Raw genomic sequence first — 52,698 nt, forward strand, 5'->3', positions numbered from 1 at the left:
GGAGATGGGTCGGCGAGGCGGTGCCGACGATCAGCGATTGCGCAACGTCGGGCGCGAGGCTGAATTGCAGCGCTGCGGCGACCAGGTCGACGCCGTAATCGCCCGCCACGCGGCGCAGCGTCGCCAACCGCTCGCGCTTGTCGGGGGCGATCAGCGTGTTGCTCGCGCCGTAATTGTAGCGCGGCGCACCCCCTAAGAAGCCGGCGTTGAGCGCGGAGCCCATCACGAACCCGACGCCCTTGTCGCGTGCGGCCGGCAGCACCTGTTCGACCGCATTGGCGTGGTCGACCAGTGAATATTGGCTGGCGAGCAGGTGAATGTCGCTGTCGGCGACCTCCAGGCAGCGCAGAATCGGCTGCGGGCAATTGACCCCCATGCCCCAGGCGTCGATCACACCTTCGTCGCGCAGCCGCGTCAGCGCGGGGAACGCGCCCTTCTCCGCTACCGGCCAAAGCGTTTTCCAATCGTCGGGCAGGTAATCGTTATCGGGCGACAGATCGTGCACGAACACGATGTCGAGCCGGTCGAGGCCCATGCGCTGCAAACTGTCCTCGATCGAGCGCAGCACGCCGTCGGCCGAATAATCAAAATACGGCGTGTTGGGCGACGTGCCGAAGGGAAAATACTTCTTCGACTGGTTGTCGCGGCTGGCGCGCAGCAGCTTGCCGACCTTGGACGAGATAACGAACTCAGCCCGCGGCTTGCGCGCCAGGAATCGCCCGAAGCGCCGCTCGGCGAGCCCCAGCCCGTACCACGGCGACACGTCGAAGTAGCGGACACCCGCGTCCCACGCCGCCGACAGCGTCGCCTCCGCCTGTTCGTCGGTCGCGAACTGGAATTCGTTGCCGATCGCCACGCCGCCGAGGCCGAAGTGGTGAGGGAGGCGATAACGGGGTGCGGCCATGTGGATGCCTTTCTGACAACAGACCTTTCATAACCCGGTGCGCGGTCAGTGTTTCCTACTCTCGCCCCGATGCGGCCCTTTTCACCGTCATCGTCGTTGTGCCGTGATAGGTGCGGTGCGAAGGTGGATGGATGACGGTGATCGGAACGCGGGTCGATGAAACGGGTACGCTGATCCGCGACGGCGGGGCGTTCTTCCTGCGCCGCGATGCCGGTGGGCGGTATCAACTCGAACTGCAGCGCACCCCGGTCGACCTGGTCGAGAAGCGTGTTCGGTTGATCGGCGTGCTGGTGGCGCCCGATCTGGTCAGCGCGGACGGGGTCGCGGCGGCATAGACCCGGCGGCACGGCTGTTCCTGCGGCTCCCGGCGCGATCGGTCGCGCGATCGGCGGGGTGGGTCGACTGTGATCAGGGTGGAGGACGCGCCGCCGCGCCTTATATCGCCGCCGAACCACCAAGGAGCCTCACGCATGACCGCCTATGATCCGAAACTCGGCCTCTACATCGCGGGCGAATGGGTGACGGGCGGCGCGCGCGACGCGCACGACGTGCTCAATCCCGCGACGGGCGAGGCGCAGGGCGCGCTGCCGCTCGCCAACGCCGATGACCTCGACCGTGCGCTGGAGGCGGCGGATCGCGGGTTCAAGGCGTGGCGCAAGACCGATCCGGCCGAGCGCGCGCAGGTGCTGATCCGCACCGCCGCGCTGCTGCGCGAGCGCGCCGAACATCTGGCGCGGATCGCGACGATGGAGCAGGGCAAGCCGCTGGTCGAGGCAAAGGGCGAGGCGATGTTCGCCGCCGCGCTGCTAGAGTTTCACGCCGGCGAAGCGCAGCGCATCTACGGCCGCGTGCTGCCGCGCCCGGCAGGCACGCGCAGCCTGGTGCTGCAACAGCCGATCGGTCCGGTGGCGGCGTTCTGCGCCTGGAACTTCCCGATCATGAACGTGGTCAGGAAGCTCGGCCCGGCGATCGCGGCGGGCTGCTCGATCATCATCAAGCCGAGCGAGGAGACGGCGGGTTCGGCGGTCGAGGTGCTGCGCTGTTTCCAGGATGCGGGGCTGCCCGGCGACGTCGCGCAATGTGTGTTCGGCGTGCCCGATCAGGTGTCGCGCCACCTGCTCGCTTCACCCATCACGCGCAAGCTGAGCTTCACCGGGTCGGTGCCGGTCGGCAAGCATCTGGCGAAGCTCGCCGCCGAGACGATGATGAAGACGACGATGGAGCTTGGCGGTCACGGCCCGGTGCTGGTGTTCGACGATTGCGACCTCGACAAGACGCTCGACACATTGGTCGCGCACAAGTTCAGGAATGCGGGCCAGGTGTGCATCGCGCCGACGCGCTTCCACGTGCAGGCGGGCATCTACGACCGGTTCGCCGAAGGCTTCGCCGAGCGAACCAAGCGGCTGAAGGTCGGCAGCGGGCTTGAGAAGGACACGCAGATGGGGCCGATGGCGAACGCGCGCCGACCCTCCGCGATCGAGGAGATGGTGGAGGATGCGCGCAGCGTCGGCGCGCGCGTGCTGGCGGGGGGCACGCGTGGGGAGGGCGACGGCTTCTTCTTCACGCCGACCGTGCTCGCCGACGTGCCGCTGGAAGCGCGCGCGATGAACGACGAGCCGTTCGGTCCGCTCGCGCTGCTGACCCCGTTCGAGACGGTGGAGGACGCGATCCATCAGGCCAACCGGCTGCCCTACGGGCTGGCGGCCTACTGCTTTACCGAGAACGGACGCCGGCAGAACCTGCTGGGCGACGAGATCGAGGCCGGGATGGTCGCGATCAACAACGTGCGCTTGAGCTGGCCCGACAGCCCGTTCGGCGGGGTCAAGGATAGCGGCTTCGGATCGGAGGACGGACCCGAAGGCGTCGCCGCGCACATGGTGACCAAAACCGTTCACATGATGTGACAACGGGCATGCCGGCTAAACGTCACGTGAATACCGCATTCCGCGTTCGTTCAGCGTGACTTAGCTAGGTCGTGCAACACGCTCGCATCAACTGCGTTCAACCAATCGTGCGAACCGAGCGTAACTCTGTAAGGAGGTTCGAGATGAGTGGTTTTCTGACCAAGGCGGGAATGGGCATCGCGCTCGCCGCCACCGCCATCACTGCCGCGGCACCCGCCGACGCGCAGCGCTGGGGTGGGTATCGCGGCTATCGTGGGCACCGCGGTGGTGACACGGCGGCGGCGGCGATCCTGGGCGGCGTGGTCGGTCTGGGTGTCGGCGCGGCGATCGCGTCGAGCAACCGCAATCGCTATTACGACCGCGGCTATTATTACGATCGTGGCTATGCGCCGCGCTATCGTTACCAGCCACGCGGCTATTACCGCGACTATTATGCGCCGCCGCCCCCGCCGCGCGTGATCTATCGCGGCGGTTACTACGGCGACCCGTATTACGGTGGCGGCGGCTATTACGGTCCGCGCGGCTACGGCTGGTAAGCGGTCAGTTTGGTTGAACAAGGCGGTGCGGCGGGGACACCTGCCGCGCCGCTTTTTTGTGGCACGCGGGCGCCGGGCGGGTTAGGCGCGCGCGATGACCGATACGCCCCCCGACCATCTCTCGATCGATCCCCGCAGCCCGCATTTCGACCGCGACGCGCTGGAGCGCGGCGTGGGCATCCGCTTCAAGGGCGTGGAGCGGACCGATGTCGAGGAATATAGCCTGTCGGAGGGCTGGATCCGCGTGGCGCTGGGCAAGAAGGTCGACCGCCACGGTCGTCCGCTGACGATCAAGCTGATCGGGCCGGTCGAGGCGTGGTTCCAGGGCGGCAACGCCGACGAGGGTGAAGGCGAGCCGGAACAGTCGAGCGCCGACGACTGACCATCGGCGTCACGGTCGCGCTCGACCTAATCGGGCGTGATCAGCCGATCGAGCAGCGCAACGAGTGGTGGAGCATTGCCGCCGTTACCCAGTGCTGCGCGCAATTAGGTGTGAGGGCAGCGATCCGACGCGGTATCTGACCGTGAAGCGGTGGTGCACGCTCGTCGCGCTCGGCCACCCGGCTGTGCCAGAACGCAGGATCGTCGAGCAGCCGATCGATCTGTTCGCCGTCCTCTACCGACAGGACGCGCGTGACGTGTGGCATGTCGCTCGGTGTCGCGCCGTCGACCCAGATCTTCGACCGCCCTACCGCATCGACCGCCCAGCGTCCGTCGGGTCGATGCGTGGCGATGATGCTGATCCGGCTCGTCGCCAAATGTCCGCCTTCGGCGTAGATGGTGATGTGCTCCGGGTCGGTCGGCGTCGCGACGCCGAGTTCCGCGCGCAGCGCCCGGTGTGCGTTGTCATCCGCCAGGAACGTGCCCGCAGGCGCCTCCGCGATGTTCGCGCATACCGCCGCGCCCGGCCCCGCCAGGGCGAGCAGGACTGCGCCTGCGATCAATGGACGAACCGCGCCACCACGTCGCGGTAGGAACGCGACACTTTCACGCTGGAGCCTGAGTCGAGCACCAGGAAACACTCGCCATTGGTGTGCGGCTTGACCTGTTTGACGAGGTCGAGGTTGACGATCGTCGAGCGATGGATGCGTTGGAACCGGCGCGGGTCGAGGCGCTTTTCGAGGTCCTTCATCGTTTCGCGCAGGATCAGCGTGTTGGCCGCGGTCTTGATCACCATGTAATCGCCCGCCGCCTCGATCAGCTCGATCGTGTCGACGTCGACGCGGAAAATCTGCCCCTGATCCTTGACGTTGATCATCTTCTCGTAGCGGTTGGCCGCGACCTGATCACCGCCACCATCGCTCTCCGCCGCGATCTCGGCCGCGGCCTCGGGCGCGTGCTCGGCGAGTGCTTCCTTGAGCTTGGTCGCTTCCTCGCGGCTGCCGCGTTCTGACAAACGCTGGCGCACGCGGTCGAGCGTTTCGGCCAGGCGCGCTTCCTCGACCGGCTTCATCAGGTAATCGGTCGCCTGCGCCTCGAACGCGCGGATCGCGTGGTCGGAATACGCGGTCACGAACACGAACAGCGGCGGCTCAACGTCCATCAAACCCTGCACGACCGAGAAGCCGTCGAACCCCGGCATCTGGATGTCGAGAAAGACGAGGTCGGGCTTGTGCGTCTTGATTGCGCTGATCGCCTCGCGGCCGTTCTGGCACTTGGCGATGATCTCCACGTCGTCGTGGACGGCGAGCCGCAGTTCGAGCCCCTGGATCGCGAGCGGCTCGTCATCGACGAGAATGGTCCTGATCGTCATCTACTCTACACACTCCATTGCGCGTCTGGGCGGCGCGCTACAGCCCGCTACGCGCGGGCTCGTCGAGCTGGAACGGGATCTCGACCTCTACGCCGAACCCTCCCGCCGGCATCGCGCGTACCGCGAAGCGATGGTCGCCCGGATACGCCTGCGCCAATCGCTCCCTGATATTGGCGATGCCGACACCGGTTGAAAGGCTCGGCCGGTTTTTGTTCGGCATCAATCCCGGCCCGGTGTCGGATACGCCGAGCAGCACGCGTTCCCCGACGAGCCGCGCGCTGACCGCGATCTCGGCGCCGTCCTCCTGCGGGGTGACGGCGTATTTGATCGCATTCTCGACCAACGGTTGCAGCAGCAGCGAGGGCAGGCGCGCCTTCTCCACCGCCGGGTCGATCTCGAACTTGGGGCGCAGCCGGTCCTCAAAGCGCATCTTCTCGATCTCGAGGTAGAGTTTCAGCGTCTCGACCTCTTGCGCGACCGTCACGTGCGCGGTGGGTTCGTTGGCAAGCGTGTAGCGCAGGAACGATGACAGTCGCGACAGCATCGCATTGGCGCGCTCGGTCTGCTTGAGCAGCACCAAAGTCGAGATCGAGTTGAGCGTGTTGAATAGGAAATGCGGGTTGAGCTGATAGCGCAGCATCGCGAGCTGCGCCGACGATGCCTGGATCTCCAGATGCTCCATCTGGTCGATCTGCTCTTCGACCAGCAGGTAGAAGTTGATGCCGAAATAGAGCGCGGACCAGCCCGCGAGCACGGTGAAGTTCAAGAACAATGTGCCGAGCAGCAGCGACAGGTCAACGCCGGGCGCCGACAGCTTGATAAAGCTGAACGAGAAGGCGTCGAGCGTCGCGTAGAGGAACGTGCCCGCGCCCAATGTGAAGATCGACAACAGGATGCCAGTCACGCGCGGCAGGCGGCGGTAATAGCCGTAGAGCACCGACAGCAGCAGCGTGATGCAATAACCGACGATCGATTCGACGATCACCGGCACGATCTGCTGCAGCGTGAAGCTGGTCGACAGCGACGAGACCGAACGCAGCACGAGGTAGCCGGTCCAGCCCGCCGCCTGCAATTTCCAGAACGCGGCCGACTTGTCCTCGAAGAACGGCCGGATCGACAGCGGTCGGTTGACGGAGGACGCAGGCGAGGGTGCGGTCGCCGCATTGGCACCGGGCAGCGCGTGGTCGAGCGAAGCGGAGTGGGTCGCCATCGCAGCCCGCTTACACCGCGGACGAGCGGTGCGCAAAAAAGAAGGGCCGCCGTCCGGATGAGGACGGCGGCCCGTTGAGGTGAGGTCGAGGCGCTTAGAAGGAGAAGCGCGCGCCGACGCGGATCGTATAGAGCGACTGCGACGGGTAGATCGTGTCGCTCGGCGTCGCGTTCGGCAGGCTGTAACGGTACTGCGCGCAACCCTGTGCGGTTGACGTCGGCGTCGTACCGGCAGTTCCGGTGGGCGTTGCGGCGGTCAGGCACTGCACCCGCGCTGCGACCGCGGTGTACGGGAAGGCGTATTCGCGGATCTGACCCCATGAGCTCTTCAGCAAGTTGGTGAAGTTCTCGACGTCGGCGAACAGCTCGATGCGCGAGTTGCCCACGAAGGTCGGGATCTGCTGCGCCACGTGCAGGTCGATGCGGGTGAACCACTTCGAATTGAACGCGTTGCGCGGCGCGATCTTGCCACGGTACTTGGCAAGGCCCGACGTTTCGAAGAAGTTGTTCAGCTGCTCCGCAACTTGCGTATTGTCGTACGACACGAGCGGATCGTCGATGCCGGTCGGCACGTACATCAGGTAGCGCGACAGCGAGCCGGTGGTGCCGAAGATGCGGCTGCGGCCCGAGGACGTATCCTGGAACGTGTAGCTGTACGGACGGCCGATCCGCGTTTCGCCGAACAGCGCCAGCGTCGTCTTATAGTCACCGAAGAACGCGTGGTTGAACGTCACGTCATACTTGATGTTGTGCTTCACCTCGTCGTTCGACGTGCCGTAGGCGGCGTTGTTGCCGTCCAGGAACGCACCGTTCGCGTAGTTCGAACCGGCGGTCGAGGAGGTCGCGGGCGACTGGTCCTTGATGTCCTGGAAGGTGTAGCTGGCGTTGGCGGTCAGGCCGAAGTCGAACGTCTTGCCGACGCGCGCCACCGCCACGTAGCTGCGGCCACGCGAGGTGTTGGTCAGCAGGATGTCGTTGAACGTGTCGTTGAACGACGTCAGCGACGCGTAGCGGACACGACCATCGGGCGTGCGGAGTGCGGTCGGCACCGAGCGGATGTCGGTGAAGAACACTTGGTTGCGCACGTCGGACCAGAACAGGTCGGCACCGAAGTTCCAGCCACCACCCAGGAAGTCGGGGAAGTAATCCGCCGACAGCGTACCGCGCCACTGCGACGGCAGCTTGAAGTTGGGATCAACCGCGTTGGTTGCCGCCGCGCTGACACCGCCCTGCAGGTAGGTGTTGGTCGCGCCGGGGATCGTGGCGCCGTTGACGTTGCTCAGCGCAGTAGCACCCAGTGCCTGTGCCTGCGCATTCTGCGCCGCGACCGTGTTCGACAGGCCCGACACTTCGTAGGTGCCGTTGTTGATCTGGCGAATGTCGACCAGGTTCGAAAGGATGCCGGTGTTGGAGAAGCTGTTGGACGTATAGACGTCGGGCGCACCGCCACCGAAGATGCCGAAACCGCCGCGGATGCTCACCTGGCTGACCGGCTTCCAGTCGAGGCCGAAGCGCGGCTGGAACAGGCCACGGCCCGACAGGAACTCAGCGTTGGTGAAGCCGTAGCGGCTGGTGAAGGTGGGGTTGAGCGTCGGACGGCTGTTGCTGCCGTACAGATCGTAACGCGCACCGTATGCGAAGTTCAGCGTGGGCGTGATGCTCCACGTGTCCTGTACGCCGAACGCGTACTGCATGTACTTGAAGCGCGCGGCCGCGAGGTTCGGGTTCAGCGACGGCACCGCGTTGGTGTAGCCGAAGCGTTGCGCATTGCCCGCCTGGAAGTCGGCGATTGAGTCGAAGTAATAAGCACCGGTGATGCCCGCGCGCGGGTTGGACGAGCTCAGGAAGGCGTTGAACACGTCGACGTGCTGCACGTCGGCGAAGATGCGCAGGTCATGACCGTCACGCGTCAGGCGTGCCTGCGCGCTGCCGCCCCAGGTCTCGGTGGTGAGCGCGTTGAACTGACGCGAAATGTCCGGGCCGAACGCGACCACGGCCGAACCCGGCGCGCAGGTGACCGACGCGCCCGCACCGGCGTTGCCGGGGTTGCCACGATCGGAATTGAGCGCGGTGCAGACGCGGAACTCGGCAAAGCCGCGGCCCTGGAGCGGATCCTGGATGCGCTTGTAGTTCTTGTAGAAACCACGGACTTCGGTCGAGAAATCGTCCGACCAGTCGGAGTTCAGCTGCACCACGCCGGTGTGCAGGCGGTTGCCCGACACATAGGCGTTCGATGCCAAGCCGAGGCTCGGCGAAGCTTGGTTGGCGCTGACGTTGTTGGTGAGGACGATCGAGTCCTTGGCGTAGCTGTAGGTCGCGGCGAGGCGCTGCGTGTCCGACAGGTTCGCGTCGAGGCGGGCGACCAGGCGGTCGTCCTTGTCCTGATTGCTGCTGACCACGCCGCCGGTGTCGTAGCCGTAGCGCGATTGCGCGATCTGCGTGACCTGCGCGATCTGTGCGGTGGTCAGCGTCGGGATTTCGGTGCCGGCATTGGCGCCGATCGGACCTTCGGCGATCGGACGCGGCGCGCGCAGGCGCTCACCCGCGACCATGAAGAACAGCTTGTCCTTGATCAGCGGACCGGCAAGCTGCGCGCCGTAATTCTCATATTTGAAGTTGGGCAGCGTCACGCGGCCGGTCGGCACGCCGGGGCCCGCCTTGGTGCGGTCGCCCGACAGCTCGTCCGACGAGTAGGAATAGAAGCCGGTGCCGTGGAAATCGTTGGTGCCCGACTTCAGGATGACGTTGACGACGCCGCCCTGGAAGTTGCCTTCGCGCACGTCGTACGGTGCGACCTTGGTCTGGAACTGACCGATTGCGTCGAGCGGGATCGGCGATCGGCGGCTGGGCAGACCGTCGGGGTTGAGGCCGAAGTTATCGGTGATCGGCACGCCGTCGACGGTGAAGCGGTTGAAGCGCGCGTTCTGGCCCGCGAAGCTGACCGCGCGGCCACCCGAGGGGGTGTCGTCGAGGCGCGCGAACGGATCGCGGCGCATCAGGTCGCGGATGTCGCGATTGACCGAGGCGATCGTGCCGATCTTCTCGGCATTCAGCACGGTCGCCGGACCCTGGCTGACGCTGCGCGCATTCGGGATGCTCGACGCGGTAACGACGATGTCGGCGCCGGCAGCGTCGCCACCTTCTGCGGTCAGCTCGACCGGCAAGTCATAGGATTGACCGACGATCGTGCTGATGTCGGTGACCGTGGTGGTGGCGTAATCCGGCGCGCTGACGGTGACGGTGTAGGGACCACCCGGGCGCAGGCCGTTGGCGTTGAACGTGCCCGATGCGTCGGTGGTCGCGTTCGAGATGGTGCCCGAGGGCACGTTGACCACGGTCACCGTTGCGCCCGCAACCGGCGCGCCCGCCGCGGTCACAGTGCCGCGGATCGTGGAGGTGGTTTCCTGCGCCGTGGCGCTCATCGGTGCGATGAGCGCGACTGCTGCCACGCCCCACAACAGGTTGTTCCGCATCGTCAATCTTTCCCCTTGAGAGCCCTGGCTCTGCAACCTTCGGCGAGCCACGCCGTTGGTGCGCCCCTGCACCGGGATTATTGCGCTTCGGTTACAGCGGCGAGTCTATTCGCGCGGCGGTGCCACGTGGGTGTTTGTGCGTTGCAAAAAGGTAACATCCGCTGCCGGTCCAGCGGGTCAGTCGGCCGCCGCGACGATCGCTTGCCAGCCTGGTTCGTCGATCACGCGAATGCCGAGGTCGGCGGCCTTCTTCGCCTTGGATCCGGCACCGGGGCCAGCGACGACGAGGTCGGTCTTCGCCGATACCGATCCGGCGACGCGGGCCCCGAGCTTTTCGGCCTGTGCCTTGGCCTCGTCACGCGACATCGTCTCCAGCGTGCCGGTGAACACGATTGTCTTGCCGCTCACCTCCGACGCGCGCGTTTCCACCGCGAAGGGCGGGGGCGAGACTTCGCCGAGCAGGTCGTCCCACACCTGGCGGTTGTGCGTTTCGTGGAAGAAGTCGGCGAGTGCGTGGCCGACCGCGGCGCCGACGTTCTCGACCCCGATCAGCGCGGCGATCGCCTTGTCGACGCGGGTAGCATGGCGCGCCTCGGTCTCCCCGACCGCGGGCGGAGTGGCGTCCCGAAGCGCGATCACCGCGTCGGCCAGCGTGGCGATCGCGGGCAGGGTGACGTAATGTTTCAACAGGTCGCGCGCGGTGACGATGCCGGTGTGGCGGATGCCGAGCCCGAACAGCAGTCGCGCCGCGTCGGGGGAGCGCTTGGCCTCGATCGCGGCGAGCAGTGCGTCGACCGACTTGGCCTGCCAGCCGTCGCGGCCGACCAGTTCATCGCGGTGCTCGTGTAGCCGGAAGATGTCGGCGGGTTCAGCGATCCAGCCGAGGTCGATCAACTCGACCAACGTCTTCTCGCCCAGCCCGTCGATGTCGAGCGCGCCACGGCTGACGAAATGCTTCAATCGCTCGAGCCGCTGCGCCGGGCAGATCAGGCCACCGGTGCAGCGCACGTCGACCTCGCCTTCTTCCGCCACCGCCTCGCTGCCGCAGATCGGGCAATGGGTAGGAAAGGCCCAGGCGCCGCGCGTGTCGTCGCGCGACAGATTTTCGACGATCTGCGGAATCACGTCGCCGGCGCGTTGCAGCACCACGCGGTCGCCGGGGTGGACGTTCAGCCGCGCGATCTCGTCGGCATTGTGGAGCGTCGCGTTGGTGACGACGACGCCGCCGACCGTGACCGGCTCCAATCGCGCGACCGGGGTCAGCTTGCCCGTGCGCCCGACCTGAATGTCGATGGCGTTGAGCGTGGTCTGCGCGCGCTCGGCCGGGAATTTGTGCGCGATCGCCCAGCGCGGCGCACGCCCGACGCTGCCCAGGCGCTCCTGCCAGTCGAGCCGGTCGAGCTTGTAGACCACCCCGTCGATGTCGAACGGCAAATCGGCGCGTTCGGCCTCGATCGCGCGATAAACGGCGAGCGCGGCGTCGGTCGTGTCGGTGCGCGCGAAGGCGTCGGCGATGGGAAAGCGCCAGCGGCGCAGTGCGGTGACCAATTCGGTCTGCGTCGCGCCGGGTACCGCGCTAGCCTCACCCCAGCCGTGCGCGAGGAAGCGCAAGGGACGGGTGGCGGTGACGGCGGCGTCCTTCTGCCGCAGCGAGCCGGCGGCGGCGTTGCGTGGGTTGGCGAACTGGCGCGCGGGCTTGTTCGCGGTCTCCGCCTCGGCGGCGAGGCGGGCGTTGAGCGCGGCGAAGGCGGCCTTCTCCATGTACACTTCGCCGCGGACCTCGAACACGTCGGGTGCGTCGGCGGGGAGTGCCTGCGGAATGTCGGCGATCGTGGCGACATTGGCGGTCACGTCCTCGCCCACCGCGCCGTCGCCGCGAGTCAGCGCCTGGACGAGCCGGCGCCCCTCATAGCGCAGCGAGCAGGACAGGCCGTCGATCTTGGGCTCGGCGGTCAGCGCCACGACCTCGTCGTCGGCGAGGCGGAGGAAGCGGCGAACGCGCGCCACGAACTCGGCCACGTCCTCGTCGCTGAAGGCATTGTCGAGGCTCATCATCGGGCGCGCGTGCGCGACCTTGGCGAGGTGGCCGGCGGGCGCGGCGCCGACCTGTCGGCTGGGCGAGTCGGTGCGGACCAGCGCGGGGAAGGCCTGCTCCAGCGCGCGGTTGCGGCGCACCAGCGCGTCATAGTCGGCGTCGCTGATCTCGGGCGCGTCGTGGGTATGATAGAGCGCGTTGTGGTGCGCGATCTCGGCGGACAGCCGCTCCAGCTCGGCGGCGGCGTCTTGCTCGGTCGTGGGAAGCGCGGGCTCGGTCATGCCGCCCGGGTTAAGCGGCGCGGCGGCGAGCGTCCAGCCGGCGCGTCAGGCGGCGGCGAGCTTGTCCGCGGTCGCGTCGGCCAGGCTGGTGCCGTCGAGGATGCGCGCGGTCTCGTCGCGGACGCGCATCATCGCGTGGCGGATCTCGCAATCGATCTCGCTCTTGCAATCGTTGCACGGGCGATAAGCGGTGCGGCTGACGCAGGGGACGAGCGCCAGCGGCCCTTCGATCACGCGGATGATCTCGCCCAGCGAGATCAGGTGCGCGGGCCGCGCGAGCACGTAGCCGCCCATCTTGCCACGATAGCTGTGGAGCAGTTGCGCGTCGCGCAGGTCGGCGAGGATCAGCTCCAGGAACTTGCGCGGGACGGTGGCTTCGGCGGCGATGCGCGTCATCGGGATCGGCGGCGAACCGGCGGGCGCGCGCGCGAGGAACAGCATCGAACGGAGGGCGTAGCGCGAACGCTGGGTCAGCATACCCTAGTATATCCACGGACAATGTGGCTGCTACGTGACCAAACGCACCTGAACCAGCGCTGATCGAACGGCGGCGGGGCGCGGAAGGTCACGCGAAGGTCATGCCAAGAACAGGTGCGTCGCCGCGCGGGCGGGGGCGCTGCCGCGGTTTTAGGATCGGCGGCCGGACGGTCGCGGATGTTGGTGAACATGTGAAAGAGCGGGCGGGGCGACAGCGTATTTTCCAATCGGCTTGACGCGCATTCTGGCGTCACTTCGGACCTGATCCGGCATCCCGCCTCCCGGGCAGGGGCGCAGAAGGCAGCGGACTTACGGATCGATCCCGGGACTGCGGTGAGGCGGATTGATTGAGCCCCGATCTAGCATCGCGGGAGTGTGTAGGACAGGGATTGCCAACCTGCACCAGGCGATCGCTGGTGTGACAGATGAGCCTTTTACATCGGCGACGAGGTGCCTATATCAGCTCTCGTCGGGTTCCACCCGACTATGGCGATAAATCGTGGCGTAGAATAGACGCAGCGGACCCGGGGGCGGTACCCGGCGGCTCCACCATCGCAGCTGAGGTGCTTAGGCCACGCTTTCCACGCGCGGTGACGGGCCACAGCTTCGCTGACGGGGCCGAAACAGAATCGACGTGTGTTGAAAGGCGCTGCTTTCGCTCGGAATGGGACCACCGCAACGGCCCATTACACAAGTGCCAACGATAACGAAGCACTCGCGATTGCGGCGTAACTGAGGGCTTAACGGCCTAAAGTTACACCAAAATAGCGCGGTTCGGACCCCACCGGGCAACAGAAGGGGAAACCAGCGGTTCGGAGGGCACCGGGCAACAGAAGCCCCTCCACCTTTACAGCGGCGATGACGGCGTGATCGCGAGAGGGGAGGCGTGGTCTCTTGCCTTACGTCTGCTGGATGCAAGGCCGCTTCTCGCGATCGGCCGATGTCGAAGTAGAAGCCCCGAATAAACTTCGGGTCAACGGCGAGCAATGAAAACGGCTGGGCACTGGCTGCTTGCACCCGATTAGCTGGGCCGTGCGACTCTGCCGTCATGCAAGCCGACCTCCGCGCGTTCGACGTGAAGTGCCCACAGGCCACCACAATGCGACACTGGCGATGTAATCGGCGAACGACCGCTTTCGTCCAATTGCGGACATTCCAATACGCTGAATTAGCTTTCATAGGGAGCGACCGCGTGGGGAGCGCAATCGAGGAGTCCGCTGGTGCACGAGATAGAGGACGCGGTTCTGCGGTCGGTCGTTGCCTTTTCCTTGATGGCATCAGCGATCCCGGCGGCTTCAAGCCCGCTTCCGCCACCACCGGAATACGTCTGGTCAGCTAGTAAGATTTTGGCAGATGCCTCGATCAAAGATCAAGCGCGTGTCGCACCGCTTTTTGCTGAAGACGTTCAGGTCACGAAAGACGGCAAGCCCCTTGCAGCCAATAAGACAGAGTGGATGAGCTTCTGGCTTAAGGACCGGAAGCACTTTTTCGGCAAGACCCTTCTATACAGCATGGGTCGTCGTGACGCGGGCGTCCTGCTTGTGTTAGATCAATTCGATACTCGAGACAATTTCACGAACCCGCCGCCGCCCGGCGATGCGCAGTGGTCCACGCGGTCTACATTGTACGCTTTCGGGTCCGACGGTTTGGTTCACTCGGTGCAGATCTCCGAGGTGGACTCATTCCTAATCAAAGCCGATCCAAAAGATGAGCAGTCCTCAGATAAGGATTAAGGATCTGCACTATGTGAGGGGAGAATGTCCGCTTTCGCCCAATTGCGGACGCCCGTTCAGGTGCAGCTAGATCAAGGAATGGCGGGGAACTCGATCTGCGGCGCCTTCTCGCTGCGATTTGGCACCCTACATTTGGCCAAATCAAAAAACGCGCGGGGAAGGCTATCCCGCTCCGCAGCTGTGGTGGAATACCATGCCAGGTGACCGACGTCTGGAAGCAGCAGGTGAGCCGGAGCCACGTCACGAGCTTTAAGAATGTCCGGACGTAGATCGTAAGATGCATCGGTGGCGAACATCTCTATGTCCCGCCTGATTGCCTGGCCAACGAAAGGCGAATTGGCCTCTCGTACCCAAGCCAAATTCGTCTTTTGGTCGGTCCCGCCTTGCCACGGAAGGAACCAGTAGGACCTGCCCGATCTTGCGACATGCACGTCGAGCGCCAGTCCAGTCGGCCAGTCAGAACTCGTTTGAACGTTATAGAACCGAGCCGTGACGCCGGGAGCGCCACGGAGGACATACTGTGCGTTCTCGATTGAGCAGGAGGCGATAGAAGCAGCGATTGCTAAAGCGAGGATCATACCCAAGTCTAGCTGATCTTCGGCCGCTTTCCACCACAACCAGATATCCCGCTTACGGGATCAGGTTACGCGTGGACTGTCAAAAGTTATACCTACTCACGCCGGCAAGGGAGCCGTGCTGGGCGGGATGGATGCCGGAACGGGTTCGGCATGAACCGCAATGGCAGGTGCCGGGATGTGCTTGAGAGCCGTTCGGATCACCCGATGACTGCAATCCGCTACTGAGTTGGTTCGTTGGTTGTAGCGGAAAGGCGGTCGGCGCTCATCCGACGGTGCTGAGCCCGCTCAATCCTCTATCCCCGCCAGGTCGCGCGCGGCGCTCTGCAGGAGTTCCTCGATCGTCGGGTGATACCACGGCTGGTCCGCGAAGGTCGCGGCGTCGGTGCCGCGGTCGATGGCGAGTGCGACGAGGTGGCCGAGGTGCTCGCCCTCCGGTGCGACGATGGTGGCGCCGATCAGCGTGCCGTCGCGGTCGGCGTAGAGGCGCACCACGCCCTCGTCGTGGCCGTCGGCGGTGGCGCGGCCATTGTCGCACACCTTGGCCGAGCCGATCCGCGCGTCGTCGGGCAGGTCGCCGAAGTCGGTACCGACCTGCACGAGGTTGGGCTCGGTAAAGGCGATCGCGAGTGCGGGGAGTTTGCGGGCTGCCGCGCCGCCCGCCGCGACATCGCCCGCGATGCGTCCGCCGCGCGCGGCCTCGTGCAGCACCGGGCGCCACGCATTCGCGTCGCCCGCGATGAAGATGTTGCTGTTGCCGCAGCGCCGCGTGGTTTCCTCGAACAGCGGCGTGCCGTGATCGTCGCGCTCCAGGCCGGTGGAATCGAGGTCGAGGTCGCCCAGCAGCGGCTTGCGCCCGGTTGCGGCGAGGATCAGGTCGACCTCGACCGCGCCGCCGTTCCACGACAATCGCGCGCCGCCCTCGACCGGTGTCGCCTCCGCCTCGACGCCGAGGTGAAGGTCGACCTCTTGTCCAAGTGCGCGGATCGCCGCGTCATTGGCTTGGGGGTCGGACAGGCCGCCGATCGTCTCGCCGGGATCGAACACGCTGACCTTGACGCCCAGCCGCGCGAACGCCTGCGCGAGTTCGAGCCCGAGCGGTCCCGCGCCCAGCACTGCCATGCGGCGTGGCAGATGGTCGAGTTCGAAGATCGTCTCGTTGGTGTGGACGCGGTCGCGGACCGCGTCGAGGCTGTCGGGGATGATCGGCGTGCTGCCGGTCGCGATCACGATGCCACCGCGCGCGACGATCCGAATGCCGTTGACCGTGACCGCATCGGCGCCGTCGAAGCGCGCGACACCGTGGAGGCGATGCGCGTCGGGGATGGCGTGATAATCCTCCAGCACCGAGGCGACGAAGCGGTCGCGCTCGCGCCGTACGCGCGCCCACATCGCCGGCACGTCGATCTCGACCGTGCCGGTGCGCACGCCGAACGTGTCGGCGTGACGCGCCTGATGCGCGGTGCGCGCGGCGGCGATCAGCAGCTTCGACGGCATGCAGCCGACGCGGGTGCAAGTCGATCCGCCGGGGCCGCGCTCGACGATCACCGTGTCGGCACCGCGCGCGGTCGCGGCCTTGTACGCTTTCAACCCGGCGGTCCCCGCGCCGATGATGACCACGTCGCATGTTCTGTCGGTCACTTGATTGCCCTTTCGCGGACACCGTGTCCGAACTTATCCTGTATCAAGAACTGAGGCGCACGGGTGTTCCAGTGCAACCGCGCGATCGCTGACATGGTTGAGCACGCCGACACAGGAGGCGTGAGCGGTGGCGGTGAGTGACGATTACGCGCGCGGACGGCGCGACGGGCTGCGGCTGGCACTCGCCACGCTGGCGGCGGAGGAGGCGAAATGGGCGGCGCTGCTGAGGGAAAGCCGGTCGTGGCGGACCAACCAGATCCGCGAAGTTCGGCACAAGGCGCTGCAGGTCGCGCAGACGCGCGTGCAGACGATCCTCAATCGGCTGACGCCGAAGGGTGATCCGGCAATCGACGAGGAAGTGGCGGCGGCGCTCGACCGGCTGGGATTGTGAGCGGGGCGCTTGATCTGCTGGGTCCACTCGTCACCCCAGGCTTGATCCGAGGTCCCGCTTCTTGGACGGGGCGGGAGAAGGCAGCGGGATCCCGGATCGAGTCCGGGATGACGGGGTCATAGGTCGGATATTGTATCAGACGTCGAGGGGTGCCTCCGCGCGCGATGGCGAGGTGGCACCCTCGACCTCGATCAGGCGATGCCCGCGCCGCCGGTGACGCCGTACACCTCGCCGTTGATATAGCTCGCCTCCTGGCTGGCGAGCAGCACGTAGACGGGGGCGATCTCGACCGGCTGGCCGGGGCGGCCGTAGGCGCTCTTCTCGCCGAAAGTCATCACCGCCTCGGGCGGCTGCCCGCCGGAGGATTGCAGCGGCGTCCAGAACGGACCCGGCGCGACGACGTTGGCGCGGATGCCTTTTTCCAGCAATTGCGCGGCCAGCGCCTTGGTATAAGCGACGATGCCCGCCTTGGTGGTCGCGTAATCGAGCAGCGTTGCCGACGGATCATACGCCTGGACCGAGGCGGTGGTGATGATCGCCGCGCCCGCGGGCAAATGCGGCACCGCGGCCTGGGTGATCCAGTGCATCGCGTAAAGGTTGGTCTTCATCGTCTCGTCGAAATCCTTCGACGATACCTCGAACAGGTTCTCGCGGCTCTGCTGGTGGCCGGCGTTGATGACGAGCAGGTCGAGCCCGCCGAGCTTCTCCACGGCCTGTTCGACCATCGTGCGGCACCAATCCTCGTCGGTGATGTCACCGGGCAGGTCGACCGCGGTGCGCCCTTCCGCCTCGATCAGCTTGATGACATCGGCCGCGTCGGCCTTCTCGGCCGGCAGGTAGGAGATCGCGACATCGGCACCTTCGCGCGCGAAGGCGATCGCGGCGGCGCGGCCGATCCCGCTGTCGCCGCCGGTGACCAGCGCACGGCGTCCGGCGAGCCGGCCCGAGCCTTTGTAGCTCGTCTCGCCATGGTCGGGCACCGGGTCCATCTTGCGCGCTTCACCGGGCACCGGCTGCGGTTGGCGCGGGAAGGGGGGCTTGGGATATTGCGCGCGCGGGTCCTGCATCGTCAGGCGATCGGTCATCGGTTCTTCTCCTGGGGGAATGGGGTGCGAACGCGCGAGCACGCGATCAGTCGCAGTCGCCGGCCTGGTCGACCACCGCGAGCGCCATAACGTGCGCCAGGTGGCTCAACCCTTGCGGGAGGTTGCCGAGGAAGGCGCCAGTCGCGGGGTCGATCATCTCGGCCAGAATGCCGTTGCCGTGCGACAATGCCGCGGTCAGCCGTTCGAGTCGCGTGCGCGCCTCATCGCGGTGGCCGAGTTCGGCCAGCGCCTCTACCATCCAGAACGAGCAGGCGATGAAGCAGCCTTCCTCCTGCTCCATACCCGAATAGCGGTAGTGGAACGGTCCCGCGCCCAGTTCGCGGTCGATCGCGTCGAGCGTCAGCTTCAATCGCTCGCGCCCGTCGAAGCCGAAGCGCACCGCGAGCGCCATGGACGCGTCGATCTTGTCACTACCGGGATACATGACGAACGCCTGCTGTGTCTCCGACCAGCATTCGTCCTCAATCCACTGCGCCACGCGGTCGCGCTCGCGTGACCAGCGTTCGCGGCAGGTGGTGGGAAGTTGGCCCTGATCGGCGAGCTCGACCGCGCGGGCGAGCGCTTGCCAGCAACTGACCTTGGACATGGTATAATGCTGCTCGTCCTCCAGCTCCCACATGCCCGCGTCGGGCGTGCGCCAGCGGTCGGCGCATTCGTCGGCCAGGTGCGAGAGCAGCTCCGCACTCGCGCTGTCTAGGATGTTGCCGCACGCGACGAAGCAGGCGGCGGTTTCGAAAATGTCGCCGTAAACGCCGTGCTGCTGCTGATCGGTCGCGAGATTGCCGGTGACGACGGGCTGCGACCCGCGATAGCCGGGCATCGCCCATTCGCGCACCGGCGGCACTGTCCCGCCATCCAGCGTGTAGCAGACGCGCGTGCCCGTTTCGCGCAACTGGTTGAGCAGCCAGGTGAAGGCCGCCTTCGCCTCTGCCTCCGCGCCCGCGGCCAGGAACGCCTTGATCGTGTATCCCGCGTCGCGGATCCAGGCGTAGCGATAGTCCCAGTTCTTGGCGCCGCCGATCCCCTCGGGCACCGAGGTCGTCGCCGCCGCCGCGATCGCGCCGGAGGGCGAGTGGAGCAGCAGCTTCAAGGCAAGTGCGCTGCGCAGGAACGCGTCGCGGTCCGCGCCATCGTAGGAGACGCGCGCGCACCAGTCGCGCCATTCCTGGTCCGATATGTCGATGCGCTCGTCGATCTGGCGGATGGCGGGCGCGACCAGCGGCTCGTCGCGGCCGGCGACGATCGCCACGGTGCAGCGCTCGCCGGGGCCGACGGTCAGCTCACCGGTGATCCCCTCGTCGGCCCAGTCGCAGCTGAGCAGATCGTCGTGGACGAACAACCCCAGCACGCGCTCGACGTGGAACACGGTGTGCTCGCCGATGGTGGAATGATACGGGTTGACCGTGTCGCCGCGCCGGCCGGGGCGCATCACGAGGTCGAAACGGACATGTCCGTCGATCCCCTCGACCCGCCGCGCGAGTTCAGCCCAAGGCAGGCGGCCGGCGGTGCCGCTGTTCATCGATTCGGTGAGCTTGGCGCGTCCCGAGGCGGTGGTGAACACCGTCTCCAGCACGTTGCTTCCGGTGCGATAGGCACGTTCGACCGTGAACGGCTCGCTTGGTTGCAGCACGAAGCGCCCGCCGTTCTCCGCGTCGAGCAAACGGTCGAACAAGGGAGCCGAGTCCATGTTGGGCACGCACCACCAGTCGATCGAGCCGTCGCTGCCCGACAGCGCGACCGAGCGGCCGTCGCCCAGCGCGCCATATTGTTCGAGCGGCAGGTAACCGTCGATCCGCACGCCGAGCACGTCTTGCTCGTGGCCGCGCTTCGAGAAGTCGGTCAGGTCGTTCACCGGCGGATCGGCGCGGTGGCGCGTGCGTGCGTGGTTTGCATCACTGCACAATGTTCTTGACCTGAGTTAGTTCGGCGCGGCGTACAGAAAGCCTGCACCGGCGTGCGGTCCACGCGCCAGCCGTGGTCGCCGGAGCGGATCGGCCGCTCGCCCGTTTCTGTGGGCACGAGCGCGGCAACGGCGTCGAAACAAGGAGTGTGGAGCATGATAGCGGACGAAACCGAGACGCTGGTAACGCGCACGGGTTTTCGCTTCTTTCTGCGCGCCGTGAGTCCGCACGACCGCACGACGCTCGCCACATTGGTCAGCACGGTGTCGGACGAGGATCTGCGCTTCCGCTTTCTGTCGGACGAGCGTGCAGTGAATGAGGAACGTTTCGCGCGGTTCATGTCCGACCCCGACGCGCGCGTCGCCAGCTTCCTCGCCTTCGACGAGAAGCGTGAGCCGATCGCCTCCGCCACGCTCAAGGGCGATCAGGCGGGCGGGCAGTGCGAGGTGGCGATCATGATCCGTGCCGCATCGAAGCGCCGTGGGATCGGCTGGACGCTGCTCGATTATCTCGTCGGCTATGCCGGCAATGTTGGCTATTCGACCGTGGCCTCGATCGAGGACCGCGACAATCACGCGTCGATCGCGCTTCAGCGGCAGATGGGCTTCACCAGCGAGCCGGTCGCGGACGAGCCGATGCTGGTGCGCGTGCACCGCCGCCTGCGTTAAAGGAAAGCGCAGCGCGCCGGTGATGACGGGGCACGCCGCTGTCAGCGGCAGGAGCGCGGTGATCGGGGTTCGGTCGGCGATGCGCTCCGTCGCGGACGGGCGATGACCGTCGAGGTTGCGTAGCGAGAAACAGGAGGCGGGCGTCGCCGCCAGCAACGCGGGGGGTCGATCGGCGGCGACCTCCGCTCTCCGCCCGATCGCCGACGACGCGTACAGCGGGCCGGTTCAGGTCAGACGGAAAACACGCGCGCGGCGTTGCCGCCGCCGCGTTTAGCCAATACGCCTGACGTCTTGGCCTAGAAATGGAGCCGTGGGCCAGGTGACCGGCCGTGCTTCCAATGCTTGACGCCGGGTCCGACGCGTCTCAACGTTTCCCGCGCGGGTCGCGCAGCACGGCGAGGCGATCGCGCATCCATTCGCGCTTGAACCGCGCGTAATCGTGGTCGCGCACGTGGATGTCCGCATCCTCGATCCACAATTCCAATTCGGTTAACGCATCGCGCTCGTCGTGATCGAGTGTGGCCGGACGAGGAACGCCGGCGCTCAATTCTTCCGCGACGATGTCGCCACCATTCGCCACACGGTGCAGCGCGGTCATGAGAAAGGAACGTTGATCGGCCACCGTGATATCTTGAACAACCCGGCTGAGCGGGCAATCGCGTTTGCTTACACTTCGATCGCACGGAGGCCGCCGCGCACGAAACGATGCTGTTCCGCGCTGTCCCTTGTTCGCCGGACCGATCGCCGCCAGCTTGGGCGACATGAAGAACATCGGTTTCCTGTCATTCGGCCATTGGTCGGCTTCTCAACAGTCCGCGACGCGATCGGCGCGGGACGTGCTGCTGCAATCGATCGACCTCGCGGTGGCGGCGGAGGAGCTGGGCGCCGACGGCGCTTATTTCCGCGTCCACCATTTCGCGCAGCAGCTCGCCTCGCCCTTTCCGCTGCTCGCCGCGGTCGGCGCGCGCACCAGCCGGATCGAGATCGGCACCGGCGTGATCGACATGCGCTACGAAAATCCGTTCTACATGGCGGAGGATGCGGGCTCGGCCGACCTGATCGGCGGTGGGCGACTGCAATTGGGGCTGAGCCGCGGCTCGCCCGAGCAGGTGATCGATGGCTGGCGCTATTTTGGTTACGCGCCGCCCGAGGGGCAGAGCGACGCCGACATGGGCCGTCGCCATGCCGAGGTGTTCCTGGAATTGCTGAAGGGCGAGGGGTTCGCGCAGCCCAACTCGCGTCCGATGTTCCCCAACCCGCCGGGGCTGCTGCGGTTGGAGCCGCATTCGCCCGGTTTGCGCGACCGCATCTGGTGGGGATCGGGGGCGAATGCGACCGCGGTCTGGGCGGCGCAGATGGGGATGAACCTGCAGAGCTCGACCCTCAAGGCCGACGAGAGCGGCGAGCCGTTCCACGTCCAGCAGGCCAGGCAGATCCGCCTCTACCGCGATGCATGGGCGGAGGCCGGGCACCAGCGCCAGCCGCGCGTGTCGGTGTCACGCTCGATCTTCGCGATCACCAACGACCGCGATCGGATGTATTTCGGTCGCGACGGCGAGGGTGGCGACCAGATCGGCGTGATCGACAACATGCGCGCCGTGTTCGGTCGCTCCTACGCCGCCGAGCCCGAACGATTGATCGAGCAGCTACGTGCCGACGAAGCGATCGCCGAGGCGGACACGTTGCTGCTCACCGTCCCCAACCAGCTCGGCGTCGATTACAACGCGCATGTGATCGAGAGCATCCTGGCCCATGTCGCGCCCGCGCTCGGCTGGCGCTGACGCGCGGTCGAGATCGGGGTCGGTCCGGGCGGCTCAGCCGATAACGCCGGCTCAGCCGATGACGCCGCCCGCGATCAACAGCATCGTCAGCGTCGCGATGAGGAGGAAACCGAGATAGTAGAGCCCGCCGGTGATCGGCACCTCCGATTTCTCGTGAAAGGCTTCGTTTTCCATCTGCTCGCTCATCGTGGCCGTCCCGTGCTGCGCGTCGTTGCATGGTGAACCGGCGGACCGCGCGATCGATCCACGGCCGGTGACGGCGGGGCGCGAACGTGCAGCGCATGAACGGGTGGCGGCGGGCTCGGAGCCGCACGGCGCGTCGCTCGTTGAGGTCGCATGGCAACAGCAGCACCGGTACGCGAGCGGGCAATCCGCACATGGCGCCCGCGCCGCGTTCTTCTGACCCGTGCGGCGAGCGGCTTCGCGCACGGCCGCGCGATCGCCGAGCGGGTGGCGGCCGCGGGGATCGAGCTGGTCGAACTGCCGGGTGACCGTCTCAACCTCGGTCTGTCGGACGATCCGCGCCGCGCCTACTCGGAGGCGAAGAACACGCTCGCGATCGTCGTCGCGCCGCCGTCGAAGCGCCGGCTGCAACCGATCGCGCCGAGTGCCGACTGGCGCGTCGACTTGGCGGAAGGGTGCCCGGCGCATTGCAGCTACTGTTATCTCGCCGGGTCGCTGAAAGGCCCGCCGATCACCCGCGTCTACGCCAACCTCGACGAGATATTGGGCGTGCTGCCCGACTATCTTGGGCAGGGCACGATCACCTCGCGTTCGAACGCGCGCGCGCATGAAGGGACGACGTTCGAGGCGTCATGCTACACCGATCCGCTCGCATTGGAGCCGCTGACGGGATCACTGTCGGCGGCGATCGCGTGGTTCGGGCGCTGGCCGGCGGAGGCGCAACTGCGCTTCACCTCCAAGTTCGCCGACGTGTCGCCGCTGCTTTCGCTCGACCACGGCGGCCGCACGCGGATGCGCGCGTCGCTCAACCCGCCCGCCTTCGCGCGGTTCGAGGGCGGCACGTCGCCGGTGCACGATCGGCTGGCGGCGCTGCGGCGGATGGCGCAGGCAGGTTACCCGGTCGGGCTGACGATCGCGCCGATCATCGCTGCGGACGGCTGGGAGGAGGCGTATGGCGCGCTGATCGCCGACGCGGCGGCACAGCTCGGCGATCTGCCCGCGCTCGACCTGACAGTGGAGCTCATCACGCACCGCTTCAACACCGGATCGAAGGCGGTGCTCGACAGCTGGTATCCCGGCTCCGCGCTCGACATGACTGCGACCAACCGCGTCACCAAGCGGACCAAGTTCGGTGCGGAGAAACAGGTGTACGACGCGGCGACGATGCGCAGCCTGCGCGGCTTCTTCGAACGCGCGATCGGCGACGCGCTGCCAGCGGCGCGCATCCTCTACTGGACGTGATCGAGCGAATTCCGTCGAACAGGTAGCAGTTACCTACCTATGAGCGGGTACATCTGCTCATCTTGTTCGCGCGCAGTCGCGCGGTCACACTCGCGATCGTGACAAAGGCAGGCAGGGACAGGCGCTTGGGTGAGGCGTGCCCGTATCAGTACGCGACGGCCCGAGCACGCAACGAAACGGCCGACCCCCGCGTCGCGGCGGGGGCCGGCCGTTCAGAATACGGGAAGGTTTACTTCTTCGGCGCGGTCAGGTGCGCGCTCAGGAACTTGTTCATCTCGAACATGCTCGCCGACTTCTTGCCGAAGATCTTCTCCAGCTTGTCGTCCGCGTTGATCTGGCGGCGGTCCTTGGCGTCCTGCAGGTCGTTCTTCTTGATGTACTCCCACACCTTGCTGACGACCTCGCTGCGCGGCAGGTCCTTCTTGCCGACGATCTCGGCCAAGTCCTCCGACGGGGTCACCGGTGCGGTGATGCCGCCGCGTGCGCCGCTGGCGGGCTTGCCGGTGGCCTTGACCTTCTTTTCCGCGGCTGCGGTTTCGTCCTTGCCGCGCTTCTCTGCCGAACGTGCCATCATCTACTCCCTGTGTGTCGACCGCCGCCCAACCGGGTAGCCGCCCGAAAACCGTGCAACCGTCGTGGCAACGCCCCAGAAACGCTGCCGTAATGACATGTCGTCGTACCGATTGCCGAGCAGGTCAACATCCCGCGTGGTGACGTGTTCCGCTTTTCGTGCAGCGCGTGCACGACGAAGGTGGTTAACGCGCGTGCGCGGCGGCGAGTGCGATGCCCGCAAGGTTTTGCGATCGCTTGACATAACGCACGCGCAGCGGCCCGGCTGCGCGGCGCAGCGCGAGGAAGTCGGCGAGATGCGCGGCGTGCGCCGCAGGGCATCGCACCCGCCCATTCGCCTGCGCGACGACCGCCGCGGCGTCGCCCAGCAGCACCGCATCCCCGAGTCCCAGCGCGGACGCGCGGCGCGCGGCGTCGATCAGCGCGAGCCATTCCGCGGTCATGCTGGTGCCCGCGCCCAGGTCGCGCGCGACGAACGCCCGGCCAGCGATCACCACCGCGGTCTCCATGCCCGCGGGCAGCGGACGGAGACCACCGTCGAAGAATATCTTCACAAGCGAGCCCAGGTGCCGGGCGCCAGGTCGCCGACCGTCCACTCGCCGATGCTCCAGCGGACCAGGCGAAGCGTCGGCAGGCCCACTGCCGCGGTCATGCGGCGCACCTGCCGGTTGCGGCCCTCGCGGATCGTCAGGCGCAGCCAGCAATCGGGCACGCTCGCGCGGTAGCGGATCGGCGGGTTGCGCGGCCACAGGTCGGGTGGGGCGATCGCCTCGACCTCGGCGGGACGGGTCGGGCCGTCGTTGAGCATCACGCCCGCGCGCAGCGACGCGAGCGCCGCGTCGTTCGCCACGCCCTCGACCTGCACCAGATAGGTCTTGGGCAGCTTGAACTTCGGATCGGCGATCCGCGCCTGCATCCGACCGTCGTCGGTCAGCAGCAGCAGTCCCTCGCTGTCGCGGTCGAGCCGGCCGGCGGGGTAGACGCCGGGCACCTCGATGAAGTCCGACAGCGTCGCGCGCTTCGTCGGCGATTTCGCGTCGGTAAATTGCGTCAGGACGCCGAACGGCTTGTTGAACGCGATCAGCGTCACGCCGCGCGTCGTCCGGCTCCGCTCGCGCCCATCGCGAGCGCGACCGCTTCCGCGACCTTGATCCCGTCGACGCCGGCCGACAGGATGCCGCCCGCATAGCCCGCGCCCTCGCCCGCGGGGAACAGCCCGGCGGTGTTGAGGCTCTGCATATCCTCGCCGCGCGTGAAGCGGACGGGGGAGGAGGTGCGCGTCTCGACGCCGGTCATCACCACGTCGGGGTGGTCGTAGCCCTTGATCTGGCGGCCGAACACCGGGATCGCCTCGCGCATCGCCGCTACCGCGAAATCGGGCAGACAACTCGCGAGGTCGGTCGGGGTCACGCCGGGCTTGTACGACGGCACGACCGAGCCGAGCGAGGTCGAGGCGCGCCCGGCGAGGAAGTCGCCGACGCGCTGCGCGGGCGCGTGATAATTGCTGCCGCCCGCCACGAACGCCTGCTCCTCCAACCGCCGCTGGAGCGCGATGCCGGCGAGCGGATCGCCCGGATAGTCGCGCAGCGGATCGATCGCGACGACGAAGCCCGAGTTCGCGTTGCGCTCGTTGCGCGAATATTGGCTCATGCCGTTGGTCGCGACGCGGCCTTCCTCGGAGGTCGCGGCGACCACGGTGCCGCCCGGGCACATGCAGAAGCTGTAGACCGTTCGCCCGTTCGAGCAATGGTGCGAGATATGATATTCCGCCGCGCCCAGGATCGGGTTGCCCGCGTCGTGGCCGAAGCGTGCGCGGTCGATCCACGATTGCGGATGCTCGATGCGGACCCCGACCGAGAAGGGCTTGGCCTCGGCGTGGACGCCGGCGGCGTGGAGCATCTCGAACGTGTCGCGCGCGCTGTGGCCGATCGCCATCACGACGTGGCTCGCCTCCAGGTAGCTGCCGTCGGCCAGGTGGAGCCCCTGGATACGCCGCGCGCCCGCGCCGTCGGTCGCGATGTCGAGCCCGTCGACGCGGGTCGAGAAGCGATACTCGCCGCCCAGCTCCTCGATCGTGGCGCGCATGCTTTCCACCATCGTGACGAGGCGGAAGGTGCCGATATGCGGGTGCGCCTCGGTCAGGATCTCAGGGGGAGCGCCCGCGGCGACGAACTCGGTCAGCACCTTGCGCGCGAGGTGACGGGGGTCCTTGATCCGGCTGTAGAGTTTCCCGTCGGAGAAGGTGCCGGCGCCGCCCTCGCCATATTGAACGTTCGATTCGGGGTTGAGCACGCTGCGCCGCCACAGCCCCCAGGTGTCCTTGGTCCGTTCGCGCACCACCTTGCCGCGTTCGAGCACGATCGGGCGGTAACCCATCTGCGCCAGGATCAGCGCGGCGACCAGGCCGCACGGCCCCGCGCCGATCACCACCGGGCGCATCGCGCCTTCGGGTGCGGTCGCCACCGGCTTGTAGCGCGTGTCGGGGGTCAGGCCGACGTCGCGGTCGCGGCGCAGCTTCGCGAGCACCGTGCCCTCGTTCTTCACCGCCACATCGAGCGCGTAGACGAGCGCAATGTTGCTGCGGTCGCGCGCGTCGTGGCCGCGGCGCGCGACCGAGAAGCGGATCAGGTCGCGCGGCGTGATCTTCAACCGCTTGACTATCGCGGCGGGCAGCGCCTCGTCGGCGTGGTGCAGCGGCAGCTTCAGTTCGTTCACGCGGATCATCACAACACCTTACACGGTCCCGCTGCGGCCGGAAACCGGCCTAACTCCGTCGCCGGGAGGTCGGCCGCTCGCCCATCTGATCGAGCGCGTCGGCATTGTCGCGGCCCCAGCCGTAGAGCAGCTCGACCGGCTCAACGAAGCGCTGTCCCAGCGGGGTCAGGCGATACTCGACCGCGGGCGGGATCGTGCCCTGAACGTGGCGCGAGACGAAGCCGCTCGCTTCCATGTCGCGCAATGTCTGCGTCAGCATCTTCTTGGAAATGCCCGGCAGGCTGCGCTGGAGCACGCCGGTCCGCGCCGCGCCGCTATGACGCGCGTCGAGCGTGTGGAGGATCATGCTGGTCCACTTGGTCGCGAATAGTTCGAGCACGCGGCGCGGCGCGCAATCCTCGCGCCACTCGTCCTGGGTCGTGCTCGTCACTGGTTACCTCATGGTGCCTATGTCCCCGAACGGTGCCGTCTAGAAGCCGGCGTGCGCGCTGCCTAGCTCGGGCGTCGAGAATCGGGAGTTCAAACATGGCGAAGACGGCATTGGTGGTGGGCGCGAGCGGGATCGTCGGCAGCGCGACCGCGGCGCTGCTGGTGGACGGGGGCTGGACCGTCCACGGGCTCGCGCGGCGCAGCGTCGAGCAGGAGGGCGTGCAGCCGGTCACCGCCGATTTGCAGGACGCGGAGGCGACGCGTGCGGCGCTGAGCGACGTGCACCCCGACGCGGTGTTCATCACCACGTGGCTGCGGCAGGACAGCGAGGCGGAGAACATCCGCGTCAACTCGGCGATGGTGCGCAACCTGCTGAACGGCCTGCCCAAGCCCGGCGGCCCGCGCCACGTCGCGCTGGTCACCGGGCTCAAACATTACCTCGGCCCGTTCGAGGCGTACGGCAAGGGCAGTCTGCCGCAGACGCCATTCCGTGAGGAACAGGGGCGGCTCGACGTCGAGAACTTCTATTACGCGCAGGAGGACGAGCTGTTCGCGGCGGCCCAGCGCGACGGCTTCACCTGGAGCGTGCATCGCCCGCACACCGTGATCGGCAAGGCGGTCGGCAACGCGATGAACATGGGCACGACGCTCGCGGTCTATGCCACAATCTGCCGCGAGATCGGGCGACCGTTCACCTTCCCGGGCTCGGCGGCGCAGTGGAACGGTTTGACCGACATGACCGACGCGCGCCAACTCGCGCGGCAGTTGTTGTGGGCGACCGAAACCGAGGCGGCGCACGACGAAGCGTTCAACATCGTCAACGGCGACGTGTTTCGCTGGAGCTGGATGTGGGGTCGCATCGCCGACTGGTTCGGGGTCGAGGCGGCACCATTCGACGGCATTGTGCGCCCGCTGGAGCAGCAGATGGCGGATGACGCTGGCGTGTGGCGCGAGATCGCGGCGCGCGAGGGACTGGCCGAGCCGAACCTCGATCGGCTCGCCTCGCCGTGGCACACCGACGCCGATCTCGGCCGCCCGATCGAGGTGGTGACCGACATGGGCAAGAGCCGGCGGCTGGGCTTCACTGCCTATCAGGCGACCGACGACGCCTTCTTCGACCTGTTCGCGCAGCTGCGCGCCGACCGGCTGATCCCGTAATGCGCCGATCCATCGCCGTGCCGGCCGCTTTGACTTGGGTGCCTCGCCCTCGTTACAGCGGCGGCACAGCGAAGGGGATACGATGCCGGGCGAGTGGCAGTTCTGGATCGACCGCGGCGGTACCTTCACCGACGTGGTCGCGGTCGATCCGGCGGGGAAGCTGACCACCGCCAAATTGCTGTCCGAGGACCCCGGCCGCTACGACGACGCGGCGGTGCACGCGATCCGGCAATTGACCGGCGTAGGTTCGGGCGACCTGCCGCGCGCCGACATCCGGCTCGGCACCACGGTGGCGACCAATGCGCTGCTCGAACGCAAGGGTGCACCGACCCTGCTCGCGATCACGCGCGGTTTCCGCGACGCGCTGGTGATCGGCTATCAGGATCGCGCCGACATCTTCGCGCGTCACATCCGCCGCGCCGCGCCGCTCTACACGCAAGTGGTCGAGGTGGACGAGCGCGTCGACGCCGATGGCGGGGTCGTGCGTCCGCTCGACGGCGACGCGGCGGCGCAGGCGTTCCAGGCCGCGTACGACGACGGCGTCCGGGCGATCGCGATCGTGCTGGTCCACGGCTATCGCTATCCCGCGCACGAGCAGGCGCTGGCGGAGATCGCGCGCGCGATCGGCTTCACGCAGGTGTCGGTCAGCCACCAGGTCTCGCCGCTGATCAAGCTGGTCGCGCGCGGCGACACGGCGGTGGTCGATGCCTATCTGTCGCCGGTGCTCGGCGCTTACGTCGACGGCTTCGGCCGCGCGCTCGGCAGCGGACAGTCGCCCTTGTTCATGCAATCGAGTGGCGGGCTGATCGACGGCGCGGCGTTCAGCGGCAAGGACGCGCTCCTGTCCGGCCCCGCGGGTGGCATCGTCGGCATGGCGCGCACGGCCAAGGCCGCGGGGTTCAGCCACGTCATCGGGTTCGACATGGGTGGCACCTCGACCGACGTGTCGCTCTACGCCGGGCGCTACGAGCGGCGCAACGACGCGGTGATCGCGGGCGTGCGGGTGGCGGCGCCGACGATGCGGATCGACACGGTTGCGGCGGGCGGCGGGTCGATCTGCGCGCTGGTCGGCGGGCGGCTGGTGGTCGGCCCTGAGTCGGCGGGCGCGGTGCCGGGGCCGGCCTGTTACCGCCGCGGCGGGCCGCTGACCGTCACCGACTGCAATTTGCTCCTCGGCAAAATCCAACCCGCACACTTCCCCAGCCTGTTTGGCCCCGCAGGCGACGAGCCGCTCGACCCTGCCGCGTCGATGGCGAGATTGGACGCCTTGCTCGACGAGGTCGAGGCCGCGACCGGCACGCGCCCGACGCGCGAGGCCGCGGCGGAAGGGCTAGTCGGCATCGCGGTCGCCAACATGGCCAAGGCGATCAAGGCGATCTCGGTCGCGCGCGGGCACGATCCGGCGGATTACGTGCTCGCCTGCTTCGGTGGCGCGGGCGGGCAGCACGCCTGCCTCGTCGCCGACGCGCTCGGGATGGAGCGGGTGATGATCCACCCGCTCGCGGGGGTACTGTCGGCCTACGGCATGGGATTGGCCGATCGCCGCGTGTTGCGCGAGGCGACGCTGTCCGCACCGCTCGCCGACCGCGCCGCGCTCGACGCGACGGTCACGCGGTTGGAGGACGAGGCGCGCGGCGCGCTGGTCGCACAGGGGCTCGATCCCGCGGCGCTGCGCACCGAGGCACGCGTCGAGCTGCGCCACGCACGGGCGGACTACGGGATCGAGGTCGCGCTGAGCACGTCAGAGGCGATGGCGGCCGATTTCCAGGCGCAGCACCGCCGGCAGTTCGGCTACGCGCGCGAGGGTGCGCTAGTCGCCGAACTCGTCCGCGTCGAAGGGATTGCCGACAGCGGCACCCGCGCCGATCGGGTCGTTTCGCTACCCTCCGACAGCGCACCCGCGCTCGTGCAGGTGCCCGTCCACCTCGCCGGCGAGACGCGCGACGCCGCACTGTACGACCGCGCGACGCTCGCCGCCGGAGCCGAGATCACCGGCCCCGCGCTGATCGTCGACGCGGTGTCGACCAATGTGCTCGAGCCCGGCTGGACCGCGCAGGTCGACGCGCTCGGCAATCTGATCCTGACCCGCCACGCCGCGCGCGCGGTTGCCGCGCAGGACGAAGCGCTCGATCCACTCCGGCTGGAGATCTTCGCCGGGCTGTTCATGGGACTGGCGGAGGAGATGGGCGCCGCACTCCAGCGCAGCGCGTCGTCGGTCAATATCCGCGAACGGCTCGATTTCTCCTGCGCGATCTTCGATTGCTACGGCAACCTCGTCGCCAACGCGCCGCATATCCCGGTGCACCTGGGATCGATGGGGGAGAGCATCCGCACCGTGATCGCGCGCCGATCGGCCGCGGCGGACGGGCGCGGGATGCGGCCGGGCGACGTCTACGCGCTCAACGCGCCGTACCAGGGCGGCACGCATTTGCCCGACATCACCGTCATCATGCCGGTGTTCGCGGGTGAGGGGACGGAGCCCGCCTTCTTCGTCGCCGCGCGCGGGCACCATGCCGATGTCGGCGGTACCAGCCCCGGATCGATGCCGCCCGACAGTGTCAGCATCGAGCAGGAGGGCGTTATCCTCGACAACATCCTGCTGGTCGAGGACGGCGCGATGCGCAGCGACGACCTGCGCGCGCTGCTCGCGTCGGGGCCGTGGCCGTCGCGCAACGTCGAGCAGAATCTGGCCGATCTCGCCGCGCAGGTGGCGGCGTGCGCGCGCGGTGCCGATGGCCTCGCGCGGATGGTGGAGAGCCATGGTCTCGCGACGGTGTCGGCGTACATGGAGCATCTGCAAGCCCATGCCAACGACGCCGTCCGCGCGATGCTGCCCGACCTGCCCGACGGCGACTTCGCGTACGAGATGGACAATGGCGCCACCGTGCGCGTGTCGTTCCGCGTCGATCGCGAAGGCCGCACCGCCTGCGTCGACTTCGCCGGTACCTCCGCGCAATTGCCGAGCAACTTCAACGCCCCCGTCTCGGTCGTGCGCGCCGCGGTGCTCTACGTCATGCGCACGCTGATCGACGCGGCGATCCCGCTGAATGACGGCTTCCTCCGCTCGGTACGCGTCCTCGTGCCCGAAGGCTCGATGCTCAATCCCCGGCACCCCGCCGCGGTCGTCGCGGGCAATGTCGAGACGAGCCAGGTCGTCACCGACGCGTTGCTCGGCGCGCTCCGGGCGCAAGCGGCGTCGCAGGGGACGATGAACAACTTCACCTTCGGCGACGCGCGCCACCAATATTATGAGACGATCGCGGGCGGCACCGGTGCGGGTGCGGACTTCCCCGGTACTGCTGTGGTGCAGAGCCACATGACCAACAGCCGGCTGACCGATCCCGAGGTGCTGGAGGTGCGCTTCCCGGTGCTGCTGGAGGAGTTTTCGCGTCGGCTGGGCTCGGGCGGGGCGGGCGCGCAGCCCGGCGGCGACGGTGCGACGCGTCGCATCCGGTTTCGTACAGGCATGCGCGCCGCGATCCTCTCCAACCGGCGCCGCGTCGCGCCGTTCGGGCTCGCGGGCGGCGCGGATGGTGCGCCGGGCGCGAACAGCGTCGAGCGCGCCGACGGTTCGGTCGAGCAACTCGGATCGACCGCCGCGGTCGAGATGCGCGCGGGCGACGTGTTCGTGATCCTGACGCCGGGCGGCGGCGGCTACGGTGCGCCCGGAAACGAGGACGCGCGCTGATGCTGGTGCTCGCCGGCATCGCGGTGATCGCATTGGGGTTCCTGCTGCGCTTCAACCCGATGCTGGTGGTGGTCGTCTCCGCGCTGGTGACGGGGCTCGCCGCCGGGCTCGATCCGCTCCGCATCCTGGGCACGTTCGGCAAGGCGTTCAACGACAGCCGCTACGTGTCCGCGATCTACATCGTGCTGCCCGTGATCGGCGTGCTGGAGCGCTACGGATTGCAGGCGCGCGCCCGTGCGCTGATCGGGCGGATGCGCGGCGTGACCGCGGGGCGGCTGCTCGTCGGCTATTTGCTGTTCCGGCAAGTCTTCGCAGCCCTCGGCCTGACCTCGGTCGCGGGGCATCCGCAGACCGTCCGCCCGCTCGTCGCGCCGATGGCGGAGGCGGCGGCGGAGGTGCAGGCGGGCGGCGCGGGCGAGAGCGAGCGCGTAAAGGCGATGGCCGCTGCCACCGACAATATCGGGCTATTCTTCGGCGAGGACATCTTCCTCGCGATCGGGTCGATCCTGCTGATGAAGGGCGTGCTGCAAGGGTACGGCATCGAGCTGGAGCCGTTCCAGCTCTCCGTCTGGGCGATCCCGACCGCGATCGCGGCGTTCGCGATCCACGGCGCGCGGCTGCTGCTGCTCGACAGACGGCTGGCGCGGCGCGCATGATTGGGCTCGGTTTCGTCTACACGGTCGCCGGCGCCGCCTTCGCCGGTTTCGCGCTGCTGGCCGCGGTCGAGCGCCCGCGCCGGCTCGCCAACGCCGCCTTCTACGCGCTGACCGCGACGAGCTTCTGGCTGGGCGACCGGCTAGGCGATGTCGGCAACGGGTTGCTCGTGCTGGCACTCGTCGCGGTCGCGGCGTCGGGGCGGATGACGCGCGGCCAGGTGTCGGCCGATCCGCCGGCGCCGCGCGGGGCGGGGTTGTTCGTGCCTGCGCTGATGATCCCCGCCGCCGCGCTCGCCGGCACGATCGCGTTCAAGGCATTGCCGACGCTGGTGGATCCCAAACAGGCGACGCTGGTCGCGCTGACGATCGGCGTGCTCGCCGCGGTCGCCACCTGCCTCGTCTGGCTGCGTCCCGGCATCGCCGCCCCCTTGCGCGAAGGACGCCGGCTGATGGACGACGTCGGCTGGGCGGCGGTCCTGCCGCAGATGCTGGCGAGCCTTGGCGCGGTGTTCGCGGTGTCGGGCGTGGGGGAGGTCGTCGGACGGCTCGCCGCCTTCGCGATCCCGAGCGACAGCCTGTTCGGCGCGGTTGCCGCCTACGGGATCGGCATGGCGCTGTTCACGATGGTGATGGGTAATGCCTTCGCCGCCTTTCCGGTGATGGCAGCGGCGATCGGCGTGCCAATCCTGATGCATGGTACGGGCGCCGGCACAGGAGGGGGCGGAGTCGGCAACGCCGCGCCGATCGCCGCGATCGGGATGCTCGCTGGTTTCTGCGGCACGTTGATGACGCCGATGGCCGCCAACTTTAATCTCGTTCCCGCCGCGCTGCTCGAGCTCAAGGACCGCAGCGGGGTGATCCGCGCGCAGGTGCCGACCGCGCTGCCGCTGCTCGCGTTCAACATCCTGCTGCTCTACGCGGTGCTGCGATGACCGATCTGACTGCCGCGCATGCCGCAACCTTTGCCCGCCTGACGCTCGGCCATGTCGGCCAGGAATATCCGCATAAGCTCGACCAGGTGCTGACCGGTGACGCGGACCTGGCACCCCCGCGCGTGCTCCACCCGATCTTCTTCGGCAGTTTCGACTGGCACAGTTGCGTCCACGGCTGGTGGCAACTCCTCACGCTGCTGCGCCTCCACCCGGACATCGCGCCCGCGGTGGAGATCCGGGAGCGTGCCGACGCCATGTTCACCCCCGCCAACGTCGCGGGCGAGCTCGCCTTCCTCGACCGCCCGTACAGCGCGGGGTTCGAGCGGCCGTACGGCTGGGCGTGGCTGCTCGCGCTCCACGGCGAGGCGGTGCGGCACGATGCCGCATGGGGTGAAGCGCTGGCGCCGCTCGCGCGCGCCTTCGCCGACCGCTTCATAGGCTTCCTGCCCAAGCTGACCTATCCGCTGCGCGTCGGCACGCATTTCAACACCGCCTTCGCCCTCACGCTCGCGCATGACTGGGCACGCGAGCACGATCCAGCGCTCGCGCAGTTGATCGAGCAGCGCGCGCGCGACTGGTTCGCGAACGACCGCGGATGTCAGGCGTGGGAGCCGGGCGGGGACGAGTTCCTGTCGCCCGCGCTGTGTGAGGCGCTGTTGATGAGCCGCGTGCTGGGCGCGCCCGCGTTCCGCGACTGGTTCGACGCCTTCCTGCCCGACCTCGCGTGCGGCGAGCCTGAGACGCTGTTCACGCCCGCGATCGTCTCCGACCGCAGCGACGGCAAGATCGCGCATTTGGACGGGCTGAACCTCAGCCGCGCGTGGTGCTGGCGCGCGCTGGCGGACGCGCTCGGCGACGATCACCCGGTCGCGGCGCGGGCTCGTGACGCGGCCGAGCGGCATCTCGACGCCAGCCTGCCGCACCTCGCCGACGATTACATGGGCACGCACTGGCTCGCGAGCTTCGCGCTGCTCGCGCTCATCGCCTGACCTGGACCCGCTGTCTAATCAGGCGACACCTTTCCGCGCTTCGTCCGTTCATGTTGCCCTGTTGGTGAGGCAGCGGAAGCGGACGGAGGTGACATGCTGAAGGTGGTGATAGGCGCGCTGGGTCTGGCCTTGACCGGTGCCACCGCCGCGCCGATCGCCATTGCCTCACCACCCGCGCCCGTCGCCGCGCAGGCGACGCCGGCACCAGCCGCCGTGGCGCCAAGGCCCGCGCCGCGCACCATCCTGTTCATCGGCAACAGCTTTACCTTTGGTGCCAACTCGCCCGTGCGCAACTGGCGGGCGGACAGCGTCACCGACCTGAACGGCGCCGGCTACGGCGGGGTGCCGGCCTTGTTCAAGGCGTTCACGCTTCAGGCCGGGCTCGATTACCAGGTCAGTCTGGAGGTGCAGGGCGGCCGCACGCTCGGCTTTCATTACGACCAGCGCCGCCGCCTGTTCGACCGCGCGTGGGACGTCGTCGTGTTGCAGGAATATAGTACGCTCGACCCCGATCGCCCGGGCGATCCGCGTAACTACATCAACGATGTCGCGCGGCTGTCGCGGTTGTTCGTGCGGCGCAACCCGCTGGTCCAGGTGCACCTGACCGCGACCTGGTCGCGCGCCGATCAGGTTTATCGCGCGACCCGCGGGCCTTGGGCGGGCAAGCCGATCTACGCGATGGCGCTCGACCTGCGCGCCGCCGCCGATCGCGCGCGCGCGGTCATCCCGTTGGTCACCGGTATCGCGCCGGTCGGGCAGGCGTGGAACCGCGCGATCTCGACCGGGATCGCCGATCCCAACCCGTATGACGGCATCGGCTACGGCCAGCTCGACCTGTGGAGTTTCGACCGGTACCACGCCAGCACCGCGGGCTATTATCTCGAAGCATTGGTGGTGTTCGGCCGCGTCACCGGCATCGACCCGACGACACTCGGGCCCGGCGAGCAGGCCGCCGACGCGCTCGGCCTGTCACGCGAGGAGGCGAGCGCGTTGCAGCGCGTCGCGCGCGACGAACTCGCGGCGGGGTAGGGGGGTCTCGCACCTTCTTGCGTCACCCCGAACCTGATTCGGCGAGGCAGGTCAGGAGAAGGCAGGGGCTTCCCGGGTCAAGTCCGGGATGACGGCGGGTTCGATCAGGACGAAGACCGCTCAGCCGATCCTAAAGGATTAGCGGGGAGGCTCGCCACCTCCCCGCTATTCATCACGCCACTGCGGGCAGCTTTTCCAGATGCTTGTCGAGCGTGATCGGATAATCGCGCACGCGCACGCCGGTGGCGTTGTAGATCGCATTGGCAACCGCTGCACCGACACCGCACAGGCCCAGTTCGCCCACACCCTTGGCCTTCATCGGATTGGCCTTGTCGTCGGCTTCGTCGAGGAACACGACCTCCTGGTGTGGGATGTCGGCGTGGACCGGCACCTCGTAGCTGGCGAGATCGTGGTTGATGAACAAGCCGAAGCGCTTGTCGACTGCCAGATCCTCCATCAGCGCCGACCCGACCCCCATCGTCATCGCGCCGATCACCTGGCTGCGCGCCGACTTGGGATTGATGATCCGGCCCGCCGCGCAGACCGCCAGCATCCGCCGCAGCCGCGTCGCGCCGGTATAAGCGTCGACGCCGACCTCGACGAAATGCGCGCCGAAGGTGGAAAGCTGATAGGTCTTGTCGAGCTTGCCGAACTCGATCTTGTCCTCCGCGGACAGCTCGCCCGCACTGACGGCCTGCGCCAGATCGGCCGAGCGATTGCCGCTCGTCACCTTGCCGCCCTGGAACACGGCGTCGGTGGTGTTGAAGCCGAGCCGCTGCGCCACCTGCTCGCGCAATTTGACGCACGCGGCATAGACGCCCGCGGTCGCGTTCGCCGCGCCGAACTGCCCGCCCGAACCCGCCGAGACGGGATAGGCCGAGCTGCCGAGCTTCACGACTACCGCCTCGGCCGGTACGCCCATCATCTCGGCCGCGGTCTGCGCGATGATCGTGTAGCTGCCGGTGCCGATGTCGGTCATGTCGGTCTCGACCGTCACCACGCCGCCTTGCCCCAGCCGCACGCGCGCGGCCGAGCGCATGTTCATGTGGTTGCGGAACGCGGATGCCACGCCCATCCCGACCAGCCACTTTCCATCGCGCACCTGCGCCGGTTTGGCATTGCGGCGCGACCAGCCGAACCGCTGCGCGCCTTCGTTCAGGCAACGCACCAACTGGCGTTGCGAGAAGCGGCGCTTGGGGTCTTCCGGGTCGACCTGCGTGTCGTTCTTGATGCGGAACGCGACCGGGTCCATCCCCAGCTTCTCCGCCATCTCGTCCATCGCCACTTCGAGCGCCATCATCCCCGGTGCCTCGCCCGGCGCACGCATCGCATTGCCCTCGGGCAGGTTGAGCACCGCCAGCCGCATCGAGATCATGCGGTTCGCGCCCGCGTACAGCAGCTTGGTCTGATTGACCGCGGTCTCCGGGCTGCCGCCGGGCTGGTCGCCCGATCCGCTCTCGTGCGCGATCGCGGTGATCGTGCCGTCCTTCTCGGCGCCGATGCGGATGCGCTGGCGCGTTGCCGGCCGATGCGTGGTGTTGTTGGCGATCACGGGCCGCGACAGCGCGAGCTTGACCGGGCGACCCGCCGCTTTCGCACCCAGCGCCGCCATCACCGCGTCGGTGCGCAGGAACAGCTTTCCGCCGAACCCGCCGCCGACGTAAGGCGACATGAAGCGGATCTTCTCCTTGGAGATCCCCAGCGTCTTGGCCAGGTCGCCGTGGCCCCAGGCGATCATCTGGTTCGAAGTCCACAACGTCAGCTCATCGCCGGTCCACGATGCGATCGAGGCGAACGGTTCCATCATCGCGTGGCTGTGGTCGGGCGTCGAATAGGTCGCGTCGAGCGTGACGGGCGCGGCGGCGAACGCTTGCTCGAACTTGCCGACGCGGTCGACCGGCGGCGCGGCGCTGCCCTCGTCGCTCGATCCACCTTTGAGCGGCGCGGTTTTCAGCGCTTCGTCGAGGTCGAACTGCGCGGCGCCACGCGAGTAATCGACGCGGACGAGCCCGGCGGCGGCGCGCGCCTGCTCGAACGTTTCGGCGACGACGATGGCAACCGCCTGATGGTAATGGTCGACCTCGGGGCCGGCGAGCAGCTTCACCGTGTTGAAGTCGCCCTTGCCCAGCTTGCCCGCGTTTTCGGCGGTGACGATCGCGAGCACGCCCGGCGCCGCCTTTGCCGCGCGCGTGTCGATGCTGGCGATCCGCCCCTTGGCGATCGCGGCGGGTACGAGATAACCATAGGCCGGGTTGGCGACCTCGGCGTGATGCTCATACGCGTAGGGCGCGGTGCCGGTGGTCTTGACCGGACCGTCGATGCGGTCGTGCGCGCGCCCGACGACCTGCATCCGGTCGATCGGGTTGGCGCCGGCGGGTGTATCGAACTTCATGAGGCTCAGGCCTTGGCTTGAGAGATAACGGACGCGAGCGCACGCGTGGCGAGCGGCAGCTTGAAGGCATTGTCCTCGGTCGGTGTCGCGCCCTGGAACGCGCGCGCGGTGACCGCGGCGGCGCCCTGTGGCAGCAGCGCCTCCGCCGCTTCGACACGCCACGGGCGCGGTGCGACGCCGCCGAATGCGACCCGGCCGGTGCCGTCGGGCTGGATCACCGCGGCAACCGAGACGAGCGCGTAGGCGTAGGACGCACGGTCGCGCACCTTCTCGTAGAAATGCTTGCCGCCGATCGGTTTGGGCAAGGTCACCGCGGTGATCAGCTCGCCCGCTTTCAGCACCGTATCCTGTTCGGGATGGTCGCCCCACAAACGGTGGAAGTCGGCGATCGGGATCGCACGCTGCTGCCCTTGCGCGTCGACGGTCTCGACCGTCGCGTCGAGCACGCGCATCGCCACCGCCATGTCGCCGGGGAAGGTCGCGATACACTTGTCCGACACGCCGATCACGCCGAGCTGACGTGAATAGCCGCCGATCGCGGCGCAACCGGAACCGGGCTTGCGCTTGTTGCACGCCATGTTGGTGTCGTAGAAATACGGACAACGCGTCCGCTGCAGCAGATTGCCCGCAGTCGACGCCTTGTTGCGCAACTGGCCGGATGCGCCCGCGACGATCGCGCGCGTCAGCACCGCGTAATCGCGTCGCACGCGCTGGTCGGCGGCGAGATCGGTGTTGGTGACCAGCGCGCCGATCCGCAGCCCGCCCTCGCGCGTACGCTCGATCTTGTCGAAGCCCAGATCCTGCACGTCGACCAGGTGCGTCGGTGTCTCGACCTCGATCTTCATCAGGTCGAGCAGGTTGGTGCCGCCGGCCAGAAACTTCGCGCCCGGCTGCGCGGCGGCGCGCGCCGCGGCTTTCGCGTCCTTGGCCCGCTCGTAGGTGAACGCCTTCATGCCCGCGCCTCCTCGACGCCCGCCACGTCGGCCATGGCCTCGGCGATGTTGGAATAAGCGCCGCAGCGGCAGATGTTGCCGCTCATCCGCTCGCGCATCTCCATGTTGGTGACCTGCGGCCTAGCCGATACGTCCGCCTGGACGTGGCTGGGAATGCCGCGCTTGATCTCATCGAGCACCGCCACCGCCGAGCAAATCTGCCCCGGCGTACAGTAACCGCACTGATAGCCGTCGTGTTTCACGAACGCTGCCTGCATCGGGTGCAGCTTGTCGGGCGTACCCAGCCCCTCGATCGTGGTGATCTTGTCGCCCTGGTGCTGCACCGCGAGGCTGAGGCACGAATTGATCCGCACGCCGTTGACCATCACGGTGCACGCGCCGCACTGGCCGTGGTCGCAGCCTTTCTTGCTGCCGGTCAGGTGCAGATGCTCGCGCAGCGCGTCGAGCAAGGTCGTGCGCGTGTCGAGGGTAAGTTCCTGCCGGCGGCCATTGACCTCGAACGAGACGGGCATCGTCGGCACGGGCTTGGCCGCAAGCTGCTGCTCCTGCGCCAGCGCCGCCGGCGCGGCCGTCATGGCGGCGGTGGCGGCACCGCCTGCCAGCACGCCGCGACGCGACATCTCCAGCGCGCTCACTTCATTCTTGGACATGGTTTCTTTCATCTAAATGGATCGGTGCGCAGCGCCGTAACGGCTAAGTCATGCTGGAACCGTGATAAACCATAGCAGTAACCAACGATCCAGCGAAACGTTTCCTGATCCAGGTTATTAGTTGGTGTGATCGATATTTCGGCATCACCCCGGGGCCAGGCGACCAGGGCGGTACGCCGCCGACCAGCGGGTCGGCATTGTGCAGGGAAAGCGTCCGCCATGTTGCCCGTTACCTCCCCCGCACCAATGGCGGACCCGACGACAATGCGGTTACCGCACAAGCCATGGTATGCGGAGCTTGATCTACAGGTGCTCGCCGCGGTCCTGCTCGGCGTGCTGCTGGCGCACTTTTACCCGCAGACCGGCGAGGCGATGAAGCCGATCGGCTACGCCTTTATCAAGCTGGTTAAGATGATCATCGCGCCGGTCATCTTTCTCACCATCGTGACCGAGATCGCCGGGATGCGCGACCTCGGCCCGGTCGGGCGTGTTGGGACCAAGGCATTCGCCTATTCCCTGTTCTTCTCCACGCTGGCGCTGTTCGTTGCAATCTTGTTCGGCCGCGCGAACATGCGATGGTAGCGCTCATACTGGGTACAGGCAGGGGGATGGATGAAGACGATCAAGCTGGTCCGCAAGGCGCCGCGCCTGCGCGACACCGCGCTCGTAACTGGATGCCTCATCGTCGTCGCGTCACCCGCTGCCGGCCGCTGCGCTGCGTCGGACACGCGCCGATGAAGCGTGTGTGGCTCGCGCTGCTGGGTGCGGCGACGGTCGCGGCTGGGCCGACCGTGCGCGTCGAGCGTGTCGACGTCGTGCCGACGGGGGCCGTTGCGCTGCCGATGCGGGTCGTCGGCCGTGCCGAGCCGGCGGGCGATCGCATGGTCCGTCGGCAGTGGCCGGGCAGCTACGTCGAGACGCGCTTTCGCGGGCCGCAGGCCTTGTTCCGCGTCGGGGCAGGCGAGGTGTCGCTGCGCGTGACGGTGGACGCAGGTGTGCCGGTCGCGCTGGTTCGCCCCGCGCCCGGTCTCTACCGCGTCGGACCGCTGGCACCCGGCGCGCACCATTTGCGCGTACAGGTGGCGAGCGAGAGCCAGGCCGGCGCGACCGCGTTCGGCGGTTTCCTCGCGCCTCCGGGCACCCGCGCGCTGCCGGTGCCGGTGCCGAGCACCGCGCGCCAGATCGAGTTCATCGGCGACTCGCACACGGTCGGCTACGCCAACCGGTCGGACAAGGCCGAATGCACCAGCGCCGAGGTGTGGGACACGACCGACACGACGCAGGGGCTGCCCGACGTGCTCGCCCGCCGCTACCGCGCCGATTACCGCGTCAACGCGATCTCGGGTCGCGGCGTGGTGCGCAATTACGACGGCAACACGTGGGATACGTTGCCGACCGCTTACCCGTTCACCTTGTTCGACAAGGCGCGGCGCGCGTCCGATGCCGGCTGGCATCCGCGCGTGATCGTGGTCGCGCTGGGCACCAACGATTTCTCCACCGCGCTGCATCCCGGCGAACCATGGGCGACGCGGGCTGCGCTGCACGACGATTTCGAGCGCCGCTACGCCGCCTTCCTCTCGGGCCTGCGCGCGACGCATCCGCGTGCCTTGATCATCGTATGGGCGACCGGCATCGCGCGCGGCGAGGTCGCAACCGAGGCGCGCGCGACGGTGACGCGGCTGCAACGCGCGGGCGAGCGCCGCACCGTGTTCGTCGCGGTGAACGGCCTGGGTTTCCGCGCCTGCCACGGCCATCCCGATCTGAATGACGACGCGAAGATTGCCGCTGCGGTCGCCGCGCAGATCGACGCGCGCGGCGACGTCTGGGTTGACGGCAAGTGACCGCACGGTGGACGTGCTTGTCGAGACTTGCGGCGGCGATGGCGGCGCTGGTGCTGTCGCCCGGGATCGCGCAAGCGCGCGGCACTGTGGTGCTGACCTACGACGACGCGCTGCCGTCGCAGCTCGAGCACGCGCTGCCCGTGCTCGATGCGGCGGGGTTGAAGGCGACCTTCTTCCTGTCCGGCGTGCGCGAGGCGGACGTGCCGCGCTGGCGCGCGGCCGCGCGGCGCGGACACGAGCTGGGCAACCACACGATCTTTCACCCGTGCGCCGCGGCCAAGTTCCCGGCCGATCCGCGCTTCACCAGCGAGGTCTATACGCCCGCGAGCATGTTGCGCGAGATCGAGCAGCAGAACGTCCTGCTTCGCGCGCTGGACGGCCGTGCGCGCCACGGTTTTGCAACGCCGTGCGGCGAGCATCTGGTGGGCGGGCAGGATTACCTGGAACCGCTGCGCGCGGCGAAGCTGGTCGATTACGCGCGCGGCGTCAGCATGAGCGATGCCGAGGTGCGCGCCGGTGCCGTGAAGGGAGATGCGATGCACGTCCCCGCGCGCGGCTTCGGCGAGAATACGACGCTCGCCCAGCTGATCGCCTTCGCGCAGGAGGCAGAGGTGAGCGGCGGCTGGGCGGTGTTCCTGTTTCACGGCATCGGCGGCGATTACCTGAGCGTCGACGCGGCCGTGCACCGCGCCTTCGTTCGTTGGCTGCGGCAGCATCGCCGCACGATACGCGTCGCGACCTTGCACGACGCGCTCGCCGCCGCGCGCTGACCCAGTGCTGATTGGGCGCGCGCGGCGTCGCGAAGTTAGCGATACAGCGCGCGCGCGTCGTTCTTGAACGCGGCGCCGCTATCGTTGCGGCTGTAGAACATGTGCCCGCCGGGATAGACCTTGAGCGCGACGCGCTCCGCCTGGCCGAACGCGGGCATCTGATCGACGATCAGCCGCGACGCGAAGAAGGGGCAGGACAGGTCGTCCCAGCCGTGCACAATCATCACGCGCATCTTGGGATCGTTGGCGATCGCCTTGCGCAGGTCGGTGACGGGCGTGTCGTTCGGCTTGCCGCGGTCCCACGCCGCGTTCACCGAATAGGACAGCGCATTGTAGCGCGCGTCGGTCTTCCAGCCGACTTCGCGCGTGACGAAATCGACCATCGCGCTTGTCGTCGGTGCGATCAGCGCGTCGAGGATCGGGTCGTTGGATTGCTGCTGCGGCGACCAGGGGAAGGGGTCGAAGGCGGTGACGTTCGAATCGTACACGCTGCCGATCGTGCCCTCGCTCCGGTGCACCTCGCGCAGGAAGGTGCGGCTGTCGACGCGCCCGCCCAGCCGCTGGACAAGCGCAGGGTCGAGCCCGGTCAGCTGCGTGACGCGCTGGACGATGCGGCCCGTCGCCTGCGGGTCGGAGCGCCCGCGCAACAGGTCGCGCGCGAACTCGCCGCGGGTGTAATTCTCCACCTCCGCCATCGCCGCCGGGGTGAGGCGACCCTGGCGCTCCAGGTTCGCCGCCGCCATTGAGGGCAGGTCGATCATCCACGGCAATGGCGACAAGGCGGTCGCGTCGTCGCCGACCGCGGGGTCGAGATAGGGCGACACCATGATGAGCCCGTTGACCCCGACGCCGATCTGCGACTGGAGTTCATAGGCGATGCGCGGCGCGCGATACCCGCCGTAGCTTTCCCCCATGACATATTTGGGCGAGCGCAGCCGGCCTTCCTTGACCAGCCAGTCGTAGACGACCTTGGACAGATATTTGATGTCGGGATCGTTGGCGTAGAACGCCTTTTTGGTCGCGTCCGCGTCGACCAGGCTGCGGCTGAACCCAGTGCCGACGGGGTCGATGAAGACGAGGTCGGTGAAATCGAGCCAGGTGTTGGGATTGTCGCTGGCAATCGGCGCGTCGGACGGTGCGTCGCCCTGCGCGCCGAACTGCACCCGCTTGGGGCCGACCGCGCCCATGTTGAGGTAGACCGACGCCGCACCCGGTCCGCCGTTGAACGCGAAGGTGACCGGGCGCGACGGATCGCGGCCGGGCACCGTATAGGCGGTATAGACGACCTGCCCGATCTCCTTGCCGCTCTCGTCGCGCACCGGCAGCGTGCCGACCGTCGCGCGGTAGCTGAGCACGCGCCCGCCGACGCGCACGCTCTGCGCGATCGTGCGGTCGGCGGGGAGCGGCGGCAGCTTCACGCCGTCGTCGGTCTTTTTCTCGACGGTGGTGGTGGTCTTGTCGCTCTGCGCGAGTGCGGGCGCGGCGACGGACGCGAACATGGCGCCGGCGGCGAGCAGGCGGATAAATGGTGACACAATGCTTCCCCTTTTCGCGCGGCAGCTTAGCCGTTGCGCGCTTGGGGACAAGCCGGCTCAGCCGACGCGCAGATGTTCCTCCACGCCATCGGCCTTCTGCGCAAGGCCGGGCACTTCGTTCAGGTGGCGCAGTTCACCGAAGCCGCCGCGTTCCTCGCGGTAGCGTACGATCTCCGCGCCATGCCCCGCCAGTTGCGGCACGGTGTCGAGCTGGTCGGCGGTGGCGGTGTTGAGGTCGATCATGCCGCTCCAAACCATCTCGCTCGGCGCGCGTTCCGCTTCGCGATGGCGCGGATCGGGCCGTCGCGCGTTAAGGCGCTCATGCTGGTGTTCCTCGACTTCGAAGCCTCGTCCTTGTCCAAGCAAAGCTACCCGATCGAGGTCGCCTGGGTGTTCGAGGACGGGCGACGCGAGAGCCACCTGATCCGCCCCGCGCCTAGCTGGGACGATTGGGACGCAGCGGCGGAGGCGGTACACGGCATCACGCGCGCCGAATTGCTCGAGCGCGGCGAAGACCATGCCACCGTGGCGCGACGGATGGTCGACCAGCTCAGCGGCCACGACCTGCTGGCGAGCGCGCCGTCGTGGGACGGTAAGTGGTTGAGCGTGCTGCTGCGCGCCGCCAAGCTGCCGCGCCACAGCCTGCGGTTGCGCGACAGCGACGATGCACACCGTGAGCGCGCGCACGCGATCCTCTCGCGCACGCTGTCGGACAACGCGCTGGCATCCGCCGTCGCCGAGGTCCTCGAGCAGAGCGAGCCGCGCCGCGCAGGCGAACCGCCCGCGCACCGCGCGCTCGCCGACGCGGCGGAGGAACATGCGCGGTGGATCGCGATCGGGCAGTTGGCCGAGACGCGGGCGGGCGGCATTCCCGCCTGAGCTGCTCCCTGTTCCCGGCAAAGGCTTTGAGGCTGACGCCTCACTTTGAGCGAAGGGAGAAGTGCTGCTCAGTCGATCTCGCCGCGCGCGAAGGCGGCGGCGTGCGCCACGTCGTCGGCGCCCGGCCGCACGCCGGTGTAGAGCACGAATTGCTCCAGCGCCTGCAACACCGCGACGTCCGCGCCCGCGACCGTCACCTTGCGCGCCGCACGTGCGGCGCGCAGGAACGGCGTTTCGGGCGGCAGTGCCACCACCTCGAACGCGACCGCGCAGCGCTCGATCAGGGACATCGGAAAGGCGAGCGCGTCCTGGTCGCCGCCGGTCATGCCGATCGGCGTCGCGTTGATCAGCAGGGCCGCGTCGTCGGTCACCTCCGCCTGCCAGGCGAAGCCATATTCGTCGGCGAGCGCAGCCCCAGCGTCCGCGTTGCGCGCCACGATCGTGCCCGCGCGGTGTCCGCGATCGCGCAGCGCCGCCGCGACCGCCTTCGCCATCCCGCCCGATCCGCGCAAGGCGAACGGCAGGGCGGGATCGACCGCTGCCTGATCGAGCAGGTCGCGTACCGCGCTGTAATCGGTGTTGTACCCGGTCAGTCGGCCTCCATCGTTGACGATCGTGTTGACGCTGTTGATCGCCGCGGCCGATCCGGCGAGCGCGTCGAGCAGCGGGATCACGGCTTCCTTGAACGGCATCGACACCGCGCAGCCGCGTATGCCGAGCGCACGAATACCACGCACCGCGCCACCCAGGTCGTCGGTGGTGAACGCCTTGTACACATAGTCGAGCCCCAGCCGCTCATAGAGACGGTTGTGAAAGCGCGAACCGAAATTGCCTGGCCGCGCCGCCAGCGACATGCACAGCCGCGTGTCGCGCCCGATCGGCGGCTTCACGCCACCGCGTCCGTGCAGGGCGCGTGCGTCGCTTGTCCGTCACCGCACAATGCGTCGATCTGCGACTCGATGCACGCGAGCAGCGGCGCGAACACCGCGCGGTCGACCTGGCCCGGCCACAAGACGCGGCGCTGCATCACGCCCCACGACACCGTCAGGATCAGGTTGGCGACCGTCACCAGCCGATCGTCGCTGACATCGGCCGCGGCAATGATGCGCAGCGCCAGGATCAGTTGCTGGCGCAGTCGCTGATCGATCATGTGGAAGATGGCGGCGATCCGCTCGTTACGTGCGGCCTCGGCGGTGATCTCGGCGAAGATGCGCGCGTCCTCCACCTCCTCGCAGGCGACGAAGTCGGCGATCCAGGCGCGTACCGCGGCGTGGTCGCCGGTCGCGCAAGCATTGCACAACACGCCATCGTACAGGAATTCGTCGAGGTCCTGCTCGACCATTGCCGCGACGATCGCCTCCTTGTTGGCGAAATCGCGGTAGATCTGCCCGACCAGCACGCCCGACTCGCGCGAAATCTGCGCCATGCCGGTGTTGTGGAAGCCAGCTTCGGCAAACAACGTGCGCGCGGCCTGGATCACCTTTGATCGGCGCGCGTTTGCTTTGTCGCTGCGGGGGCACGTCACGTGCGCCGCTTCGGAATAGGTCATCATCTCCTTCCCATATTGACGCTGCCGCTTGTTAGCAGTAGCAGCATTCGTGAGTGATCGTTCATTCACACATAATTTCCGGGAAGTCCATGCTGATCAATCGTTTCGCGGTCGCCGCGATGCTGGTGTTGCCGCTCGCCGCATGTGGTGGGGGCAAGGAACAGGCGCAGCAGCAGCCCGCTGGGCCGCCGCAGGTCGGCGTGGTCGCGGTCAACAGCGAGTCGGTGACGCTCACCACCACGCTGCCCGGTCGCACGGTGGCGTTCGAGACGTCGGAGGTGCGCCCGCAGGTCAACGGCCTCATTCAGGCGCGGCTGTTCACCGAAGGCGATCAGGTGCGCGCGGGCCAGCCGCTCTACCGCATCGATCCGCAGCCCTATGTCACGCAGGTGGCGAGCGCGCGTGCCGCACTGGCGCGCGCGCAATCGGCGATCGCGTCGAGCGCGGCGCTCCAGCGCCGCTACGGCGAGCTAGTCAAGATCAACGCGATCGCGCGGCAGGATTTCGAGAATGCGACCACCTCGGCGGCGCAGGCGCGCGCCGACGTCGCCGCGCAGCAGGCCGCACTGCGCTCGGCGCAGATCGATCTGGCGCGCACCACCGTGCGCGCGCCGATCTCGGGTCGCATCGGTCGCTCGATCGCGACGACGGGCGCGCTCGTCACCTCGGGCCAGGCCGAGGCGCTGACCACGATCCAGCGGCTCGATCCGATCTACGTCGATGTGCCGCAGTCGAGCGCCGACCTGCTGGCGTTGCGGCAGAAGATCGCGGCGGGCGACCTGACGCGCGGCGGGCAGGCGGCACGCGTGCGGCTGCGGCTGGAGGACGGGTCGATCTACCCGATCGAGGGCACGCTGCAATTCGCCGACGTCAGCGTCGATCCGGCGACCGGTACGCAGACGATCCGCGCGCGCTTCCCCAACCCGCGGTCGCTGCTGCTGCCGGGCATGTACGTCCGCGCCGAGCTGGTCGAGGGCACGCAGGGCAATGCGTTGCTCGTGCCGCAGCGCGCGGTGCAGCGCGACGAGAAGGGTAACCCGACCGTGATGGTCGTGGGCGCCGACAACAAGGTGCAGCTGCGCACGCTGACCGCGCCGCGCACGATTGGCGAGAATTGGCTGGTCACCGCCGGGCTCAAGCCCGGTGAGAAGGTGATCGTCGAGGGCGGCTTGATGCTGCGCCCCGGCATGCCGGTGAAGGCGGTCGCGTGGAACCCCAATGCCAAGCCTGGGGGCGCGGGCGCACCGCAGGGGGCACAACAAGGTGGCGGCGGCAACGCTGGTCAGCCGCAAGCGAAGTAACCGCTCATGTCACGCTATTTCATCGACCGGCCCATCTTCGCGTGGGTGCTGGCCATCATCGTGATGCTCGCGGGCGTGCTCGCGATCCGCAGCCTGCCGATCGCGCAGTTCCCGGCGATCGCGCCGCCCGCGGTGTCGATCACCGCGACCTATCCGGGCGCCGACGCCGCGACGCTTGAGAACACGACGACGCAGATCATCGAGCAGCAGATGAAGGGGATCGACCACCTTCGCTACTTCTCGTCCTCGTCCTCCTCCGCCGGCACCGTCACCATCACGCTCACCTTTGAGCAGGGGACCGATCCCGACACGGCGCAGGTTCAGGTGCAGAACAAGCTGCAGGCGGCGACTCCGCTGCTGCCGCAGGAGGTTCAGCGCCAGGGGATCATCGTCGCCAAGGCGACGCAGAACATCCTGCTGTTCGTCGGCCTGTATTCGGAAAACGGCCAGCACGACGCGGTCGATCTGGCCGATTATGTCGCCTCCAAGATGCAGGATCCGCTGTCGCGCGTGACCGGCGTCGGCGACACGCAGGTCTTCGGGTCGCAGTACGCGATGCGGATCTGGGTCGATCCGCTGAAACTCAACAATTACGCGCTGACGATGGCGGACATCACCGACGCCGTCACCGCGCAGAACGCGCAGGTATCGGCCGGGCAATTGGGTGCGCAACCAGCACCCAAGGAGCAGATGCTCAACGCCACCGTGTCGGTGTCGTCGCGCCTGACCTCGCCGGAGGAGTTCGGCCGCATTCGGTTGAAGAGCAACACCGACGGATCGGTGGTGCGCTTGAGCGACGTGGCGCGGGTCGAGATCGGCGCGGAGAATTACGGCTTCTCGGCTGAGTGGAACGGCAAGCCCGCGTCGGGCATCGCGGTGAAGCTGGCACCCGGCGCCAACGCACTCGACACTGTCGAAGCGGTCAAGGCGCGGATGACCGAGATCGGCAAGCAGTTGCCGTCCGACGTGAAGGTGATCTTCCCGTACGACACCTCGCCGTTCGTGCGGCTGTCGATCGAGCAGGTGATCCATACGCTGGTCGAGGCGGTGGTGCTCGTCTTCCTCGTCATGTTCCTGTTCCTGCAGAACTGGCGCGCGACGATCATTCCAACGATCGCGGTGCCGGTGGTGCTGACCGGCACGTTCGCGGTGCTGGCGATCGCGGGCTATTCGATCAACACGCTGACCTTGTTCGGCATGGTGCTCGCGATCGGCCTGCTGGTCGACGACGCGATCGTCGTGGTCGAGAACGTCGAGCGCCTGATCGTCGAGGAGCATCTCTCGCCCAAGGATGCCGCGCGCAAATCGATGGACGAGATTTCGGGCGCGCTGATCGGCATCGGCCTGGTGCTGTCGGCGGTGTTCCTGCCGATGGCGTTCTTCAGCGGCTCGACCGGCGTTATCTACCGCCAGTTCTCGATCACGATCGTGTCGGCGATGGTGCTGTCGGTCGCGACCGCATTGATCCTGACGCCAGCCTTGTGCGCGACGATTCTGAAACCGCACGATCCCGACAAGAAGGAGGGCAACGGCCCGCTCGCGCGCTTCTTCCGCTGGTTCAACGACCGGTTCGATCGCGGGCGCGACCGCTACGTCAAGGGAACGCGCACGACCGCGCGGCGCTGGGGCCGTTCGCTGGTGATCTACGCGTTGATCGTCGGCGGCATGGTGCTGTTGTTCGCGCGACTGCCCTCGGGCTTCCTGCCCGAAGAGGATCAGGGCGTGATGATCGCGCTGGTGCAAGGCCCGCCGGGCGCCACCACCGAGCGCACGCAAAAGGGGCTCGACCTCGTGCGCGATCACTTCCTCAGCAAGGAAAGTGGTTCGATCCAGGGCGTGTACACGATCAACGGCTTCAGCTTCTCCGGCACCGGCCAGAACAGCGGCATCGCGTTCATTCCGATGAAGGAGTGGAAGGATCGCCCGGGTGCCGAGAACCGCGCGCAGGCAGTCGTCGGACGCGCCATGGCGGTGCTCGGCCGCTACGCCGACGGCATGATCTTCGCGGTCATCCCGCCCGCGGTGCAGGAACTGGGCAATGCATCGGGCTTCGACCTGCAATTGGTCGATGAGGGCGGGATCGGGCACGAGAAACTGCTCGCCGCGCGCAACCAGATGCTGGGCATGGCGGCGCAGAACCCGTCGCTGGTCGGCGTGCGCCCCAACGCGCTCGACGACGCGCCGCAGCTCAAGATCAACGTCGATCAGGACAAGGCGCGCGCATTGGGGCTCGACCTATCCTCCGTCAACAGCACGATTTCGACCGCCTGGGGTGGTGCGTACGTCAACGACTTCATCGATCGCGGTCGCGTCAAACGGGTCTACGTGCAGGTCGACGCGCCGTACCGGCTACGCCCCGAGGACGTGGCGAGCCTGTACGTGCGCGGCGCGAACAATGCGATGGCGCCGTTCACCGCTTTCTCCACCACGTCGTGGCAGCAGGGCGCGACCCAGCTGACGCGCTACAACGGGCAACCGGCGATGGAGATCTTGGGCCAGCCGGCGCCGGGCGTGTCGTCGGGCACCGCGCTGGAGGCGATGAACGACATCCATGCCAAACTGCCGCCGGGCACCAGGCTCGAGCCCACCGGGCTCAGCTACGAGGAGCAATTGTCGGGCGGGCAGGCACCGGCCTTGTACGGGCTGTCGCTGTTGATCGTCTTCCTGTGCCTCGCCGCTTTGTATGAAAGCTGGTCGGTGCCGATCTCGGTCATGCTGGTGGTGCCGCTGGGTGTCGTCGGCGCGCTGCTGGCGGCGTGGCTGACCGGGCTCAACAACGACATCTACCTTCAGGTCGGTCTCATCACGACGATCGGCGTGTCGGCCAAGAACGCGATCCTGATCGTGGAATTCGCCGAGGAGAAGATGCGCGACGGGCTGTCGGCGTTCGACGCCGCGATCGAGGCGGCGAAGATCCGGTTGCGTCCAATCCTGATGACCAGCCTCGCATTCGTGTTCGGCGTGCTGCCGCTCGCGATCTCGACCGGGGCAGGTGCGGGCGGCCAGAATGCGATCGGTCGCGCGGTGGTCGGCGGCATGATCACCGCCACCATCTTCGCCATCTTCCTGGTCCCCATGTTCTTCATCGTCGTCCTGCGCCTGTTCGGGCAGGGCGGCCGTGCGGAGCCCGCCGCACCCGACGCGCCGGACGGCAGTGACGGCAACAATCACCGCCACCACGACACGAACCAGGGCCGCCTCGCGGCTGAGGGAGCCTGACCTGTGAACCGCTCCGTTATCCTTGCCGCGCTCGCGCTTTCGACCGCGCTCGCCGGATGCAATCTCGCACCCAAGTACGAACGCCCGACCGGTGCGGTGCCGGCCGCACTGCCGCAGGGCGGCGTGTACCCACGCGCCGCGAGCGACGTACCTGACGTGTCAGCGATCGGCTGGCGCGATTTCTTCCTCGATCCGCGGCTTCGGCAGGTGATCGACACCGGGCTCGCCAACAACCGCGACCTGCGGATCGCGGCGGGCAATGTGCTCCAGGCACGCGCGCAATACCGCATCCAGCGCTCTGACCTGGTGCCGACGACGACGTTGTCGGGATCGGCGACCTATACCAACAACATCTTCGGCGCGACGGGCGCAAATGCTGGCGCAGGTGGTGGCGGCGCGACCGGTAGTGGAACGGGCGGCGGTATCGGCGGTGTTGGTGCGGGTGCAGGCGGCGTGGGTGGCGGCCTCGGCGGCGGCGGTGCTGACGCAGGGGTAGGCGGCGCGGGCGTGGGCTCGTCGTCGTCCAACATCGAATTCTACTCGGTCAACGCCGGCTTCTCCGCGTTCGAACTCGACCTGTTCGGCCGCGTCCGCAATCTCAGCCGCGCCGCGCTGGAACAATATTTCGCGACCGAGGAGGCGCAGCGCTCGACTCGCATCAGCCTGATCGCGGAGATCGCGACCGCGTGGCTGACGCTCGCGTCCGATCAGGAACAGTTGCAACTGTCGCGTCGCACGCTCCAGACCTTTGCCGAGACGCTGCGCCTGACGCAGGCGCAGTTCCGCATCGGTGTCGCTTCCGAACTAGAGGCGCGGCAGGCCGAGACGAATTACCAGTCGGCACGCAACGACATCGCGACGCTGATGACGCGGGTGACGCAGGATCAGAATGCGCTCAACCTGTTGGTCGGCACGACCGTGCCGGCCGAGCAACTGCCGGCGGGGTTGGGGCAGGGGGCATACACGCGCGATGCGTTGCCGGGTGACGTATCCTCGGCGGTGCTCTTGCGCCGTCCGGACGTGCTCCAGGCGGAGCACCAGTTGATCGCGCAGAACGCCAACATCGGCGCGGCGCGTGCGGCCTTCTTCCCGCGCATCTCGCTGACGGCGACGATCGGGACGATCTCGACCGCTTTGTCCGGGCTCTTCGGTGGCGGTAGCTTCACCTATACCGGCGCACCCTCGATCGGGTTGCCGCTGTTCGATGGCGGCGCGGTGAAGGGCAATCTCGATTACGCGCGCGCATCGCAGCAGGTGGCGGTGTCAACCTACGAACGCGCGATCCAGACCGCGTTCCGCGAGGTTGCCGACGCGCTGGCGCAGCGCGGCACCATCGGCGAGCAGGTGGCCGCGCAGTCCGCGCGCGCCAATGCGGCACAGGTCGCGGCACGTTTGTCGGAGGCGCGTTACCGCGCGGGTGTCGATTCATTCCTGGTTTCACTGGACGCGCAGCGAACGGCCTATGCCGCACAGCAGCAGCTCGTCACCACCCGTCTCACCAGCGCCAGCAATCTGGTGGAGCTTTATCGTTCGCTGGGCGGCGGCATCACCTGACCTCGTCCGAGCCGGTTGAGTGCCCTTTTCGGGCGCTCACGAGCCTTCTGACGCGGTGTTGTCGAAAATGTGCAACTTTTCTGCAAAAACCGTTTG

General features: G+C 67.7%; 47 protein-coding genes, 1 other RNA gene and 1 pseudogene (1 of these 49 cut by a window edge). 24 read left to right on the top strand and 25 right to left on the bottom strand.

Features of this window, described 5'->3' with window-relative positions; all coding sequences use genetic code 11:
- Window positions 1-904, bottom strand: the 5' portion of a protein-coding gene (locus tag HRV97_RS09935) for an aldo/keto reductase (RefSeq protein ID WP_174194092.1). The gene continues 101 nt to the left of window position 1, outside the view; 904 of the gene's 1,005 nt are visible here — the first part of the coding sequence; the start codon lies at window positions 902-904; its stop codon lies beyond the left edge, outside the window.
- A gap of 131 nt (window positions 905-1,035) precedes the next feature.
- Here HRV97_RS09935 and HRV97_RS09940 point away from each other — a divergent pair, with 131 nt between their 5' ends.
- From HRV97_RS09940 to HRV97_RS09955, 4 genes are all read left to right on the top strand, one after another.
- Window positions 1,036-1,239 (top strand): DUF5818 domain-containing protein, encoded by a 204-nt coding sequence (locus tag HRV97_RS09940; RefSeq protein ID WP_174194093.1) that lies wholly within the window; start codon window positions 1,036-1,038, stop codon window positions 1,237-1,239.
- A gap of 135 nt (window positions 1,240-1,374) precedes the next feature.
- Window positions 1,375-2,808, top strand: a complete 1,434-nt coding sequence (locus tag HRV97_RS09945; RefSeq protein WP_174194094.1) for an NAD-dependent succinate-semialdehyde dehydrogenase — start codon at window positions 1,375-1,377, stop codon at window positions 2,806-2,808.
- A gap of 143 nt (window positions 2,809-2,951) precedes the next feature.
- The gene (locus tag HRV97_RS09950; RefSeq protein ID WP_174194095.1) at window positions 2,952-3,344 is read left to right on the top strand and encodes a hypothetical protein; all 393 of its coding nucleotides are present in this window, start codon (window positions 2,952-2,954) and stop codon (window positions 3,342-3,344) included.
- 94 nt (window positions 3,345-3,438) lie between these two features.
- Window positions 3,439-3,726, top strand: coding sequence for a DUF3297 family protein (locus HRV97_RS09955; protein ID WP_174194096.1), 288 nt, complete (start codon window positions 3,439-3,441; stop codon window positions 3,724-3,726).
- A 40-nt stretch (window positions 3,727-3,766) separates the two neighbouring features.
- Here the strand turns inward: HRV97_RS09955 and HRV97_RS09960 are convergent, their stop codons facing one another.
- The 6 genes from HRV97_RS09960 to HRV97_RS09985 form a co-directional block, all read right to left on the bottom strand.
- The gene (locus HRV97_RS09960; protein ID WP_174194097.1) at window positions 3,767-4,288 is read right to left on the bottom strand and encodes a hypothetical protein; all 522 of its coding nucleotides are present in this window, start codon (window positions 4,286-4,288) and stop codon (window positions 3,767-3,769) included.
- Entirely contained in the window at window positions 4,285-5,097 is an 813-nt protein-coding gene (locus HRV97_RS09965) for a LytR/AlgR family response regulator transcription factor (RefSeq protein WP_174194098.1), read from the bottom strand. The genes HRV97_RS09960 and HRV97_RS09965 overlap by 4 nt, the downstream gene beginning before the upstream one ends.
- A gap of 37 nt (window positions 5,098-5,134) precedes the next feature.
- The gene (locus HRV97_RS09970) at window positions 5,135-6,307 is read right to left on the bottom strand and encodes a sensor histidine kinase (protein ID WP_246248644.1); all 1,173 of its coding nucleotides are present in this window, start codon (window positions 6,305-6,307) and stop codon (window positions 5,135-5,137) included.
- A 94-nt stretch (window positions 6,308-6,401) separates the two neighbouring features.
- Window positions 6,402-9,779 carry a TonB-dependent receptor gene (locus HRV97_RS09975; protein WP_174194099.1) on the bottom strand — a complete coding sequence of 1,126 codons (3,378 nt, stop codon included), beginning with the start codon at window positions 9,777-9,779 and terminating at the stop codon, window positions 6,402-6,404.
- Between the two features lie 177 nt (window positions 9,780-9,956).
- A complete protein-coding gene (ligA, locus tag HRV97_RS09980; protein ID WP_174194100.1) occupies window positions 9,957-12,095 on the bottom strand; it encodes an NAD-dependent DNA ligase LigA in 2,139 nt (712 codons plus the stop codon).
- A 45-nt stretch (window positions 12,096-12,140) separates the two neighbouring features.
- Entirely contained in the window at window positions 12,141-12,572 is a 432-nt protein-coding gene (locus HRV97_RS09985) for an Rrf2 family transcriptional regulator (RefSeq protein WP_174194101.1), read from the bottom strand.
- Window positions 12,573-13,000: 428 nt separating this feature from the next.
- Here HRV97_RS09985 and ssrA point away from each other — a divergent pair.
- Window positions 13,001-13,378, top strand: a transfer-messenger RNA (tmRNA) gene (gene ssrA / locus HRV97_RS09990).
- Window positions 13,379-13,792: 414 nt separating this feature from the next.
- Window positions 13,793-14,305 (top strand): hypothetical protein, encoded by a 513-nt coding sequence (locus HRV97_RS09995; protein WP_174194102.1) that lies wholly within the window; start codon window positions 13,793-13,795, stop codon window positions 14,303-14,305.
- Window positions 14,306-14,376: 71 nt separating this feature from the next.
- Here HRV97_RS09995 and HRV97_RS17280 read toward each other — a convergent pair whose 3' ends face one another.
- Window positions 14,377-14,601, bottom strand: a complete 225-nt coding sequence (locus HRV97_RS17280) for a hypothetical protein (RefSeq protein WP_223176728.1) — start codon at window positions 14,599-14,601, stop codon at window positions 14,377-14,379.
- A gap of 567 nt (window positions 14,602-15,168) precedes the next feature.
- A complete protein-coding gene (locus tag HRV97_RS10005) occupies window positions 15,169-16,521 on the bottom strand; it encodes a dihydrolipoyl dehydrogenase (RefSeq protein ID WP_174194104.1) in 1,353 nt (450 codons plus the stop codon).
- A 127-nt stretch (window positions 16,522-16,648) separates the two neighbouring features.
- On the opposite strand from HRV97_RS10005, the gene HRV97_RS10010 reads away from it, so the two are divergent.
- Window positions 16,649-16,912, top strand: coding sequence for a hypothetical protein (locus HRV97_RS10010; RefSeq protein ID WP_343044481.1), 264 nt, complete (start codon window positions 16,649-16,651; stop codon window positions 16,910-16,912).
- A 191-nt stretch (window positions 16,913-17,103) separates the two neighbouring features.
- Here HRV97_RS10010 and HRV97_RS10015 read toward each other — a convergent pair whose 3' ends face one another.
- Both HRV97_RS10015 and HRV97_RS10020 read right to left on the bottom strand, forming a co-directional pair.
- Window positions 17,104-17,997: an SDR family oxidoreductase gene (locus tag HRV97_RS10015; RefSeq protein WP_174194105.1), complete on the bottom strand. Its 894-nt coding sequence runs from the start codon at window positions 17,995-17,997 to the stop codon at window positions 17,104-17,106.
- 46 nt (window positions 17,998-18,043) lie between these two features.
- Window positions 18,044-19,861 carry a glycoside hydrolase family 15 protein gene (locus HRV97_RS10020; RefSeq protein ID WP_246248669.1) on the bottom strand — a complete coding sequence of 606 codons (1,818 nt, stop codon included), beginning with the start codon at window positions 19,859-19,861 and terminating at the stop codon, window positions 18,044-18,046.
- Window positions 19,862-20,074: 213 nt separating this feature from the next.
- Here HRV97_RS10020 and HRV97_RS10025 point away from each other — a divergent pair, with 213 nt between their 5' ends.
- Window positions 20,075-20,587 carry a GNAT family N-acetyltransferase gene (locus HRV97_RS10025; RefSeq protein WP_174194106.1) on the top strand — a complete coding sequence of 171 codons (513 nt, stop codon included), beginning with the start codon at window positions 20,075-20,077 and terminating at the stop codon, window positions 20,585-20,587.
- A gap of 364 nt (window positions 20,588-20,951) precedes the next feature.
- Here the strand turns inward: HRV97_RS10025 and HRV97_RS10030 are convergent, their stop codons facing one another.
- Entirely contained in the window at window positions 20,952-21,359 is a 408-nt protein-coding gene (locus HRV97_RS10030; RefSeq protein WP_223176729.1) for a hypothetical protein, read from the bottom strand.
- Here HRV97_RS10030 and HRV97_RS10035 point away from each other — a divergent pair.
- Window positions 21,349-22,368 carry an LLM class flavin-dependent oxidoreductase gene (locus HRV97_RS10035; RefSeq protein WP_174194108.1) on the top strand — a complete coding sequence of 340 codons (1,020 nt, stop codon included), beginning with the start codon at window positions 21,349-21,351 and terminating at the stop codon, window positions 22,366-22,368. The two genes, HRV97_RS10030 and HRV97_RS10035, sit on opposite strands and share 11 nt — an antisense overlap.
- 51 nt (window positions 22,369-22,419) lie before the next feature.
- Here HRV97_RS10035 and HRV97_RS17675 read toward each other — a convergent pair whose 3' ends face one another.
- Window positions 22,420-22,554, bottom strand: coding sequence for a hypothetical protein (locus tag HRV97_RS17675; RefSeq protein ID WP_281356803.1), 135 nt, complete (start codon window positions 22,552-22,554; stop codon window positions 22,420-22,422).
- A 150-nt stretch (window positions 22,555-22,704) separates the two neighbouring features.
- Between HRV97_RS17675 and HRV97_RS10040 the strand changes: the two genes are divergently transcribed.
- Complete coding sequence (locus HRV97_RS10040; RefSeq protein WP_174194109.1) at window positions 22,705-23,793, top strand: SPL family radical SAM protein; 1,089 nt, start codon at window positions 22,705-22,707, stop codon at window positions 23,791-23,793.
- A gap of 229 nt (window positions 23,794-24,022) precedes the next feature.
- Here HRV97_RS10040 and HRV97_RS17680 read toward each other — a convergent pair whose 3' ends face one another.
- The 5 genes from HRV97_RS17680 to HRV97_RS10065 form a co-directional block, all read right to left on the bottom strand.
- Complete coding sequence (locus tag HRV97_RS17680) at window positions 24,023-24,364, bottom strand: SWIB/MDM2 domain-containing protein (protein WP_174194110.1); 342 nt, start codon at window positions 24,362-24,364, stop codon at window positions 24,023-24,025.
- A gap of 184 nt (window positions 24,365-24,548) precedes the next feature.
- Entirely contained in the window at window positions 24,549-24,917 is a 369-nt protein-coding gene (locus HRV97_RS10050; RefSeq protein ID WP_343044482.1) for a reverse transcriptase-like protein, read from the bottom strand.
- Window positions 24,914-25,453 (bottom strand): pseudouridine synthase, encoded by a 540-nt coding sequence (locus HRV97_RS10055; protein WP_174194111.1) that lies wholly within the window; start codon window positions 25,451-25,453, stop codon window positions 24,914-24,916. Before HRV97_RS10055 ends, HRV97_RS10050 begins: the two co-directional genes overlap by 4 nt.
- Window positions 25,450-27,087, bottom strand: a complete 1,638-nt coding sequence (locus tag HRV97_RS10060; RefSeq protein WP_174194112.1) for an NAD(P)/FAD-dependent oxidoreductase — start codon at window positions 27,085-27,087, stop codon at window positions 25,450-25,452. Before HRV97_RS10060 ends, HRV97_RS10055 begins: the two co-directional genes overlap by 4 nt.
- A gap of 40 nt (window positions 27,088-27,127) precedes the next feature.
- Entirely contained in the window at window positions 27,128-27,508 is a 381-nt protein-coding gene (locus tag HRV97_RS10065; RefSeq protein ID WP_174194113.1) for a winged helix-turn-helix transcriptional regulator, read from the bottom strand.
- Between the two features lie 95 nt (window positions 27,509-27,603).
- Between HRV97_RS10065 and HRV97_RS10070 the strand changes: the two genes are divergently transcribed.
- From HRV97_RS10070 to HRV97_RS10095, 6 genes are all read left to right on the top strand, one after another.
- Window positions 27,604-28,665, top strand: a complete 1,062-nt coding sequence (locus HRV97_RS10070) for an SDR family oxidoreductase (RefSeq protein WP_174194114.1) — start codon at window positions 27,604-27,606, stop codon at window positions 28,663-28,665.
- An 82-nt stretch (window positions 28,666-28,747) separates the two neighbouring features.
- A complete protein-coding gene (locus tag HRV97_RS10075; RefSeq protein WP_174194115.1) occupies window positions 28,748-32,353 on the top strand; it encodes a hydantoinase B/oxoprolinase family protein in 3,606 nt (1,201 codons plus the stop codon).
- Window positions 32,353-33,009, top strand: a complete 657-nt coding sequence (locus HRV97_RS10080; RefSeq protein WP_174194116.1) for a DUF969 domain-containing protein — start codon at window positions 32,353-32,355, stop codon at window positions 33,007-33,009. Before HRV97_RS10075 ends, HRV97_RS10080 begins: the two co-directional genes overlap by 1 nt.
- Complete coding sequence (locus HRV97_RS10085; RefSeq protein ID WP_174194117.1) at window positions 33,006-33,941, top strand: 5-oxoproline transporter, DUF979 family subunit; 936 nt, start codon at window positions 33,006-33,008, stop codon at window positions 33,939-33,941. The genes HRV97_RS10080 and HRV97_RS10085 overlap by 4 nt, the downstream gene beginning before the upstream one ends.
- A complete protein-coding gene (locus HRV97_RS10090; RefSeq protein ID WP_174194118.1) occupies window positions 33,938-34,930 on the top strand; it encodes a DUF2891 domain-containing protein in 993 nt (330 codons plus the stop codon). The genes HRV97_RS10085 and HRV97_RS10090 overlap by 4 nt, the downstream gene beginning before the upstream one ends.
- 93 nt (window positions 34,931-35,023) lie before the next feature.
- Complete coding sequence (locus HRV97_RS10095; RefSeq protein ID WP_174194119.1) at window positions 35,024-35,959, top strand: PEP-CTERM sorting domain-containing protein; 936 nt, start codon at window positions 35,024-35,026, stop codon at window positions 35,957-35,959.
- A 172-nt stretch (window positions 35,960-36,131) separates the two neighbouring features.
- On the opposite strand, the gene paoC is transcribed toward HRV97_RS10095, so the two are convergent.
- Genes paoC through paoA form a run of 3 tightly spaced genes read right to left on the bottom strand, consistent with a single transcriptional unit; the run spans window position 36,132 to window position 39,954 of the window.
- A complete protein-coding gene (gene paoC, locus HRV97_RS10100; RefSeq protein WP_174194120.1) occupies window positions 36,132-38,351 on the bottom strand; it encodes an aldehyde oxidoreductase molybdenum-binding subunit PaoC in 2,220 nt (739 codons plus the stop codon).
- A 5-nt stretch (window positions 38,352-38,356) separates the two neighbouring features.
- The gene (locus HRV97_RS10105) at window positions 38,357-39,304 is read right to left on the bottom strand and encodes an FAD binding domain-containing protein (RefSeq protein ID WP_174194121.1); all 948 of its coding nucleotides are present in this window, start codon (window positions 39,302-39,304) and stop codon (window positions 38,357-38,359) included.
- Window positions 39,301-39,954, bottom strand: a complete 654-nt coding sequence (gene paoA, locus HRV97_RS10110; RefSeq protein ID WP_174194122.1) for an aldehyde dehydrogenase iron-sulfur subunit PaoA — start codon at window positions 39,952-39,954, stop codon at window positions 39,301-39,303. Before paoA ends, HRV97_RS10105 begins: the two co-directional genes overlap by 4 nt.
- A gap of 246 nt (window positions 39,955-40,200) precedes the next feature.
- Here paoA and HRV97_RS10115 point away from each other — a divergent pair.
- The 4 genes and pseudogenes from HRV97_RS10115 to HRV97_RS10125 form a co-directional block, all read left to right on the top strand.
- Window positions 40,201-40,509 (top strand): annotated as a pseudogene (locus tag HRV97_RS10115) (cation:dicarboxylate symporter family transporter); the annotation flags it as partial.
- Window positions 40,510-40,566: 57 nt separating this feature from the next.
- Window positions 40,567-40,692 (top strand): hypothetical protein, encoded by a 126-nt coding sequence (locus HRV97_RS17685; protein ID WP_281356804.1) that lies wholly within the window; start codon window positions 40,567-40,569, stop codon window positions 40,690-40,692.
- Entirely contained in the window at window positions 40,689-41,795 is a 1,107-nt protein-coding gene (locus HRV97_RS10120) for a GDSL-type esterase/lipase family protein (protein WP_174194124.1), read from the top strand. Before HRV97_RS17685 ends, HRV97_RS10120 begins: the two co-directional genes overlap by 4 nt.
- A 17-nt stretch (window positions 41,796-41,812) precedes the next feature.
- Entirely contained in the window at window positions 41,813-42,565 is a 753-nt protein-coding gene (locus HRV97_RS10125; protein ID WP_246248645.1) for a polysaccharide deacetylase family protein, read from the top strand.
- Between the two features lie 35 nt (window positions 42,566-42,600).
- Here HRV97_RS10125 and HRV97_RS10130 read toward each other — a convergent pair whose 3' ends face one another.
- Together HRV97_RS10130 and HRV97_RS10135 are read right to left on the bottom strand one after the other, a co-directional pair.
- Complete coding sequence (locus HRV97_RS10130) at window positions 42,601-44,064, bottom strand: S10 family peptidase (RefSeq protein ID WP_174194173.1); 1,464 nt, start codon at window positions 44,062-44,064, stop codon at window positions 42,601-42,603.
- Between the two features lie 93 nt (window positions 44,065-44,157).
- Window positions 44,158-44,343, bottom strand: coding sequence for a helix-hairpin-helix domain-containing protein (locus HRV97_RS10135; protein ID WP_174194125.1), 186 nt, complete (start codon window positions 44,341-44,343; stop codon window positions 44,158-44,160).
- Window positions 44,344-44,421: 78 nt separating this feature from the next.
- On the opposite strand from HRV97_RS10135, the gene HRV97_RS10140 reads away from it, so the two are divergent.
- The gene (locus HRV97_RS10140) at window positions 44,422-44,979 is read left to right on the top strand and encodes a 3'-5' exonuclease (RefSeq protein ID WP_174194126.1); all 558 of its coding nucleotides are present in this window, start codon (window positions 44,422-44,424) and stop codon (window positions 44,977-44,979) included.
- A gap of 68 nt (window positions 44,980-45,047) precedes the next feature.
- Here HRV97_RS10140 and HRV97_RS10145 read toward each other — a convergent pair whose 3' ends face one another.
- A complete protein-coding gene (locus HRV97_RS10145; RefSeq protein ID WP_174194127.1) occupies window positions 45,048-45,869 on the bottom strand; it encodes a shikimate 5-dehydrogenase in 822 nt (273 codons plus the stop codon).
- The gene (locus tag HRV97_RS10150; protein ID WP_174194128.1) at window positions 45,866-46,531 is read right to left on the bottom strand and encodes a TetR/AcrR family transcriptional regulator; all 666 of its coding nucleotides are present in this window, start codon (window positions 46,529-46,531) and stop codon (window positions 45,866-45,868) included. Before HRV97_RS10150 ends, HRV97_RS10145 begins: the two co-directional genes overlap by 4 nt.
- A gap of 86 nt (window positions 46,532-46,617) precedes the next feature.
- Between HRV97_RS10150 and HRV97_RS10155 the strand changes: the two genes are divergently transcribed.
- Genes HRV97_RS10155 through HRV97_RS10165 form a run of 3 tightly spaced genes read left to right on the top strand, consistent with a single transcriptional unit; the run spans window position 46,618 to window position 52,602 of the window.
- On the top strand, window positions 46,618-47,829 hold the full coding sequence (locus tag HRV97_RS10155) for an efflux RND transporter periplasmic adaptor subunit (protein WP_174194129.1): 1,212 nt from the start codon (window positions 46,618-46,620) through the stop codon (window positions 47,827-47,829).
- Between the two features lie 6 nt (window positions 47,830-47,835).
- Entirely contained in the window at window positions 47,836-51,048 is a 3,213-nt protein-coding gene (locus HRV97_RS10160) for an efflux RND transporter permease subunit (RefSeq protein ID WP_174194130.1), read from the top strand.
- A 3-nt stretch (window positions 51,049-51,051) separates the two neighbouring features.
- On the top strand, window positions 51,052-52,602 hold the full coding sequence (locus HRV97_RS10165; protein ID WP_174194131.1) for an efflux transporter outer membrane subunit: 1,551 nt from the start codon (window positions 51,052-51,054) through the stop codon (window positions 52,600-52,602).
- The last annotated feature ends 96 nt before the right edge of the window (window positions 52,603-52,698 follow it).

Source organism: Sphingomonas hominis, from assembly GCF_013328205.1.
Lineage (GTDB): Bacteria > Pseudomonadota > Alphaproteobacteria > Sphingomonadales > Sphingomonadaceae > Sphingomonas > Sphingomonas hominis.

Coding starts and splice junctions, on each gene's coding strand:
- HRV97_RS10060 (WP_174194112.1), bottom strand. CDS start 27,087: ATGATCCGCGTGAACGAACTGAAGCTGCCGCTGCACCACGCCGACGAG.
- HRV97_RS10105 (WP_174194121.1), bottom strand. CDS start 39,304: ATGAAGGCGTTCACCTACGAGCGGGCCAAGGACGCGAAAGCCGCGGCG.
- ligA (WP_174194100.1), bottom strand. CDS start 12,095: ATGACCGAGCCCGCGCTTCCCACGACCGAGCAAGACGCCGCCGCCGAG.
- HRV97_RS09970 (WP_246248644.1), bottom strand. CDS start 6,307: ATGGCGACCCACTCCGCTTCGCTCGACCACGCGCTGCCCGGTGCCAAT.
- HRV97_RS10130 (WP_174194173.1), bottom strand. CDS start 44,064: ATGTTCGCGTCCGTCGCCGCGCCCGCACTCGCGCAGAGCGACAAGACC.
- HRV97_RS17280 (WP_223176728.1), bottom strand. CDS start 14,601: ATGTTCGCCACCGATGCATCTTACGATCTACGTCCGGACATTCTTAAA.
- HRV97_RS09950 (WP_174194095.1), top strand. CDS start 2,952: ATGAGTGGTTTTCTGACCAAGGCGGGAATGGGCATCGCGCTCGCCGCC.
- HRV97_RS09965 (WP_174194098.1), bottom strand. CDS start 5,097: ATGACGATCAGGACCATTCTCGTCGATGACGAGCCGCTCGCGATCCAG.
- HRV97_RS10015 (WP_174194105.1), bottom strand. CDS start 17,997: ATGACCGATCGCCTGACGATGCAGGACCCGCGCGCGCAATATCCCAAG.
- HRV97_RS09985 (WP_174194101.1), bottom strand. CDS start 12,572: ATGCTGACCCAGCGTTCGCGCTACGCCCTCCGTTCGATGCTGTTCCTC.
- HRV97_RS10040 (WP_174194109.1), top strand. CDS start 22,705: ATGGCAACAGCAGCACCGGTACGCGAGCGGGCAATCCGCACATGGCGC.
- HRV97_RS10135 (WP_174194125.1), bottom strand. CDS start 44,343: ATGATCGACCTCAACACCGCCACCGCCGACCAGCTCGACACCGTGCCG.
- HRV97_RS10155 (WP_174194129.1), top strand. CDS start 46,618: ATGCTGATCAATCGTTTCGCGGTCGCCGCGATGCTGGTGTTGCCGCTC.
- HRV97_RS09975 (WP_174194099.1), bottom strand. CDS start 9,779: ATGCGGAACAACCTGTTGTGGGGCGTGGCAGCAGTCGCGCTCATCGCA.
- HRV97_RS17675 (WP_281356803.1), bottom strand. CDS start 22,554: ATGAGCGAGCAGATGGAAAACGAAGCCTTTCACGAGAAATCGGAGGTG.
- paoA (WP_174194122.1), bottom strand. CDS start 39,954: ATGTCCAAGAATGAAGTGAGCGCGCTGGAGATGTCGCGTCGCGGCGTG.
- HRV97_RS10075 (WP_174194115.1), top strand. CDS start 28,748: ATGCCGGGCGAGTGGCAGTTCTGGATCGACCGCGGCGGTACCTTCACC.
- HRV97_RS10030 (WP_223176729.1), bottom strand. CDS start 21,359: ATGTTCTTCATGTCGCCCAAGCTGGCGGCGATCGGTCCGGCGAACAAG.
- HRV97_RS10150 (WP_174194128.1), bottom strand. CDS start 46,531: ATGATGACCTATTCCGAAGCGGCGCACGTGACGTGCCCCCGCAGCGAC.
- HRV97_RS10160 (WP_174194130.1), top strand. CDS start 47,836: ATGTCACGCTATTTCATCGACCGGCCCATCTTCGCGTGGGTGCTGGCC.
- HRV97_RS10080 (WP_174194116.1), top strand. CDS start 32,353: ATGCTGGTGCTCGCCGGCATCGCGGTGATCGCATTGGGGTTCCTGCTG.
- HRV97_RS09945 (WP_174194094.1), top strand. CDS start 1,375: ATGACCGCCTATGATCCGAAACTCGGCCTCTACATCGCGGGCGAATGG.
- HRV97_RS09940 (WP_174194093.1), top strand. CDS start 1,036: ATGACGGTGATCGGAACGCGGGTCGATGAAACGGGTACGCTGATCCGC.
- HRV97_RS09955 (WP_174194096.1), top strand. CDS start 3,439: ATGACCGATACGCCCCCCGACCATCTCTCGATCGATCCCCGCAGCCCG.
- HRV97_RS10025 (WP_174194106.1), top strand. CDS start 20,075: ATGATAGCGGACGAAACCGAGACGCTGGTAACGCGCACGGGTTTTCGC.
- HRV97_RS17680 (WP_174194110.1), bottom strand. CDS start 24,364: ATGGCACGTTCGGCAGAGAAGCGCGGCAAGGACGAAACCGCAGCCGCG.
- HRV97_RS10120 (WP_174194124.1), top strand. CDS start 40,689: ATGAAGCGTGTGTGGCTCGCGCTGCTGGGTGCGGCGACGGTCGCGGCT.
- HRV97_RS17685 (WP_281356804.1), top strand. CDS start 40,567: ATGAAGACGATCAAGCTGGTCCGCAAGGCGCCGCGCCTGCGCGACACC.
- HRV97_RS10035 (WP_174194108.1), top strand. CDS start 21,349: ATGAAGAACATCGGTTTCCTGTCATTCGGCCATTGGTCGGCTTCTCAA.
- HRV97_RS10085 (WP_174194117.1), top strand. CDS start 33,006: ATGATTGGGCTCGGTTTCGTCTACACGGTCGCCGGCGCCGCCTTCGCC.
- HRV97_RS10140 (WP_174194126.1), top strand. CDS start 44,422: ATGCTGGTGTTCCTCGACTTCGAAGCCTCGTCCTTGTCCAAGCAAAGC.
- HRV97_RS10090 (WP_174194118.1), top strand. CDS start 33,938: ATGACCGATCTGACTGCCGCGCATGCCGCAACCTTTGCCCGCCTGACG.
- paoC (WP_174194120.1), bottom strand. CDS start 38,351: ATGAAGTTCGATACACCCGCCGGCGCCAACCCGATCGACCGGATGCAG.
- HRV97_RS10095 (WP_174194119.1), top strand. CDS start 35,024: ATGCTGAAGGTGGTGATAGGCGCGCTGGGTCTGGCCTTGACCGGTGCC.
- HRV97_RS10070 (WP_174194114.1), top strand. CDS start 27,604: ATGGCGAAGACGGCATTGGTGGTGGGCGCGAGCGGGATCGTCGGCAGC.